Origin of the sequence: Pseudomonas caricapapayae, from assembly GCF_001400735.1 — a bacterium.
Classification (GTDB): domain Bacteria; phylum Pseudomonadota; class Gammaproteobacteria; order Pseudomonadales; family Pseudomonadaceae; genus Aquipseudomonas; species Aquipseudomonas caricapapayae.
The window spans coordinates 1-47,196 of sequence record NZ_LJPW01000067.1 but is presented as its reverse complement, the minus strand read 5'-3'; the positions used below and the strand labels follow the sequence as shown (position 1 = coordinate 47,196).

The following is a 47,196-nucleotide window of genomic DNA, read 5'->3' as shown; positions in this document are numbered from 1 at the left end:
CTTCAAGACTGTGCCGGTTATTATTGATCTGTCATTAAAAACAAAAAATCACCGGTCTTTTCGAGGCTGTGTCATGACCAATCTTTTGCTCTACCAGCGTATTGCTCAGCAGCTCGCCGAAGACATCCGTCGTGGCGTGTATCAGCCCGGTGAGCGCGTACCTTCTGTTCGCAAGATGAGTTCGCAGCTCAACGTCAGCCATGCAACGGTGTTACAGGCTTACGCGAACCTTGAAGATCAAGGGTTGATCAGAGCACGCCCTCAGTCCGGCTATTATGTTCACCAGACTCCGGCACTGACCGCGTCTACCCCGGACATCGCCCGGGTGGAGAGACCGGGGCTGGTTACGCGCAGCAGTATCATCCAGCAAGTGCTGGAAGAGTCGCGTCGCGAAGGTGTGTTCGCTCTGGGTGCCGCCGTACCTCATGTGGATTACCTGCCAGTGCGCGCGCTGCATCAGCAACTGGCGAAAGTGACGCGCTTTCACAGCCCGCGAGCCTTCAGCTATATGTTCAGTCCAGGCTTCGAGCCGTTGCGCAGGCAGGTTGCCATTCGTATGCGCGACGCCGGTGTCGTGGTCGACCCGTCCGAGGTGGTCATCACCCACGGCTGCGTGGACGCGCTGCAGATGACCTTGCGTGTGCTGACTCGGCCGGGTGATCTTATTGCCGCCGAGTCGCCTGCTTATTACGGTTTGTTGCAACTTGCCGATCTGCTGGGCTTGAAAGTTATTGAAATCCCCAGTGACCCCGCCACCGGGATCAGTCTGGAGGCCTTGCAACTGGCAGCCAATCAGTGGTCCATCAAGGCGCTGGTGCTGACCTCGCGCCTGAGCAATCCGCTGGGTGGCACCATGCCGGAAGAGCGGCAGAAGAACCTCCTGCGTCTGGCCTCGGACTTCGATATCCAGGTGGTTGAAGACGATGTCTACGGCGAGTTGATGTTCGAAGTGGGGCGAACCAAGGCGCTCAAGGCGTTTGATCGGTTGGGCAGGGTGATCTACTGCTCCAGCTTTTCCAAGACGCTTTCGCCAGGTGTGCGCATCGGCTGGATGATTGCCGGTAAATACCAGGCTGAAATTCAGCGTCTGCAGACTTTCAGTACCCATTCTGCATGCAGCGTCACGCAGATGGCGGTCGCTGCTTACCTCGAAAACGGCGGATACGATCGGCACTTACGCTTCATTCGTCTGGAATACCGCAAGAACCTGAGTGCCTACCAGCTGGCTGTACAGCAATTCTTCCCTGACGGCACGCAGATGAGTCGCCCCGCAGGGGGCTTTATCCTGTGGGTCAGCCTGCCGGGCCGGGTCAATACTCAGGAACTGCATGTTCGCGCACTGGAGCAGGGTATCAGCATCGCGCCAGGGTTAATCTTCAGTAACACTGAACAATTCAATCACTGTATTCGCCTGAACTGTGGCATGCCCTGGAACAGGGAGGCCGAGCGGGCACTGATGACGCTGGGGATTCTGGCCAAGCAGCTATGCCAGGAAGCAGTCCAGGCCTATTGATTGATAAAGATTTTTATCAGTTCGTTGGAACTCTTTTCTTGTCAGGTTGGCCTCAAAAGAACAGCATGTGTTTCTTTCCGGCCTTTTGCCACTGTCTTGCCTGATTCTTTGCCTATGAATGTTTTTCGCTGTCTGGGATTGCTTGTCGTTGTGCTTCTGAGTGGTTGTGATGCTCAGGATACGTCCGTGCCCAAGCCCAGGGCTGAGGTGGTGATTACTGCTCCGGTGTCGCCTGAGGTGCATTTGAAGACTGAAGCGCCTGCTGAGGCGGCGACCGACGCCAAGCAGCTCAAGGCACCGGATACCATGCACCAGTTGATGCCCGGCGTGCCTGTCGTTCCAGTCGTGGTCGGCAAGGAAAAATCAGCGCCTTCAGTGCCGGTCGCAAAGCCGGCTGCCTCTGAAAAGCCTTCTTCGAAGGTGGCGGCAGCCAAGGCACCTGCCAGTGCCCGCAAAAAAGCCAAAGACGCCAAAGCGGCCAGTGCCAAGGATGTGCGGATCAAATCGCCCAAGCTTGACCTGAGTCTGCCTCCCGAACTGGTCAAAGAACTGGATCCGCCAGCAAAAGTGATTACCAGCAAGCGCAAACCGATATTGCCGCAGATGTTCAACGATAAGAATGCCTCGGCCAATCCCGGGCCTTTCGAGCTTGAGGGGCGATTGCTGACCAACGAAATGCAGCTGCAGATGCGCAATGACAACCGCCGCGACGTAGAGGGTGCGGCGCTGGACTTCAAATTCAAGCAGTAAGCCCTGCCTATCGTCCGATACAGCGTTTTCAAACAGACGTTTTGATGGTTAATATCCTTCCTCTTTTCACTTATCAGTAAAGGTGTCTGGTCATGGACTGCCGTTCCGATTGCGGTGCGTGTTGTATAGCGCCTTCCATTACGTCTCCCATACCAGGCATGCCTGATGGAAAGCCTGCAGGCGAGCGTTGCCTGCACTTGTCGGTTGATTTTTTGTGCGCATTGTTCGGCAGGGCGGAGCGTCCGGCGGTGTGTGGCCAGTTCAAGGCGGCAGAGGATGTCTGCGGTGTCGATCAGGCTGATGCCATTCGGCTGATCGGTTGGTGGGAAAAGGCTACTGCAGCCGCATGAAAGGGTGCTATTGAGCGCAATTGCTTTGTCGGAACTTCAAAACAAGGAATAAAACAATGAGTCCGCTGTATCGCATGGCTGTTGCTTGTGGTTTGACTGTAATGCTTGCCGGAACCGCGCATGCTGATGACTGGAAGGTGGTCAAGAATGAGGACGGAATCAAGGTTTCGTTGAGCGACGCCCCTGGGTCCGACTACAAGGCCTATCAGGGCATTGCAGTCATCAATGCCAGTGTGAGCAAGCTACGTGCGCTTCAGGAGGATGTTGCCGGTGCTTGCGCCTGGATTCACGAGTGCGAGTCGCAAAAGATACTCAAGCATGAAGGTAACAAGACCTGGACCTATAGCCGCTTCAAAACCCCATGGCCGGTTACGCCTCGTGACTCGGTCTTGCTGATCACTACCGTGGAAGGGGTTGACGGGAGCATTACCCGGAATCTTGAGGAGCAGCCGAATTACATTCCCGAGGAGAAGGGCTATGTGCGCGTGACCGAGGTCAAGGGTTTCTGGAAGATGGTGCCCAAGGGGCCGAATCAGACCGAGGTGACCTATCAGGTGCATACGGAGCCCGGCGGAAGCGTTCCATCGATGCTGGCCAACAAGTTTGTGGTCGATGCGCCGTTCAATACGTTGAAAGCGCTCAGAGAGCGTGCCGCGCAGACGCAGTGATTGCGGGGCGCATGAAAAAGGGCTGCCACTGGCAGCCCTTTGTTTTTTGCGTGTAACGCTTACTTGCGGTCTTGCAGAGCGACGATATCGCGTTGCACGTTGCCGGTGTACAGTTGACGAGGGCGACCGATCTTGTAAGGGCTGGAGAGCATTTCTTTCCAGTGCGAAATCCAGCCGACGGTCCGCGCCAGGGCGAAGATCACGGTGAACATGCTGGTCGGAATGCCGATAGCCTTGAGGATGATACCGGAGTAGAAGTCGACGTTCGGGTACAGCGAGCGCTCGATGAAGTACGGGTCGGTGAGGGCGATCTCCTCGAGGCGCATGGCCAGTTCGAGCTGAGGGTCGTTGTTGATGCCCAGTTCTTTCAGTACTTCATCGCAGGTCTGCTTCATCACGGTGGCGCGCGGATCACGGTTTTTGTAAACCCGATGACCGAAGCCCATGAGCTTGAACGGATCGTTCTTGTCCTTGGCCTTGGCGATGAACTTGTCGATGTTCGACACGTCACCGATTTCATCGAGCATGGTCAGTACAGCTTCGTTGGCACCGCCGTGGGCCGGGCCCCAGAGTGCTGCGATGCCGGCTGCGATGCAGGCGAACGGGTTGGCACCCGAAGAGCCTGCCATGCGCACGGTGGAGGTCGAAGCGTTCTGCTCGTGATCGGCGTGAAGGATGAAGATCTTGTCCATCGCCTTGGCCAGCACCGGGCTGATCGGTTTGATCTCGCACGGGGTGTTGAACATCATGTGCAGGAAGTTTTCGGCGTAGCTGAGGTCGTTTCGTGGGTACATCATGGGCTGGCCCATGGAGTACTTATAGACCATTGCTGCCAGGGTCGGCATCTTGGCAACCAGGCGCACGGCGGAAATTTCGCGGTGCTGCGGATTATTGATGTCCAGCGAGTCGTGGTAGAACGCCGAGAGGGCGCCGACTACGCCGCACATGACGGCCATCGGGTGGGCGTCGCGGCGAAAGCCGTTGAAAAATGTCTTGAGTTGCTCGTGAACCATCGTGTGGTTCTTGACCACGGCCACGAACTGGGCTTTCTGTTCGGCGGTGGGCAGTTCGCCGTTGAGCAGCAGATAGCAGGTTTCGAGATAGTCGGACTGCTCGGCCAGTTGTTCGATCGGGTAGCCGCGGTGCAGCAGAATTCCATTGTCACCATCGATGTAGGTGATCTTCGAATCGCAAGAGGCCGTGGACATGAAGCCAGGGTCAAATGTGAAGCGGCCGGTGGCGGTCAGGCCGCGTACGTCGATCACGTCCGGACCCACTGTACCGGTCAGAATTGGCAGCTCGACGGGGGCTGCGCCCTCGATGATCAACTGCGCTTTTTTGTCAGCCATGTGGCCTCCTATTTATGCTTCAAATCATCAGACAGGCCCCCCACGCAGGGCCCGCATCACTATAGTGAGATAAATTCTAAAGTCAATTTGCCTAAAGTCGTGTTCCGCAAGGCCTGAGCCATTGATTTTTTCACACCGTTTCCTGCCGTTTACGCCTTTTGTCCCGGCAACGCAATGCGCCATTGGCGGTAAGTCTGCGCGTTGTCATTAGTAACCTAACTGTCTATACTCGGCGTCCGACCGCCAGAGGCTTTTTGGCCTGTTTCAAGGGGGTCGTCACTTCCTGGGTGGTGGGTACCTGACCAGTGCACTTCCCAACAACTTGCCCTGATTGTTAGGGGCTCTTCAGTGTGAAAAAAAGCCGTGAATAGCCAACGACCTGTAAATCTAGACCTAAGGACCATCAAGCTCCCAGTCACCGCTTACACGTCCATCCTTCACCGCATCTCCGGTGTCATCCTCTTTGTCGGTATTGCAATCATGCTGTATGCAATGGACAAGTCGCTGGCGTCCGAAGAAGGGTTCGGTGAAGTCAAGGCGTGTCTGACCAGCCCGCTGGCCAAGCTGATCATCTGGGGGCTTCTGTCTGCCCTGCTGTATCACCTGGTGGCCGGTATTCGCCACCTCATCATGGACACGGGGGTAGGCGAGACGCTCGAAGGCGGCAAGCTGGGCTCCAAAATCGTTATCGCGGTTTCCGTGATTCTGATTCTTCTGGCAGGAGTATGGATATGGTAACCAACGTCACCAACCTGTCACGTTCGGGCCTCTACGACTGGATGGCTCAGCGTGTCTCTGCGGTCGTGCTCGCGGCTTATTTCATATTCCTGATCGGTTACATGGTCTTTCATCCGGGTCTCAGCTACGCCCAATGGCATGATCTGTTCGCGCACAACGGGATGCGTATCTTCAGTCTGCTGGCCCTCGTTGCCCTTGGCGCTCACGCCTGGGTCGGCATGTGGACCATCGCGACCGACTACCTGACGCCGATGGCGCTGGGCAAGTCCGCCACTGCAGTACGTTTCCTGTTTCAGGCGGTATGCGGCGTTCTGATGTTCGCCTACTTCGTCTGGGGCGTGCAGATTCTTTGGGGTATCTGATTCATGGCTAACACAAATACGCTTTCTTTCGACGCCATCATCATTGGTGGTGGCGGTGCCGGCATGCGCGCAGCGCTGCAGCTCGCCCAGGGCGGTCACAAGACTGCCGTGGTCACCAAGGTGTTTCCGACCCGTTCGCACACCGTGTCTGCCCAGGGTGGCATCACCTGCGCCATCGCGTCTGCAGACCCGAACGATGACTGGCGCTGGCACATGTACGATACCGTCAAGGGTTCCGACTACATCGGTGACCAGGACGCTATCGAGTACATGTGTTCCGTAGGTCCGGAAGCGGTCTTCGAACTTGAACACATGGGCCTGCCGTTCTCCCGTACCGAGCAGGGCCGCATCTACCAGCGTCCGTTCGGCGGCCAGTCCAAGGACTTCGGCAAGGGCGGGCAGGCTGCGCGTACCTGTGCAGCGGCCGACCGTACCGGCCACGCACTGCTGCATACCCTGTATCAGGCCAACCTGAAGGCCGGCACTGTATTCCTCAATGAATACTACGCAGTCGACCTGGTAAAGAATCACGATGGCGCCTTTGTCGGCATCATCGCAATCTGCATTGAAACAGGCGAAACCTCTTATATCCGTGCCAATGCAACCGTGCTGGCGACCGGGGGTGCAGGCCGCATCTACTCGTCGACCACCAATGCCCTGATCAATACCGGTGACGGTATCGGCATGGCGTTGCGCGCAGGCGTGCCGGTGCAGGACATCGAGATGTGGCAGTTCCACCCGACCGGCATTGCCGGCGCAGGTGTACTGGTCACTGAGGGCTGCCGTGGTGAAGGCGGCTACCTGATCAACAAGCACGGCGAGCGTTTCATGGAGCGTTATGCTCCGAACGCCAAGGACCTTGCCGGTCGTGACGTTGTGGCGCGTTCCATGGTCAAGGAAATCATTGCCGGCAACGGCTGTGGTCCCGATGGCGACCATGTGATGCTCAAGCTCGATCACCTGGGTGAAGAAGTGCTGCACAGTCGTCTGCCAGGCATCATGGAGTTGTCCAAGACGTTTGCGCACGTTGATCCTGCAACCGCACCGATCCCAGTTGTGCCAACCTGCCACTACATGATGGGCGGCGTTGCCACCAACATTCATGGTCAGGCGATCACTCAGGACGCTGCCGGCGTCGACCAGATCATTCCTGGTCTGTTCGCAGTGGGCGAAGTTGCCTGCGTATCGGTTCACGGTGCCAACCGTCTGGGAGGTAACTCGCTGCTCGACCTGGTGGTGTTCGGCCGCGCCGCAGGTATCCATCTGGAGCAGGCGCTGCGCGAAGGCGTCGACTATGCGCGCGCTTCCGAGTCCGACATCGATGCTGCCCTTGCACGCCTTGCCGGCCTGAACGAGCGCACCACCGGTGAAGACGTCGCCACGCTGCGTAAAGAGCTGCAGAGCTGCATGCAGAACTACTTCGGTGTGTTCCGTACTGGCGAATACATGCAGAAGGGTATTGCCCAGCTGGCTGACCTGCGCGTGCGTATCGCCAACGTCAAGATCAACGACAAGAGCCAGGCGTTCAACACGGCTCGTATCGAAGCACTTGAACTGCAAAACCTGCTGGAAGTTGCCGAAGCCACGGCGATCGCCGCAGAGCATCGTAAAGAGTCCCGCGGTGCCCATGCCCGTGAAGACTTCGAAGATCGCGATGACGAGAACTGGTTGTGCCACACCCTGTATTTCCCGGGTGACAAGCGTGTGACCAAGCGTGCCGTGAACTTCTCGCCGAAGACTGTTCCGACTTTTGAACCTAAGATTCGGACTTATTAAGGGGTGACCGATATGTTGCAAGTCAGTGTTTATCGTTACAACCCTGATCAGGACGCTGCGCCCTTCATGCAGGAGTTTCAGGTCGATACCGGCGGCAAGGACCTGATGGTGCTGGACGTGCTGGCGCTGGTCAAGGAACAGGACGAAGGCTTCTCTTACCGTCGTTCGTGCCGCGAAGGCGTCTGCGGTTCCGATGGCATGAACATCAATGGCAAAAACGGCCTGGCATGCATCACGCCGCTGTCTGCCGTTGTCGCCAAGAACAAGCTGATCGTACGCCCGCTGCCTGGTTTGCCGGTCATTCGTGACCTGGTCGTCGATATGAGCATCTTCTACAAGCAGTACGAGAAGGTGAAACCGTTCCTGCAGAACGACACGCCGGCTCCGGCCATCGAACGTCTGCAAACTCCGGAAGAGCGCGAAAAGCTCGATGGTCTGTACGAGTGCATCCTGTGCGCTTGCTGCTCGACTTCCTGCCCGTCCTTCTGGTGGAACCCCGACAAGTTCCTGGGTCCTGCTGCACTGCTGCAAGCCTACCGTTTCCTGGCTGACAGCCGTGACACTCGCACCAATGAGCGTCTGGCTTCGCTTGATGACCCGTTCAGCGTATTCCGCTGCCGTGGCATCATGAACTGCGTCAACGTGTGCCCGAAAGGCCTTAACCCAACCAAGGCTATAGGTCACGTACGCAACATGCTGTTGCAAAGCGGCGTCTGATTCATCGTTTTATCTGTTACACCGTTGCACTGAAGTGGCTGCGGCGCAGGCTTCAACCGGCGCCGTAGTTTTAACCTGAGCAGTAGCTCGCAAAGCTGCCGCTCTTATTTTGAAGAAATGAGACCAGCAGGGGCATCCGGGCTGGTACCCGGACTATCTGCGTGATCCCTGGTGACTTGATACAGTCGCTGCACACGACTATTTCAGGATTGCTCTGGTGTCTTCGCCGGTGGTGTCCCCTTACCGAGGGTGACCAAGCATGCAAGAAAGCGTGATGCAGCGCATGTGGAACAGTGCCCACCTATCCGGTGGTAACGCTGCCTATGTGGAAGAGCTCTATGAGCTTTACCTGCACGACCCTAACGCTGTGCCAGAAGAATGGCGCACCTACTTTCAGAAGTTGCCAGCAGACGGCAGCTCTGCCACTGATGTATCGCACTCGACTATTCGCGATCATTTCGTGTTGCTGGCTAAAAACCAGCGCCGCGCTCAACCGGTGTCCGCCGGCAGTGTGAGCAGCGAGCACGAGAAGAAGCAGGTTGAAGTGCTGCGACTGATCCAGGCTTATCGGATGCGTGGCCACCAGGCTGCCCAGCTCGATCCGCTGGGCCTGTGGCAGCGCCCTGCGCCTGCGGATCTGTCGATCAATCATTACGGCTTGACCAATGCCGATCTGGATACGACTTTCCGTGCCGGCGACCTGTTCATCGGCAAAGAGGAAGCGAGCCTACGCGAAATTCACGAAGCGTTGCAGCAGACATATTGTCGCACCATTGGCTCCGAGTTCACCCACATCGTGGATTCCGAGCAGCGCAACTGGTTCATGCAGCGTATCGAGAGTGTGCGTGGCCGGCCGGCATTCTCGGCCGACATCCAGAGCCATCTGCTCGAGCGTGTCACCGCCGCTGAAGGCCTCGAAAAATACCTGGGCACCAAATATCCGGGCACCAAGCGCTTTGGTCTGGAAGGCGGCGAAAGCCTGATTCCGATGCTGGATGAGCTGATTCAGCGCTCCGGGTCCTATGGCACCAAGGAAGTCGTGATCGGCATGGCCCACCGTGGCCGCCTCAACGTACTGGTCAACACCTTCGGCAAGAACCCGCGTGACCTGTTCGACGAGTTCGAAGGCAAGAAAAAAGTGGAGCTGGGTTCCGGTGACGTCAAGTATCACCAGGGCTTCTCTTCCAATGTCATGACCGCAGGCGGTGAGGTTCACCTTGCCATGGCATTCAACCCGTCCCACCTGGAGATCGTTTCTCCGGTGGTCGAGGGGTCGGTGCGTGCGCGTCAGGATCGTCGTAACGATCCGAACGGTGACAAGGTTCTGCCGATTTCCCTCCACGGCGACGCGGCCTTTGCAGGTCAGGGCGTGGTCATGGAAACCTTCCAGATGTCGCAGACTCGCGGCTTCAAGACGGGCGGTACGATCCATATCGTCATCAACAACCAGGTTGGCTTCACCATCAGCAACCCGCTGGACTCGCGCTCGACCGAATACGCGACCGACGTGGCCAAGATGATTCAGGCACCGATCCTCCATGTGAATGGGGATGATCCGGAAGCTGTGATGTTCGTGACCCAGCTGGCGATCGATTACCGCATGCAGTTCAAGCGCGATATCGTGATCGATCTGGTCTGCTACCGTCGTCGCGGCCACAACGAAGCTGACGAGCCTAGCGGTACCCAGCCGCTGATGTATCAGCAGATCACCAAGCAGCGCACCACCCGCGAGCTGTATGCCGAGCACCTGATCAAGACCGGCGTTCTCGATGAGGCCCGTGTTCAGGCCAAGGTCGATGACTACCGCAGCGCGCTGGACAACGGTCTGCATGTCGTGAAAAGTCTGGTCAAGGAGCCGAACAAGGAATTGTTCGTCGACTGGCGTCCGTACCTGGGTCATGCCTGGACTGCGCGTCACGACACGCGTTTCGATCTGAAGACCCTGCAGGAACTGTCCGCCAAGCTCATGGAGCTGCCGGAAGGCTTCGTCGTGCAGCGTCAGGTACAGAAAATCTACGAAGACCGTCAGAAGATGCAGGCCGGCGGTTTGCCGATCAACTGGGGTTATGCCGAAACCATGGCGTACGCCACGCTGGCGTTCGAAGGCCATCCGATCCGTATGACAGGGCAGGACATCGGCCGCGGTACGTTCTCGCACCGTCATGCCGTGCTGCATAATCAGAAAGATGCCGGGACCTATATCCCGCTGCAGAATCTGTACTCCGGTCAGCCACGTTTCGACCTGTACGACTCGTTCCTTTCGGAAGAGGCGGTACTGGCATTCGAATACGGTTATTCGACGACCCAGCCTGATGCTCTGGTTATCTGGGAAGCCCAGTTCGGCGACTTCGCCAACGGTGCCCAGGTCGTTGTCGACCAGTTCATCACCAGCGGCGAGCACAAGTGGGGCCGTCTGTGCGGTCTGACCATGCTGTTGCCTCACGGTTACGAAGGGCAGGGCCCGGAGCACTCTTCCGCACGTCTTGAGCGTTACCTGCAACTGTGCGCCGAGCACAATATCCAGGTCTGCGTACCGACGACCCCTGCGCAGATCTACCATCTGCTGCGCCGTCAGGTTATCCGTCCGCTGCGCAAGCCGCTGATCGTGCTGACGCCCAAGTCATTGCTGCGTCACAAACTGGCTGTTTCGACCCTGGAAGATCTGGCCGAAGGCTCGTTCCAGACCGTTATCCCGGAAATCGACACCCTCGATCCGGCCAAGGTAACGCGCCTGGTGCTGTGCAGCGGCAAGGTTTACTACGATCTGCTGGAAAAACGTCGTGCCGAAGGCCGTGAAGACATTGCCATCGTTCGTATCGAGCAACTGTATCCGTTCCCTGAAGATGATCTGATGGAAACCATCGCACCCTACACCAGCCTGCAACACGTGGTCTGGTGCCAGGAAGAGCCGATGAACCAGGGTGCCTGGTACAGCAGTCAGCACCATCTGCGCCGCAGCATGGGCAACCACAAACGTGAACTCGTTCTCGAGTACGCCGGTCGTGATGCCTCTGCCGCGCCAGCCTGTGGCTACGCTTCGATGCACGCCGAGCAGCAGGAAAAACTGCTGCAAGATGCCTTCACTGTTTAACGCCTTCGAGCATTAGAAACCGAATTAAGGAATTACAGATAATGGCTATCGAGATCAAAGCCCCCTCTTTCCCGGAATCCGTTGCCGACGGCACCATTGCCACCTGGCACAAGCAACCGGGCGAAGCGGTAAAACGTGACGAGCTGCTGGTCGACATCGAGACCGACAAGGTCGTGCTCGAAGTGCTGGCCGAAGCTGACGGCGTACTGGTATCGATCGTGAAAGGCGAGGGCAGCACTGTCCTGTCCAACGAAGTAATTGCAACCCTGGACGCCGGTGCTTCTGCATCAGCTGCTCCAGCTGCTCCAGCTGCCGCGCCTGCCTCTGCTCCTGCAGCGGCTCCAGCCGGCGCCGATGAAGAAGACGCCATTGCCGCGCCTGCTGCACGCAAGCTGGCCGAAGAAAATGCGATCAACCTGGCCAGCGTCAAGGGCACTGGTAAGGACGGTCGTATTACCAAGGAAGACGTAGTTGCCGCAGTTGAAGCGAAGAAGTCCGCTCCGGCCGCTGCGCCTGCCGCCAAACCTGCTGCCGCTGCTGCTCCGGTTGTCGCTGCTGGCGACCGCACCGAGAAGCGCGTACCGATGACTCGTGTTCGTGCGACCGTCGCCAAGCGTCTGGTCGAGGCTCAGTCGAACATGGCCATGCTGACCACGTTCAACGAAGTCGACATGACCGAAGTCATGGCACTGCGTTCGAAGTACAAGGACCTGTTCGAGAAGTCGCATAACGGCGTACGCCTGGGCTTCATGTCGTTCTTCGTCAAGGCCGCTACCGAGGCGCTGAAACGCTTCCCGGCAGTCAACGCTTCGATCGACGGCTCCGACATCGTTTATCACGGTTACGCCGACGTCGGTGTTGCCGTGTCCAGCGACCGTGGTCTGGTTGTACCGGTTCTGCGTAACGCAGAGCACATGAGCCTGGCTGAAATCGAGGGTGGCATCGCTACCTTTGGCAAGAAGGCCCGTGATGGCAAACTGTCCATCGACGAGATGACCGGTGGCACCTTCACGATCACCAATGGTGGTACTTTCGGTTCGATGATGTCGACGCCGATCGTCAATCCGCCACAGGCTGCAATTCTGGGCATGCATAACATTCTTCAGCGCCCGATGGCAGTCAACGGTCAGGTAGTGATTCGTCCGATGATGTATCTGGCGCTGTCGTACGATCACCGTTTGATTGACGGCAAGGAAGCGGTAACCTTCCTCGTGACCATCAAGAACCTGTTGGAAGATCCGGCTCGTCTGTTGCTGGATATCTGATGAGACAGCCTCGAGTTGCAAGCTGCAGGCTGCACGATAAAAGCGGCGTGTCGCACGACTCGGGTTTTGCGGGTTACATCTAATGAACAGGCGGCAAGCAGGTCTGTAATGCATCACAGGCCTGCTTGCAACTTGCAGCTTAAAGCTAGCAGCTAAAGAGGAACTTTTTTTTATGTCCCAGAAATTCGACGTGGTAGTGATTGGCGCAGGCCCTGGCGGTTATGTTGCCGCCATCAAGGCTGCGCAACTTGGTCTCAAGACTGCCTGCATCGAGAAGTATCAGGACAAGGAGGGCAAACTGGCCCTTGGCGGTACCTGCCTGAACGTTGGTTGCATTCCTTCCAAGGCATTGCTCGACAGCTCCTGGAAATTCTATGAAGCCAAAAACGGCTTCAGCGTGCATGGCATCTCGACATCTGAAGTGAGTATGGACGTTCCGGCCATGATCGGCCGCAAGTCTACGATCGTCAAAGGCCTGACGGGCGGCGTTGCCAGCCTGTTCAAAGCCAATGGCGTGACCACCCTGCAGGGCCACGGCAAACTGCTGGCTGGCAAGAAGGTCGAGCTGACAGGTGCTGATGGCACTGTCGAAATCATCGAAGCGGACCATGTGATCCTGGCGTCGGGCTCTCGTCCAATCGACATCCCGCCTGCTCCGGTTGACCAGAAAGTCATCGTCGATTCGACTGGCGCACTGGAATTCCAACAGGTTCCACAGCGTCTCGGCGTCATCGGCGCTGGCGTGATCGGTCTGGAGCTGGGCTCCGTATGGGCGCGTCTGGGTGCCCAGGTCACTGTTCTGGAAGCACTGGACAAGTTCATCCCGGCAGCCGACGAAGCAGTTTCCAAGGAAGCGCTGAAAACCTTCACCAAGCAGGGCCTGGACATCAAGCTGGGCGCTCGTGTGACCGGTTCCAAGGTTGAAGGCGAAGAAGTGGTTGTCAGCTACACCGACGCTGCTGGCGAACAATCGATCACCTTCGATCGCCTGATCGTGGCCGTGGGTCGTCGTCCTGTTACCACTGACCTGCTGGCTTCGGACAGTGGCGTCGATCTGGACGAGCGCGGTTTCATCTACGTTGATGACTACTGCACCACCAGCGTACCGGGTGTCTATGCCATCGGTGACGTTGTTCGTGGTCTGATGCTGGCGCACAAGGCCTCGGAAGAAGGCATCATGGTGGTCGAGCGCATCAAGGGCCACAAGGCTCAGATGAACTACAACCTGATCCCGTCGGTTATCTACACCCACCCGGAAATCGCCTGGGTCGGCAAGACCGAGCAGACGCTCAAGGCCGAAGGCGTTGAAGTCAATGTCGGTACGTTCCCGTTCGCGGCCAGCGGCCGTGCCATGGCAGCCAACGACACCGGTGGCTTCGTCAAGATCATTGCCGATGCCAAGACCGATCGCGTACTGGGTGTTCACGTTATCGGCCCAAGCGCTGCCGAACTGGTACAGCAGGGCGCGATTGCGATGGAATTCGGCAGCAGCGCAGAAGACATCGGCATGATGGTCTTCTCGCACCCGACGCTGTCCGAAGCGCTGCATGAAGCTGCACTGGCTGTGAATGGCGGTGCCATCCATATCCAGAATCGCAAGAAACGCTAAGACAACAAGAGAAACCACGGCGCAGTGCCCGTCGTAGACCTTGCAAGCAGGGCTTACCGCGGAATCTGCGTCGGACTCGACCTCTCAGGCGGCTTCATGAGTGTCCCACGGCATTTGCGAAGTCCCCCGGAGTAGCGGTCACAGGTGGTGCGGCACGCTGACGTGCAGCACCGAATGCGCAGTACCTAAACGAAGACGGTAATAAGCATGAATCTTCACGAGTATCAGGGTAAGCAGCTGTTCGCTGAATACGGCCTGCCAGTATCCAAGGGTTACGCGGTAGACACCCCGGAAGCAGCAGCAGAAGCCTGCGACAAGATCGGCGGGACCGAGTGGGTTGTCAAAGCCCAGGTTCACGCAGGTGGTCGTGGTAAAGCGGGCGGCGTAAAGCTGGTTCGCAGCAAGGAAGACGCTGCAGCGTTCGCTCAACAGTGGTTGGGCAAGCGCCTGGTGACTTACCAGACTGACGCCAACGGTCAGCCAGTGACCAAGATTCTGGTCGAGTCCTGCACCGACATCGCCAAAGAGCTTTATCTGGGCGCTGTGGTTGATCGTTCCAGCCGTCGTATCGTGTTCATGGCTTCCACCGAAGGTGGCGTGGACATCGAGAAAATCGCTCACGACACTCCTGAAAAGATTCTCAAGGCCACGATCGATCCACTGGTCGGCGCTCAGCCGTTCCAGGGTCGCGATCTGGCATTCCAGCTGGGTCTGGAAGGCAAGCAGGTCACTCAGTTCGCCAAGATCTTCACCGGTCTGGCCAAGCTGTTCCAGGACCACGATCTGGCCCTGCTGGAAGTGAACCCGCTGGTGATCAAGGCTGACGGCGATCTGCACTGCCTGGACGCGAAGATCAACATCGACGCCAACGCCATGTACCGTCAGCCAAAGCTGAAAGGTTTCCACGATCCGTCCCAGGACGATCCGCGCGAAGCTCACGCTGCCAAGTTCGAACTGAACTATGTAGCGCTGGAAGGCAACATCGGCTGCATGGTAAACGGTGCCGGTCTGGCCATGGGTACCATGGACATCGTCAACCTGCACGGCGGCAAGCCTGCAAACTTCCTTGACGTTGGCGGTGGTGCCACCAAAGAACGCGTTACCGAAGCGTTCAAGATCATCCTGTCCGACACCAACGTCGCTGCAGTACTGGTCAACATCTTCGGCGGCATCGTTCGTTGCGACATGATTGCCGAAGGCATCATTGGTGCAGTGAAAGAAGTCGGCGTGAAAATCCCGGTTGTTGTTCGCCTTGAAGGCAACAACGCTGAACTGGGCGCTAAAGTACTGGCAGAAAGCGGTTTGAACATCATCGCTGCAACCAGCCTGACCGACGCTGCTCAACAAGTCGTCAAAGCCGCGGAGGGCAAGTAATGAGCGTCCTGATCAATAAAGACACCAAGGTTATCTGCCAGGGCTTCACTGGTTCGCAAGGTACCTTTCACTCCGAACAAGCCATTGCCTACGGCACCAAGATGGTTGGCGGCGTGACTCCAGGCAAGGGCGGCACCACGCACCTGAACCTGCCAGTGTTCAACACTGTGAAAGAAGCGGTAGAGACCACTGGCGCTACTGCCAGCGTGATCTACGTCCCGGCTCCTTTCTGCAAGGATTCCATCCTTGAAGCGGCGTTCGGCGGCATCAAGCTGATCGTCTGCATCACAGAAGGCATCCCGACCATCGACATGCTGGAAGCCAAGGTCAAGTGCGACGAGCTGGGCGTGATCCTGATCGGTCCTAACTGCCCGGGCGTCATCACACCAGGCGAGTGCAAGATCGGCATCATGCCAGGTCACATTCACTTGCCAGGCAAGGTAGGCATCGTGTCGCGTTCCGGCACCCTGACTTACGAAGCTGTCAAGCAGACCACTGACGCCGGTTTCGGTCAGTCCACCTGTGTCGGTATCGGTGGTGACCCGATCCCGGGTTCGAACTTCATCGACATCCTGAAGCTGTTCCAGGAAGACCCGAAGACCGAAGCGATCGTCATGATCGGCGAGATCGGCGGTTCGGCTGAAGAAGAAGCGGCTGCCTACATCAAGGCACACGTAACCAAGCCTGTTGTCTCCTACATCGCCGGTGTAACTGCTCCTCCGGGCAAGCGCATGGGCCATGCCGGTGCAATCATCTCCGGTGGTAAAGGTACTGCAGACGAGAAATTCGCTGCACTGCAGGATGCTGGTGTTAAAACCGTGCGTTCTCTGGCAGACATCGGCAAGGCCTTGGCCGAGCTGACTGGCTGGCCGACCAAGTAAGCTTCACTGTTTGCCGGGCAGGCAAGTTTTGCTTGCCTGCCCGGGCAATCGACAAAAGCCACCCTCGGGTGGCTTTTGTCTGGGCGCTTGAAAAGGCCTTGATGTTCATCCGGCCTCATTGAACACCGTTGTTCGCCCGCCACTCCTGACGGGTCAATTCCCATATCTGTTCCTGTGTCGTACCGCAGACGAATTGTGCTTCCTGAACGGTCACAAGGCGCATGCCTTCGCGTTGAGAGAGTCGATACGACGCCTCATTCAAGGCTGATTTGGCTACACGCAACACCGGGCGTTTGAGGGTTTCGAACCAGAACCTGTCAATGGCAACGCAGACCTCCGACATCAGGCCCAGACCCTGATAGGGCGTAGAGAGCCAGAAACCGCGATTGTTATCTTCCTCGTCCATCATGCACGCGGCACCGATCAGAGGTTCCTGCTCGCCGGAGAGGCGAATCGACCAATGCCATTCTTCCCCATTCTGCATGGCGGGCAAGACGTCCTCACGTATATGACGCAGGGCTTCTCCGTCCGGATATGGCCAGGGTACGTGATGGGTCAGATAACGCACGACTTCCCACTGATTGAACAGGGTCTGCATGACGGCGGCGTCTTCAAGCTGCACAGGCCGCAGGACCAGGCGAGGTGTGTACAGGGTAGGGGTCGGTATCAGGCATTCATGGGGTGTTTTAGTCATCAAGGTAGGCTGCCGGGCTCGGATAGCGGCTCAATCTATCGATTGATGAGCAACAGGTCTGTCAGGCATTTCCGAATAATCGGCAGCGTGCTTAACCGCCAGTTAACGGTGCGTCGTCGGTCGGGTCGCCCTGAGACAGTGCATTTTTGGTCGAAGTTGGCTACCCTGTCCGCCGTTTTTGCGTTGCCCTCACGAGGGGCGTTTCGCAAGGTACTGCCACGTCTTACGCCGACGGGCTGCGTCTGCCCCATTCATGGGCGACGTCCCATCCCTTATTTCGATTCCGTGTGGTCCCTCGTAATGAAAGTGTTGAAAGGCCAGGACATCCTGGCACTCGGTTTTATGACATTTGCCCTGTTTGTCGGGGCTGGCAACATCATTTTTCCGCCCATCGTGGGCCTGCAGGCGGGGCCACATGTATGGATGGCTGCTTTGGGCTTTCTGGTCACGGCGGTCGGGCTGCCGGTCGTCACGGTAGTCGCCCTGGCCAGGGTGGGGGGCGCAATGGATGCGCTTAGCAGTCCGATCGGCAGGATCGCCGGTGGCGCGCTTGCTGCAGTCTGCTATCTGGCAGTTGGCCCGCTTTTCGCGACTCCGCGTACCGCGACGGTCTCGTTCGAAGTGGGTCTCGCACCTTTGACGGGCGACACTCCAATGGCGTTATTCCTCTACAGCCTGGTGTATTTTCTGGTGGTGTTCTGGGTTTCGTTGTACCCGGGGCGCTTGCTCGACACGGTCGGACGCTTTCTGGCACCTCTCAAGATCATCGCCCTGGCTGTATTGGGGGTCGCGGCATTCGCCCTGCCCGCAGGCGGGATAGGCGAGGCTGAGCCCGCGTACGCCGCTGCGCCGTTTTCCCAGGGCTTCATCAACGGCTATCTGACGATGGACACTCTCGGGGCACTGGTTTTCGGTATTGTCATCGTTAATGCCATCCGTTCGCGTGGCGTCGAATCGCCGCGCCTGATTACCCGCTACGCAATTATTGCCGGCCTGATTGCCGGTGTCGGGCTGGCGCTGGTGTATGTCAGTCTGTTTCGTCTGGGCTCAGGCAGCCATGCAGTTGCGGCAGGTGCAAGCAATGGTGCGGCGGTTCTGCACGCCTATGTGCAGCACACATTCGGTTCACTGGGCAGTGGCTTCCTTGCGGTGCTGATTTCTCTGGCGTGTCTAGTCACTGCGGTGGGTCTGACATGTGCGTGCGCCGAATACTTTGCCAAGGTACTGCCGTTGTCTTACAGGACGCTGGTCATTATCCTGGCGGTGTTTTCGTTGCTGGTATCCAATCTGGGGCTGACCAAGCTGATCCAGTTTTCGATTCCGGTGCTGACGGCCATCTACCCACCTTGTATCGTCCTCGTCGCGCTGAGCTTCTGCAAAGGGCTCTGGCACAGCCAGGGACGGGTTGTTGCCCCCGTGATGCTGGTTTCCCTCGTCTTTGGTCTGATCGATGCGCTGAAGGGGGCCGGTTTCTCTGAGTATCTTCCAGAGGGGCTGACCAGTCTGCCGTTGAGCGATCAGGGCCTGGCATGGCTGGTGCCCTCGGTCATCACGCTCGTGGGTGTCGTGGCCGTTGACAGGGTCATGGGTAAGCGCAGCGAGGCGCTGGCTTGAAATTGTGGAAGGGTTTTGTGTCTGAATGCCGATGAGGCATGTGCTGAACAAGCAATACAACACACATGAAAAGGCCCGCATTCAGCGGGCCTTTTTAGTTCTGCAAGCGTTTCAGCCTTACTTGGTGGCTGGCGCAGCTTCTGGCGCTTTGTTGGCGTTCTCATTGGTGCGCTGCTGAGCGGCTTCGGCGTTCTTCTGAGCAGCTTCCTGGCTTTCCTTGGCCGCATCGTTCACTTTTTCCTGAGCCTTTTCCATCGACTCCTGGGACTGCTGAGCAGCCTTGTTGGCATCTTGCTGTGTGTTTTCGGACTTTTTGTCACAGGCTGCAAGGCCCAGGGTGGCAGAAAGCATCAAGGCATAGGCTAAAGATTTACGCATGGGGTGTTTCTCCTTATTGAGTGTTCACGAGCCTAAGAGCCTGTCCCCATGAGTTAAGTTCCACCCGTGTTCACAATATAGGAAGGCGCAGTGTGGTGGTCGCTACAAGCCAGAAGAGCCGGGCCGATTGCGGACAGTTCGGGGGAGTGCCGATCAACACAGTCCACGTCGGATCTGGTGGTGAAGCAGAGTCGAGGCATCATTGGCTCTTGAAATCCCCGACCCAGCCCCCACCTTGATGACTACCCGCTGTCACACAGGCTATTGCCTGATCGTGACGGCTTATACCATCCAGATCGGAGTTTGATGATTATGAGTGTGGAAACTCAAAAGGAAACCCTGGGCTTCCAGACCGAGGTAAAGCAACTGCTGCACCTCATGATCCATTCGCTGTATTCCAACAAGGAAATTTTCCTTCGCGAATTGATCTCGAACGCGTCTGACGCGGTCGACAAATTGCGTTTTGAAGCGTTGTCCACGCCGGAGTTGCTGGAAGGCGGCGCCGAGCTGAAGATTCGCGTGAGCTTCGACAAGGACGCGAAGACCGTTACCCTCGAAGACAACGGCATCGGTATGAGCCGTGAAGATGTGATCACCCACCTGGGCACCATCGCCAAGTCCGGCACCGCTGATTTCATGAAAAACCTGTCGGGCGATCAGAAAAAAGACTCGCACCTGATCGGTCAGTTCGGAGTGGGCTTTTATTCGGCGTTCATTGTTGCCGATCGGGTTGAAGTATTCAGCCGTCGCGCCGGTACGCCATCCGGTGAAGGTGTGCACTGGTCCTCCAAAGGCGAGGGCGAATTCGAAGTTGCGACCGTCGACAAGGCCGATCGTGGCACCCGCATCGTGCTGCACCTGAAAAGCGGTGAAGAGGAGTTCGCTGACGGCTACCGTCTGCGCAACATCATCAAGAAGTACTCCGACCACATCGCCTTGCCGATCGAGCTGCCAAAAGAGCAGGCTCCGGCAGCTGAAGGCGAGGAAGCGCCAGCGCTGGAATGGGAAACCGTCAACCGCGCCAGCGCACTCTGGACCCGTCCTCGCACCGAGGTAAAGGACGAGGAGTATCAGGAGTTCTACAAGCACGTCGCGCACGATTACGAAAATCCGCTGAGCTGGAGCCACAACAAGGTCGAAGGCAAGCTGGAATACACGTCGCTGCTGTATGTGCCTGCGCGTGCACCTTTCGATCTGTATCAGCGTGAAGCGCCGCGAGGCCTGAAGCTATACGTGCAGCGCGTGTTTGTCATGGATCAGGCCGAGTCGTTCCTGCCGCTGTACATGCGCTTCATCAAGGGCGTGGTCGATTCCAATGACCTGTCGCTGAACGTCTCTCGTGAAATCCTGCAGAAAGACCCGATCATCGATTCGATGAAGTCGGCGCTGACCAAGCGCGTGCTGGACATGCTGGAGAAACTGGCGAAAAACGAGCCCGAGCAGTACAAGGGCTTCTGGAAAAACTTCGGTCAGGTCCTCAAGGAAGGTCCTGCAGAAGATTTCGCCAACAAGGAGAAAATCGCCGGTCTGCTGCGTTTTGCGTCGACATCCGATGACAGCAGCGAGCAGATCGTGTCTCTAGCCGAGTACCTGGCGCGTGCCAAGCAAGGTCAGGACAAGATCTATTACCTCACTGGCGAATCCTACGCACAGGTCAAGAACAGCCCGCACCTTGAGGTCTTCCGCAAGAAAGGCATCGAAGTGTTGCTGATGACAGACCGTATCGACGAATGGCTGATGAGCTACCTCAGCGATTTCGACGGCAAGGATTTTGTGGATGTTGCACGTGGGGACCTTGATCTGGGCAATCTTGACTCTGAAGAGGACAAGAAGGCGCAGGAAGAGATTGCCAAGGACAAAGAAGGGCTGATCGAGCGCCTGAAAGCGGCGCTGGGTGACTCTGTAAGCGAAGTGCGGGTTTCCCATCGCCTCACCGAATCGCCTGCCATTCTGGCCATTGGTGAACAGGATATGGGCCTGCAGATGCGTCAGATTCTGGAAGCCAGTGGACAGAAAGTCCCGGATTCCAAGCCTATCTTCGAATTCAACCCGCTCCATCCGCTGATCGGCAAACTCGACGCCGAGCAAAGCGAGGACCGCTTCGCAGAGCTGTCGCACATCCTGTTCGATCAGGCGGCGCTGGCAGCCGGTGACAGCCTCAAGGACCCGGCCGCGTATGTGCGCCGTTTGAACAAGTTGTTGGTAGAACTGTCGGTTTGATAGCCGATTGACAAGAAACCCGCTTCGGCGGGTTTTTTGTTAGAGGCTGTTACCTCCAACTCTCATCTTCCGTATGACCAGGAGTCAGCAATGAGCAGCAATATCGAAATCCGTTCTGTGGTCTATCAGATTGATGGTCAGTCTTATGAAAGTCGACTGGCGTATGACAGCAGCGCCACCACTGCGCAGCCAGGTCTGTTGATGGCACCTAACTGGATGGGTGTCAGCAAGGGTGCCGAAGACATCGCCAAAGCGGTGGCAGCCAAGGGCTATGTAGTGCTGCTTGCTGACCTTTACGGTCAGCAGATTCGCCCGAGTAACAACGACGAGGCGGGCGCTGCCATGACGCCGCTCAAGGAAGACCGTGGTTTGCTGCGCAAGCGTATGCAGGCAGCACTCGATCAATTGTCGAGCCAGACGGATGTGTCTCTGGACTCCAGTAAAATCGCAACCTTCGGCTTCTGCTTCGGCGGCTGCTGCTCTCTGGAGCTAGCGCGTACCGGTGCCGAACTGAAAGCCGCCATCTCCTTCCACGGCACGCTGGACACGCCTGCCCCGGCTGATGCCAAAAACATCAAGGGTCCGGTGCTGGTCCTTCACGGTGCTTCTGACCCGTTGGTGCCGAAAGAACAGTTGCCGGCTTTCGAAGACGAGATGAATACTGCTGGCGTGGACTGGCAACTGCACAGCTACGGCGGTGCGTTCCATTCATTCACCGACCCGCATGCCAACGTTCCCGGCATGATGATGTACGACGCCAAAGTGTCGAAGCGCGCGTTCAAGTCGATGCATGATTTGTTGGCTGAAGTGTTTGGCTGAAGGAACACCTAAGATGTCCATGCTCCGCGTAGGCATGCCGGTCTGGACGCTCTGCTTCCTCTTGCGACGCAGAGCGTCGTGAACTGCACTCCCTCGCTGGAGCGTGAGGGCCGAGAGGTGTTCTGAAGTTCCATTATCCCCGCAGATATACCTAAGAACGTTAGCCACGTTTGCCGGACTCACAAAAAAGGCGCCTCGAAAGGCGCCTTTTTTGTTTGCGACAAAAGCAGTGTTACTTGCCCGCCCAGCGTTTCAGAACCAGCGTAGCGTTGGTACCGCCGAAGCCGAAGCTGTTGCTCATGACCAGATCGAGTTTGGCATCTTCGCGTGTCTTGAGCAGGATCGGCATGTCGGCGACCACCGGGTCCAGCTCGTCGATGTTCGCGGAGCCGGCGATGAAGTTGTTTTCCATCATCAGCAGGCAGTAGATCGCTTCGTGAACACCTGCGGCACCCAGCGAGTGGCCCGACAGGCTCTTGGTGGAGCTGATCGCTGGCGCGTTGGCACCGAATACCTCGCGCACACCTTCCATTTCCTTGGCGTCGCCAACCGGAGTCGAGGTGCCGTGGGTGTTGATGTAGTCAATGGCGTCGGAGTTGATATCACCTAGGGCCATCTGCATGCAGCGGATCGCGCCTTCACCGCTTGGTGCGACCATGTCGTAGCCATCCGATGTAGCGCCGTATCCCACGATTTCCGCGTAGATTTTCGCGCCGCGTGCCAGAGCGTGTTCCAGCTCCTCGACAACGACCATGCCGCCACCACCGGCAATCACGAAGCCGTCACGCTTGGCGTCGTAGGCACGGGAGGCTTTTTCCGGCGTTTCATTGTACTGGGTGGACAGCGCGCCCATGGCGTCGAACAGGAACGACTGGCTCCAGTGCTCTTCCTCGCCGCCACCGGCAAAAACGATGTCCTGCTTGCCCAGCTGAATCTGCTCGACAGCGTTGCCGATGCAGTGGGCGCTGGTGGCGCAGGCGGACGAGATGGAGTAGTTGACACCCTTGATCTTGAACGGTGTGGCCAGGCATGCCGAAACGGTGCTGCCCATGGTCCGCGTGACACGGTAAGGGCCGACGCGCTTGACGCCTTTTTCGCGCAGGGTGTCCAGTGCTTCCATCTGGTTCAGGGTCGACGCACCGCCGCTGCCGGCGATCAGGCCGGTACGCACGTTGGAAACCTGTTCGTCGGTCAGGCCCGAATCGGTAATGGCGTCTTTCATCGCCAGGTAGGCATAGGCTGCCGCATGGCCGACGAAGCGGAAGATCTTGCGATCGATCAGTTCTTCCAGATCCAGGTCGATGGAGCCGGAAACCTGGCTGCGCAGACCCATTTCGGCATATTCCGGATTAAAGCGGATGCCAGGGCGGTTAGCACGCAGGTTAGCGGTGACGGTCTCTTTGTCATTGCCCAAGCAGGAAACAATACCCAGACCAGTGATAACGACGCGGCGCATGCGAGTACCCTTAGAAATTTTCAGTGGAAGTAAACACGCCGACCCGAAGGCCTTCGGCGGTATAGATTTCGCGACCGTCTACACTCACTGAACCGTCGGCAATGGCCAAGTTCAGTTTGCCTTTCAGGACGCGTTTGATGTGAATGTTATAGGTGACTTTTTTGGCGGTAGGCAGAACCTGACCGAAAAACTTCACTTCGCCCGAACCCAGGGCGCGGCCACGACCGGGATTGCCCTGCCAGCCAAGATAGAAACCGACCAGTTGCCACATGGCGTCCAGGCCCAGGCATCCGGGCATCACCGGATCACCTTCGAAGTGGCAGGCAAAGAACCACAGGTCCGGGTTGATATCCAGTTCGGCGACCAATTCACCCTTGCTGAACTTGCCACCTTCATCGCTGATGTGTGTGATGCGATCGACCATCAGCATGTTAGGGGCGGGCAGTTGCGCATTACCTGGGCCGAACAGCTCGCCACGACTGCAGCGCAGCAGGTCTTCCCGGGTAAAGGCGTGTTGTTTGGTCATGCGAGCTCCTCAATAATCTTGTGCGGCAGGTTGTGGCGCCACTGGTCCGAACGCCAGCCCCGGCGCACTTATTTCGCCAGGACCCTGTCCGGCAGCCTACTCATAGACTGTTGCGTTGTAATGAAAGTCACAGCTCAGTTGAAATCAAGGTACACCTGTACACTGAATTTCGTCGTTCAGCCGACTTTGCTGGCTGATTTGCTTGTCAAGACTGCCGCAATTTAACATTTATCGCCAGTCACAGGTGCTTCAAAGGACAGCCAGCGCTGTAAAACCTGCTGTAAATCAGCGTGTTTGAAGGGTTTTGCCAGGTAATCATCCATCCCTGCCTGTAAACAGGCGTCACGATCACCCTGTAACGCATTGGCAGTCAGGGCAATGATTGGGATTCGTTCCAGACCGGAAAGTTGCCTGATTCGACGTGTGGCCTCGTAGCCGTCCATGACCGGCAGTCGGCAATCCATCAAAATCAACGCGTGGTTGCCCGAGCCTGCTTTCATGACGGCTTCAGCACCGTCGACTGCCACATCGACCTCGCAACCCAGATTACGCAACATGGCCTGAACCACGGTGCGGTTTACCGGATTGTCCTCGACCAGCAATATGCTGCGCTCTCTGCCATGCGCATCGAGCACCGACAGCGGCTTGGCGATATCGACCGTCACGTCGCGCGCAACGGGCAGGGGGATCTGCAGGGTGAAAACCGAGCCCGAGCCTTCCTGGCTCTCTGCCCGCAACGTGCCGCCCATGCGTTCGGCCAGAGTACGTGCAATCGGCAAACCCAGTCCCGTACCGCCGTAACGTCTGGAAATCGAGCTGTCCGCCTGCTTGAACGCATCGAACATCGATTCCAGTCGCTCGGCGTCGATACCAATGCCGCTGTCATGCACCGCACAGGTGAAGTGCAGTTGATCATTGTCGAGCATCGCCCAACTGGCAACGACACAGACCTTGCCTTGCTCGGTAAATTTAAGTGCGTTGCCGATCAGGTTCACCAGAATCTGCCGAATCCGGGTCGGATCGCCTATGACGGTGATTGTTTCCAGCCCTGGCTGAACCTGCAGTTCCAGGAGCAGCCTGCGTTGTACCGCGCTGTGGTTGAACGCATGAGTCGATGCACTGACCAGTTCGGCCAGATTGAACGCAATGCCTTCCATTTGCAGGGCATCGCGTTCAATTCGGGAAAAGTCGAGGATGTCGTTGATCACCCGAAGCAGGTGCTCGGTGGATTCGGTCGCCAGCGTTGCGTACTCGCTTTGCTCGGCGGTCATGCGCGTGGTTTCCAGCAGTTGCAGCATGCCCAGTACGCCGTTCATGGGCGTGCGCAACTCATGACTCATCATTGCCAGAAAATCCGATTTGGCGCGGTTGGCCTGTTCGGCTTCTTCGCGTGTCTGGATCAGTTGGGCCACCGAGCGTTGCTGCTCAAGGCTGGTGCGGTGCAGGTTCTCCGCCAAGTTATTGATGTGTCGGGCCAGCGCGCCCAGTTCGGCATCATCGCTGACCGGCAGAGGCGTGTGATAGTCACCCTGCTGAATAGCCTTTAGCGCTTCGCCCATTTCTCTGACGGGTCTGGACAGGCTCAGGGCCAGGCCCCGAGCCAGCAGAAACGCGAACAGCAGCGCACCCAGCGCCAGGACACCGGCTTTGAGCAATATTTCCTGCTGACGGCGACTGAATGCTTCACTGGACATCCCGACCAATACTCGACCGAGATAGCTCTGCGAAACACCCTGCGGCTGCTGGCGATTGTGTCCGGAAGATGTGCCGGAATGACTGTGAGCCGTCGCACGCTGCGGCTGAACAGGGGCCAGGAATATCTCCATCTGACGTGCCTGCTGCTCGTTTTCGCGAGGCTGATCTATGTAGACCATCGCCGTATTCGAGCTGTCCTGAATCTCGACATAACGAACGCTCGGCATAGACAGTGTGGCGCGCATCAGCGCGTTCAGCCCGTCTATATCGCCTGTCGCAACACCAGGCTCGACAGCGGTAGCGAGTTGATTGGCGATGAGCTGCCCGGTGTGATTCAGCTCCTGGCGCAGGTCCTGAATACGCACGAAGGTGAAAAAGCTGATCAGCAGAGCCGTCAGCAACAGGGCAGGGCCCAGGCTGATGATCTGCGTGCGGGTATTGATATCCCAGTGCCGAAATTTCATCGGCTGCATGCCTTGCGCGCAAAGTGATGCGCTGATGATTCCATTATTGCGTCCATGCCTGTTCGCCTGGTGGTTGCGACCCGTTCCGGCTGCTGATGACAGCGCCGGATGTCGCGGTAATTCACATGCCGTGTGCGCATGTTAACCGAGATGGGGCGCGTTTCCAGCGAACTTGTTGTCCCCGGGCATCTCGCGTGCACAACCGATCAGCTTTGTTGCTGGCCGATATTGTGCCGCGCCGTATAATGCTGGCATCGCCACTTGGATGGCTCTGGATGGATAGTTTTATGACCACACAGCAACCCGTTGCGGTTCTTGGTGGTGGCAGTTTCGGGACTGCCATTGCAAATCTGCTGGCCGAGAACGGCCATCAGGTTCTCCAGTGGATGCGTGATCCGGAGCAGGCGGAGGCGATTCGCGTCAACCGTGAAAATCCCCGTTACCTCAAGGGCATCAAGGTCCGGCCTGAAGTGGAGCCGGTGACTGATATCGCCCACGTGCTTGAGGCCAGTGAGCTGATTTTCGTCGCCTTGCCTTCAAGTGCCCTGCGTTCGGTGCTGTCGCCTCATGTCGAGCGCCTGAACGGTAAAATGCTGGTCAGCCTGACCAAAGGCATCGAAGCGCAAAGCTTCAAATTGATGAGCCAGATCCTCGAAGAAATTGTTCCCCAGGCGCGCATCGGCGTCCTTTCAGGTCCCAATCTGGCCCGTGAGATCGCCGAGCACGCGCTCACCGCCACTGTGGTCGCCAGCGAGGACGAGGCGCTGTGTCAGCAGGTCCAGGCTGCGCTGCACGGACGAACGTTTCGGGTCTACGCCAGTAACGACCGTTTTGGCGTCGAACTGGGCGGGGCATTGAAGAATGTCTATGCGATCATCGCCGGCATGGCGGTGGCGCTGGACATGGGCGAAAACACCAAGAGCATGCTGATCACCCGGGCGCTGGCGGAAATGACCCGTTTCGCGGTCAGTCAGGGTGCCAACCCGATGACCTTTCTGGGGCTGGCCGGGGTGGGCGATCTGATCGTCACGTGCTCCTCACCCAAAAGCCGCAACTATCAGGTCGGCTTTGCGCTGGGGCAGGGCCTGACGCTGGACGAGGCGGTCACTCGCCTGGGCGAGGTGGCCGAGGGCGTCAATACGCTCAAGGTGCTCAAAGTCAAGGCGCAGGAGGTCCAGGTCTACATGCCGCTGGTCGCCGGGCTGCATGCGATTCTTTTCGAAGGCCGTACGCTCAGTCAGGTCATTGAAGCGTTGATGCGTGCCGAGCCCAAGACGGACGTCGATTTCATTTCGATTACCGGCTTTAATTGAATTCAGTCTGATCAGGGAGAACGCCTTGAACGCGTCGAAAATCCAGCATAACGAATCGATACTGCTGCGCATTCTGTGGATGCTGCTGTTTCTGGGTGTATGGCACGTTGCCCAGATTATTCTGGCGGGCGTGGTGCTTGTGCAGTTGGTTTATCGTCTGATCTATGGCGCGCCGAGTGGCGGGCTGATGAATTTCGGTGACAGCATCAGTCAGTATCTGGCCCAGATAGGTCGCTTCGGAACGTTTCACAGCGATCACAAGCCCTGGCCCTTCGCCGACTGGCCTGCACCGCGCAGCCCCGAAGGCGAGGCGCCTCATCATGTCCCGCCAGCGCCTCATCCGGCGCGCGATGAAGAGCCAAAGCTGTGAAGGTCTGGGTATTGCGCCATGGCGAAGCCCAGTCGCAGGCGCGCAGCGATGCCGAGCGCGAGCTGACCGCACACGGGCGTGAAGAAGTGCTGAAAAGCGCGCTGCACCTGACTGACAAGCCGGTGCAGCGGATCATCGCCAGCCCCTATGTACGCGCCCAGCAGACTGCCCAACTGGTCCGGCAGTCGCTGGGCTTCAATGACCCGGTCATGACCGTGCCCTGGCTGACGCCCGACAGCAGCCCGCGTGAGGTGCTGGCCCAGCTGGACAGACTGGCTGTCGACGAGGTGCTGCTGGTCAGTCATCAGCCTCTGGTGGGCGAACTGATCGGGGTGCTGGCGCATGGCAGCCCGCAGCAGGCCGAGCCCATGAGTACTGCCAGTCTGGCCGAACTGGAAGGCGAGTTTGTGCTGGCCGGCGGCATGCAGCTCAACAGCGTTCGGCACGTCTGAACGGTCTGTTCGAATCACCCATTTCCGCGAGCGCGGCCCTCTTTGAAAAAGGATTTAACATGAGTGTATGGCGTCAGGCTCCTGATATCGAAGCCCTTATGGCAGCTCAGAAAAACACCATAGGCGAGGTGCTGGATATTCGCTTTGAATCGTTCACGGATGACTCCCTGACGGCTAGTATGGCGGTCGATCAGCGCACTTATCAGCCTTTCGGGCTGTTGCATGGCGGTGCATCCGTGGTGCTGGCCGAGTCGCTGGGGTCTATGGCGAGCTATCTGGTGGTGGATCCGGGCAAGTATTTCTGTGTCGGACTTGAGGTCAATGCCAACCATTTGCGTGGCGTGCGTGCCGGACGCGTAACCGGAGTCGTGCGTCCGGTGCATCTCGGCCGCACCACCCATGTCTGGGACATCCGCATCAGCACCGACGAAGGCAAATTGAGCTGCATCTCGCGCCTGACAGTAGCCGTAGTGCCGCATGGCCAGGAGCCGCCTGCCCGTTGAGTTCATGTACCTGATTCGTTGTTGGCCGGAGTGCCATCTGCGATGGCAGTTCCAGTCATTGCCGCTCCCTCGGGCACCTGCGCACAATTGCCTCTCGCCTGGCCTCTGGAGTGATTGGCATGTCGCAACCCGTGTTCTTCGCCCACGCCAACGGTTTCCCATCGGCTACGTACGGGAAGCTGTTTTGCGCGCTCGCACCGGAATACGAAGTGACCCATCTTGAGCAGCACGCGCATGACCCGCGCTTTCCGGTGGATGACAACTGGCTGAATCTGGTCGATGAGCTGATTCATCATCTGCGCGAGCAGCCCGCCCCGGTATGGGGAGTAGGGCATTCGCTCGGCGGGGTGCTGCACCTGCATGCCGCATTGCGCTGCCCGGAACTCTATCGGGGTGTGGTGATGCTCGACTCGCCGGTGCTGGGCCTGGCTGATCAGCTCTTCATCCGCGCTGCCAAACGCCTGGGCTTCATTGACCGCATAACGCCAGCGGGCCGGACCCTGGGGCGTCGCGAGGCATTTGCCGATCTTGATTCAGCCCGTACCTATTTTGCCAGCAAGACCTTGTTTCGCCGCTTCGATCCCGACTGTCTTACCGCGTACCTGCAACACGGTCTGCAACAGGATGGCGAGCAATTGCGTCTGCGTTTCGATCCTGCGACCGAAATCAGTATCTACCGCAGCATCCCTCACACCAGTCCAATCCCGTCGCGGCAGCTCAAGGTGCCGCTGGCGATGGTGCGTGGCCAACACAGTCGGGTGATCATGCCTCATCATGGTTACCTGGCCCGACGCATGCGCGAAGGCGAATACCTGTCCATGCCCGGAGGGCACATGTTTCCACTTGAACGACCGGATGAAACGGCGCGGCTGCTCAAGACGCTGTTTGCTCGCTGGAATGCCCGCAGCGCCTCAAGGGTCCGTGCATGACGCTTGCTGTGGAGGAGGTCCGTCTGAGTCTGGGGCATATCGAACTGGCTGCTCGTCTGTACGGTCCCGAGGACGGTCGGCCGGTGATCGCGCTGCACGGCTGGCTCGACAATGCCAACAGCTTCGCCCGGCTCGCTCCGTGTCTGGAGGGGCTGCGGATCGTGGCGCTGGACCTGGCAGGGCATGGCCATTCCGATCACCGGCCGGCGGGCGCGTCCTATGCACTGGCTGATTATGCTTTCGATGTGCTGCAAGTGGCCGGGCAGTTGGGCTGGCAGCGTTTTGCCGTGCTGGGGCACTCACTGGGCGCTATCGTTGCTGTGCTGCTGGCAAGTTCTCTCCCCGAGCGAGTCACGCATCTTGCGCTGATCGACGGTCTGTTGCCGCTGACGGGCAAGGCCGAATCCGCCGTCGAGCGAATGGGCGTGGCGCTGCATGCGCAACTCGAACTGCCAGGCAAGAGAAAACCGGTTTATCAGGATCAGCAACGAGCCGTCCAGGCGCGGATGAAAGGTGCCGTGGCGGTCAGTCGCGAGGCGGCCGAGCTGCTGGCTCAGAGGGGGTTGATGCCGGTGCCGGGCGGCTACACCTGGCGCAGCGACAGCCGCCTGACTTTGCCCTCCGCAATGCGCTTTACCGATGAACAAGCCATGGCGTTCGTTCACGGCATCCGCTGCCCGACGCAATTGGTGATTGCCTCGCAGGGCATGCTTGCGCAAAGACAAGAGCTGCTCTCAGGGCTGCCCTTTGACGTCGAACGGCTGGCAGGTGGGCATCATCTGCACCTGAACGATGAGGACGGCGCGCGTTCTGTTGCACACTGTATCAATCGCTTCTTCGCTGCTTCTTGACTTGAGACTGCCAACTGCCGACGCTGGGCGGGTTGAAACAGGAGTCAACCGTGATGGATCAATCCGCAGCTGCTCGCGACCGCCGTACCGGCGATCTTTTTCATTCTTGTCCCCGGCTTGCCTGCAAATGAGAGCACTCATGCGTTTATCAAGTGTTCCCGTTGCTGCGTTGTGCGTGTTGCTGTTCAGCGCTGCGCTGTTCGCCGCCGATGCGCCGGGCAGTCGTGATCTGGAGATTGTGCCTCGTCTGCCCGATACCGAGATTGTCGACTACCGCCCTGTGGCCGAGCTTGAGCGAGTGTACCCGATGGGCGCCATTCGCAAGATCAGCGGTCAGTTACGTTTCGATGGCCAGGTCAGCGCGCGCGGCAATCTGACCTCGGTCACCTATCAGCTGCCTGCCGAACATACTTCCGACGATGCCTTTACCGCTGCTCGTGAAGCGTTGCAGCAGCAGGGCGCAGAATTGTTGTTCTGGTGCCAGGCGCGTGACTGCGGAGAAAGCAGTCTGTGGGCCAACGAAGTGTTCGGCAACGCCAAGCTGTATGGTGCAGACGACCGGCAGGCTTACCTGCTGTTGCGCCTGGCAGAGCCGCGCAGTGAAACCCTCGTAGCGCTTTACAGTATCACCCGCGGCAACCGTCGGGCGTACCTGCATGTCGAGCAGTTTGAATCGGCCGCGCCGCTGGGTGAACTGCTACCCACCTCGGCCACGCTGCTGCGCCAACTGAAAAGCACCGGCAAGCTGGAACTGCCCAGACTGGGCGGCGAGCCACAGGAGGTCTGGGTCAGCCTCGTTTCTCGCGTTCTGAACCTGGACAGTGGCTTGCGTGCCACGGTCTCCGGAGCAAGTGCCAATGCCTGGCGTGACGCTTTGGTGGCCAAGGGTGTTCGCGCTGCCCGGCTTGAGGCAGGTGTCCTCGAAGGCAAGGGGCTCAGGATCGACGTTATCCGCTAGAACAGCGATGGCGAACAGGCAGGTTCGCCATTATGCTCGCTACCTCCGACCTTCTTTAGTGGATGCAGCATGTTCAACAATGATCGTTTGCTGGTGCAAATTCTGCTGCTGGCGTTATTCGGTGCCTGTCTCTGGGTGATGGCACCGTTCTGGTCGGCCTTGATCTGGGGGGCGGTGCTGGCCTTTGCCAGCTGGCCCCTGATGCGCTTGCTGACCCGCTGGTTCAACGGCAGGGAGTCACTGGCCGCCCTGGTCATGAGCCTGTGCTGGATGCTGCTGGTCGCCGCACCTCTGGTCTGGCTGGGCTTCAACCTTGCTGATCATGTGCGCGACGCAACGGCGCTGATCAAGGATATCCAGGTTGACGGGTTGCCCGATCCGCCGCAATGGCTGGCAGGCGTTCCGCTGGTGGGCGAGCGGCTGGTGGGGTTCTGGACCACGATTGATCAGCAAGGCGCAGCGCTGATGAATACCGTCAAACCCTATCTGGGTGAGGTCGGCAACTGGCTGCTGGCGCGCAGTGCGCAAATTGGCGGCGGTATTCTCGAGCTGACCCTGAGCATCGTTTTCGCGTTCTTCTTCTACCGCGATGGTCCGCGTCTGGCGGCCTTCGTGCTTAGTCTGCTCGAACGTCTTATCGGTGATCGCGCCCAGTATTATCTGGACCTGGTTGCCGGGACAGTGCAGAGGGTGGTCAATGGTGTGATCGGTACGGCAGCGGCGCAGGCGTTGCTGGCATTGATCGGCTTTCTGATTGCAGGCATTCCCGGTGCCCTGGTGCTGGGGATTCTGACGTTCCTGTTCAGTCTGATCCCAATGGGCCCGCCGCTGGTCTGGTTGCCTGCGACCGCGTGGCTGGTCTGGCAGGGTGAGTACGGCATGGCGATTTTTCTCGGCATCTGGGGCATGTTCGTCATCAGCGGTGTGGACAACGTTCTCAAACCATACCTGATCAGTCGCGGTGGCAACCTGCCGCTGGTGATCGTGTTGCTGGGGGTCTTTGGTGGCCTGCTGGCGTTCGGCTTTATCGGTCTGTTCATTGGCCCGACTCTGCTGGCCGTAGCCTACAGCCTGCTGACTGACTGGGTCGGCAGTGAACGGGCTCGCAATCCGCGCTGACCTCCAGCGTTAGCGTTCCCGCCGCACGGCAATGACCGGCGGCGGGTGCTATCAGGCGGCAGTATTGAGATAGCGGCCGACAGGTTTGCTGCCCTCTGTGTCATACCGTTCGCCGAGTGCGGCGATCATCTTGCTCAGCGCCTGAGCGGCCATCTGACTGGCATTGGTCGTTCCATTACTACTGTCACTGCTGTCACTTTGCTTAAGCGCGGCCGACAGCTCGGACGCGCTGATGCTGTTATCGCTGTCGCTGTCCAGCGCGCTGAACAGGGCGTCGCTGTCAGTATCTGTGGTGCTGCTCATCTGTGCAGGCGGTGGCCCGGCGGGAGGTTGCTGCGATTGCAGGCTGGCGGTGAGTTCGTCAAGACTGACCGTGCCATCTTCGTTGGTGTCCAGTGCGTCGAACACTTCGCTGCTGTTGGCGCTGCTGCCTGCGCTGGTCAACCCGGTGCTGAGTTCGTCGCTGCTGATCGCACCGTCGCCGTCGCTGTCCAGCGACGTGAGCAAGTCGTCGGCAATATCGGTAACTGACTGCATGGGCGGCGGGGGCGGTGCCATGGCGGCCAGCTCATCGGCATCCAGACTGTCGTCATCGTTGCTGTCCAGATCACTGAAGGCCTTGCTCAGGCTGACAGTGATGCCATCCTTACTGTTCGAAGACAGGGCCGAACTCAGTTCGTCCTTGCCAATGCTACCGTCGCCATCGGTGTCGAGCCTGGCCAGTAACTCTTCCTGAAACTTTTTGTTGCCGGTGCTTGAGGTGGCACTGGTCGAACTGGTGTAGCTGGAGAAGCTGCTGCTTATCCCGTTGATCATAGGTCTCACTCCCCTGAGATGAATGTGTCCGGTAGCGGTGTACCGGCTTTTGCAGCGTCGGGGTGTCAGTTGTCCTGGAGATTTAAGCTTTGTACGCGCCGTGTTACAGAGTGCTTCAGAGGCGCGGCAGGTCCAGTATTGCAGTCAGGCCGCCACCCGGAGTTTGCGTCAACGACAGCTCGCCGCCGATTCTCCGGGCAGCCTCTCGGGCAATGCTCATGCCCATGCCGATACCGCCGGAGTTGCGGTTGCGAGAACCTTCCAGGCGATAGAATGGCTCGAACACGGCTTCGCGAAATTCAGGTGCAATGCCTGGCCCGTGATCAACGACCAATATGCGCACACGTTCGGCGCTGTCGTCGATCACGATATGTACACTGCCCGCGTAGCGCAGGGCGTTGTCGACCAGATTCTGCAGGCATGAGCGAAGGGCCATCGGTTGCGTCCTGAGCGGCTTGCATTGGCCTTCGTACTGAACATCCTCACCATTGTCCTGAGCATTTTCAGCCTGTGATTCGATCAGCGCCTGCAGATCGAACTGCTGCAGGCTTTCGCTGCGCCGATGTTCATTGAGGTAGGCGAGCGTTGCGTCGAGCATGCTGATCATGTCGTTGAGGTCCTGGGTCATCTGGCCGTGCAGCCTGGGCTCTTCGATCTGTTCGACACGCAGCTTGAGCCGCGAAAGGGGAGTGCGCAAGTCGTGGGATACTGCAGCCAGCATGCGTCCGCGCTGCTGCATCTGTTCGCGGATCTTGCGCTGCATCAGGTTGAATGTCTGCGCGGCCTGGCGAGCCTCCCTCGGGCCGCTTATTTCCAGCGGCGGGCTGTCGAGGTCGTCACTCAAGCGCTCAGCGGCTTCGCTCAGGCGCTGTACCGGTCGTGCCAGCGCCTTGGCGCCGTACCAGGCGGCAATAATCATTGTGACGAATTGGGAAAACAACAGCACCAATGGGCCACCTGGCGGCGGTCTGTGACGCCGCCCTTGATCCTCCTGCGCGTGTTGTGCATCTGGACGCTCATCGGGCGGGGGGCGCATGCCATATTGGGTGAACCAGGCAAACGCCAGTAAATGGGCCAGCAGAATGGCCAGCAGCGCGCCCCCGAAAAGGCGCGCAAACAAAGTATCGAACCTGCGGATCAACCCAACTCCCTGGCATCGAACAAGTAGCCCTCACCGCGCACGGTCTTGATCAGTTGCGGGTTTTTCGGGTCGTCTCCGAGCTTCTGGCGCAAGCGCGAGACCAGCAAATCGATACTACGGTCGAACGCTTCTATCGAACGTCCTCGGGCAGCGTCCAGCAATTGCTCGCGGCTCAGCACCCTGTGCGGTCGTTCGAGGAATACGCGCAACAGACGGAACTCTGCGTTGGACAGCGGCACCACCAGACCGTCGGCGGCTGTCAGTTGACGCAACACGCTGTTCAGGCGCCACGCATCAAAGCGAATGGTCGTGCGCTGATCGCTCCGTTCGTCACGTACCCGGCGCAGAATGGTCTGGATACGCGCGACCAGCTCGCGCGGTTCGAACGGCTTGGCCATGTAATCGTCGGCACCCAGCTCCAGGCCGATGATCCGGTCGGTCGGTTCGCAACGTGCGGTCAGCATCAGAATCGGGATGTCCGACGTGCTGCGTAACCAGCGGCATAGTGAAAGGCCGTCTTCGCCGGGCAGCATCAGGTCGAGCACAACTACATCGAAGGTTTCATCGGTCAGGGCCTGGCGCATCTGCGCGCCGTCGGTCACGCCGCGGGCATTGATGTTAAAGCGCGTCAGGTAGTCGCAGAGCAGTTCGCGAATCGCCACATCGTCATCGACAATCAGTGCGCGAACGCTCCAGCGCTGATCAGTCGATGTGGCATCAAGGGTGTTGTCGGGAAGTGCTTGCATAGTGCGTCTGTCGCCTGCGTGTGCCGCCGTTGTGTGGCCGCTGTTGAAGATTAACGCTGCCCCTCATGCTACTTCGCCGTGAGGCTCGGCGGTAGGGTGACGCTGGCCGATGTCCGGCGAATGTCGTGAATGTATCGCGGCTGATACAAATGGGTGATGTTTAAAGCGATGCTTTGCATAGGCCATAAAGCGACGCGTGTCAAACTAACATAGTTAGTAGTATCGAGCAGCGCCGATGATGATCTAGGTTGTACGCATAACGCAAAACCCTGAAGCGTGCTATCGCCAGGGTCTTGCCTATTGCTGTCAATACTTGACAGCAATCTATCGTTAGGGAGAACGAGAAATGTATTCACCCAAGGAAGAGTCTGCCAAGAAGTCTCGTAAAGACTGGCTCACCTGGCTCTTGGAGCGTTTCGGACGGCAAGGCCTGGAACTTCCGATTCTGGAGGTTGAGGGCGTTCTGAAGCCCATACCGGGCGATCCAAGGTACCTGCTGCCAAAGGAGGGCGGGGATCTGATTGTCAAAGTTCCTGCCTCAGCCACTGTGAATATGGAGCAGGGCGATACAATTACATTTTTTATCGACGATGTTGAGTGCGGGAAGGTCACTTACACTACGCCCGATCAACTGATCTGTTTAATCAAACCTGAGTATATTGGTGGCAAGACTGAGTACCGTCTATGGTATCTTTACACTCCCTCGGATTACAATACCGTTGAGTCGATACGGTTTTTATTGGAAAGAGATTATATCGCCCCCAATGAGGGAGAACCGATAGCAGCGGCTGAGCTTCCGGATGAAGTGGTACGCGCAGGTTTGACGCAGGCGTATCTTGATAGCGTTGGTCATCTGGATGTTACAATACCTCGTTCCAGCGATATGCTTGAGGCAGACAGGATCGAGATTTCCTGGGTTCCTGTCGTTGCCCAATTTTCTCGACAAAATTGGGCACCTGTAGCGAGCAAGACTGTCAGTCAAAACGAGGCTACGGGTAAGGATAAACCGGTCGTCCAAATTCCTTCCAGCGATATCCAACAGTTGGCCCAGGGAAAAATCGGTATTTATTTCCGGTATATTGACCGGACCGGTAATCTGGGCCAATTCTCTGAGGTCGTGCACCTGCTGTTTGATTTGAGGCCTGCTCCAGAGAATCTTCTGGGTCCATTGGTTTACCTCGCTGAACACGATAATTTAATCGACAGGGCCGATGCTCAGTTGGGCGTTGCGGTCGTCATATTAGGCTATGATAATTTCCAGACAGATGACCAGATAGAAGTCATATGGGAAGGCATAAGTGTCGCCCCCGTGCCTTTTTACGCGTTCCCTATGTATATTCCGATCAACTGGGACACGCTTTCAAAAAAGGGGCCAGCGACCGAACGTGAGGTCGACGTGAGTTACAACGTGCTGCGTTCTGGCTCATCGAAATCTTCGCCAATTCTTCCACTCAAGGTTGATTTCACCGTGGCCGGTCCCGAGCCTGATCCGGCAAACCCTGGGCCGATAAATGACAAGCTCCCTGTTATTGCGGTGAAAAGTCGCGAAAACCCGTTGGTCGACAACGTATTGGGCGAGGGCGACAAAGGGCAGCCTGCGAGAGCGCAGTTGCCCAATAATCCGTTTAACTCTGGTGATATCTTGCGGCTCTACTGGGGAGATCTAAGGCCTCACGTCGTCGAGAAGATGATTGGAGCGGAGGGGCCTGGCGACATTATAACGTTTGATATCCCTTGGGAGTTCATAGAGGCGGGCGGGTATAACGAGTATCTTCCTGTTTATTACAGTACCTGGAACGAGGTGAATGAACAGGAATCCGGCCGTATCAGCGTAGATGTCAGAATTCTCGATATACAGGGGCTGCCCGATGTCACGTTTCCTGACCGTTTTGTACCTGCCCCTCCCAATCCTCCTACACCCATTCCGCTCATCAATTGTTCATCGCGGCCGTGGGATGGCATAAGGGTCAATATTCCCTTCGATAAGAAGGCTATGGCAGTCGACGATGAAGTCGTGATCGAGTGGCAGGCTTATTCTGACACCAATGGAACAATTCTCATCGACGAAACATACTTTGAATTTTCGCGTTTCAAGCTGTCGGCGGACCATGAGGCGTCGGGGATTGCCTTCCTCGTCCCTTATCAGGATCGCGTGGAGCCGATCGTCACACGAGGCAGTGCGCAATTTTCCTACACATTATATAAACCCAGTGGACAAAGCGGTAAGCACTCGACGCGGGTAATGATCAGTCGGGTAATAGGAACAACCCTCTGTTCGGCAGATTCCCGTGGCAAGTGCGACATGTTACCTACAGCATCTGAGAATGGCGCGGAGAATGGCAATATATAGTACTTTCAGTGATTCATGTGTACTTGGTTTTTTCAAGAGTGCGTATTATTAATTTAAGCATTAGTTGACGACAAGCCTGCTGACTGGTTGTTTGATTGAACGCTATGGTATGGGCATGGGTAGGTTTGCAGTTTGGCGCACCTGAAAAGGCTGTGGGAATGGTCCTACAGCTCTTTCGGAAAGAGCCTGCATTATATCTAGAAGTACGTTTGTAGGATGCACAGCCTCTTTGTAGGTCCTTTCTGGGGTACGCCAGAGAATGGTGATTTGACCTACAATATTTTCGTATTAAAGGAAGCGTCCTATGTCGACTGATCTGTATGTTCCTTCAAACGCTATGCCCTTGATCCTTCAATTCGCATCCGTTGCTTCCCTGCTATTGATCAGCAACGCGCTTGTCGCCGCGCCTGTTCCAGTGATCGCTGGTGTGGTGAGCATCGATCAATCCAGTCCTGCCAACGATTACGCATTGTCCAAGGGCGCAACCCTGAATGTGAATGGTGGGAGCCAGCACGGCAGGCTTACCGCGACGGATTCCACGCTGAACATCTCTGCCGGTTCGACAATTGCGTCATCCTCGGTGCGCAATGGTTCTGAGATCAGAATGAGTGATGCGGCAGTCAGTGACGGTCTGGAGGTCAATAACAGCACCGGGACGCTTTCCGGCAGCACCATTGCCAATAGCACAGGCAATGGCCTGATCCTTAATCGCCAGCAGAGTCTGACCACTGGCTCAGACGTAAGTCTGACTGACAGCTCCAGCAGCGGCGCACTGGCAGGTGCGCTTGTTACGCACTTCAGTCAGCTTGAGCTGATCGGCTCGCAATTGGCGGGCACCGGCATCAACGGCGTAGGTCTGCGCCTTAACGCCGGCGCCGCGCAGGCCAGCGCCAGCAGTATTGTCGGCACGGTTAATGGCGTTGCAATAAGCTCCGAGGCTGCTTACACAGACGCGTCACTCAAACTGGACAGCACCCAGGTGGTCGGGCAGACAGGGGCCGCAATCCGGATTGGATCGCAGGTGTCCCGGTTGCCGGGCTCCACGGTTGCCATAGATGTCAACAATGGATCGAGCCTGACAGGTGGTAACAGCAATATGCTGGAAGTCACCGGCACCTCCGCGGCAGTGATGAATGTGTCGGCAAGCAGCCTGAATGGCAACGTGCAGGTGGAATCGGGGAGCACCGTCACGCTCAATCTCGACAACAGCAGCATGGCGGGGGATGTGCTTGCCGAGCCGGGTGCGCTCGCTGATGTACTGCTCGACAACAACTCAGTGCTGACCGGACGCCTGGAGAACACCCGCAGCATCGCCATCAACAATGGCGCGCAGTGGGCCATGATCGGCAATAGCGCACTGGCCGATCTGACCATGAATGGCGGTGCGGTCCGCTTTGGCGACGCCGCCGGTTTCTACACACTGTCGGTATCCAACCTGGCCGGCAACGGTACGTTCATCATGGATGTGGATTTTGCTGCCGGTCGCACGGATTTTCTCGACATAACAGACAGCGCGACGGGCAGTCACTCGCTGCTGATCGGCAGCACCGGCACTGATCCGTCTGCCGACACCAGCCTGCATGTGGTGCGCGCTGCTGCCGGCGATGCCGACTTTTCCCTGGTGGGCGGAGCAGTGGATCTGGGCGCCTGGTCTTACGATCTGGTCAAGCAGGGTCCCAATGACTGGTATCTCGACGCGCAGACCCGCAAGGTCAGTCCTGCTGCCGCAACGGTCGTCGCACTGTTCAATACGGCACCGACTGTATGGTATGGCGAGCTGACGTCGCTGCGCACGCGCATGGGCGAACTGCGTCACAACGGTGGCCGATCGGGCGTCTGGATGCGTACCTACGGTAACAAGCTCAACGTTGCCGATGCGTCAGGTTTCGGCTATCAGCAAACTCAGCAGGGCTTTTCGTTGGGCGCGGACGGCAAAGTCCCGATGGGTGACGGGCAATGGCTGGCAGGTGTGATGGCAGGGCAAAGCAGTTCAGACCTGAGTCTGGACCGTGGTGCCAGCGGCAAGGTCGGCAGTTACTACGTTGGTGCCTACAGCACGTGGCTCGACAGCGACACGGGCTACTACTTCGACGGCGTGCTCAAGTTCAACCGTTTCAATAACAAAGCCCGCGTCAATCTGAGCGATGGCACCCGTACAAAAGGCGATTACAGCAACTCGGGTGTCGGTGCGTCGCTGGAGTTCGGACGCCATATCAAGCTGGACAACGGTTACTTTGTCGAGCCCTACGGCCAGTTGGCCGGCGTGGTCGTCGAAGGCAAGGATTATGAACTGGACAATGGCATGCGTGCCGAAAGCGACCTGGCGCGTTCGCTGGTGGGCAAACTCGGTTCGACGACCGGGCGCAACTTCGATCTTGGGCAAGGCAGGACGGTCCAGCCATATGTGCGTGCAGCCTGGGCGCACGAGTTCGCCAAAAACAATGGAGTGCAGGTCAACGACAATGACTTCAATAATGATCTGTCGGGATCGCGTGGCGAACTGGGTATCGGCGTGGCGGCATCGCTGTCTGATCGTTTGCAGATAAACGCTGATTTCGAGCACAGCAAGGGCGACAGAGTCGAGCAGCCCTGGGGGGCCAGCGTGGGCATTCGGTACAGTTGGTAATCATCTGAAAGCAAAAGGGGAGGTCAGTAATGACTTCTCCTTTTTTGCAGATTACTGGCAGGGTTTGTCAACTAGCAGTTCTGCCAGTCGCACCCGCGCACGCCGATGTGTTTGAGTAAGCCGATGTGAATATGGATGTTTACGGGGCAGGGCAGAACTTCAAGGGACCTGAAAATGACATGGGCTCGATTGTATAAATGGTTACTTAACGGGTTGGGCGGGCTATTCAAGCCGTTTTTCAAGCAGCAGTTTGAAGGTCCACCGCCAAAAATTGCCAATCTTCTTCCTGACGATCCACGGTGGGAGGAAAAGGGGTTATTGCCGCTAGACTATGCATTCGATCCGCTGCCCGTAGAGATACCCGCATGGGAATATGACCCCGGATTTCCTGGCTATGTTACTGTGCTTAAGGTTTATTGGAATACCACTACGCAGGTCTATGAGAAGACCTGGCCTTCAGGCCTCCCGTCATTGCCCCCGGAAGATCTGCTGTTTGAAATGCCAGCAGGCAATCTCGTACCCGGGGAACATCACATGAGCTACGAAGTGAGTTCATGGGACGCTAACGGGTGGCAGTCCCAACCCCAGACCGTCACCGTTGATCTGACTCCCCCGATATTGGGAGGTGATCAGGGGCGGTTGCGATTTGATACTTCGCAGATTACGGCTGAGTACCTGGAGCGTAACGGCGACAAGGTCGACGCGTGGATTGAGTCTTACCGCGGCGGCAAGCCAGGTGATGTGGTCACCTGGTACTGGAGCGAAACACCTTTCGATACGGACGACCGCAATATTGTCTCGCAGCGCGTGCTCTATAAGGCTGACCTTGTCTTCCCCATCACGCTGAGCTTTAAAGGGGACATGATCCGGGCACGTGGCGATGGTGAACGCTACGCTTTTTATAAACTTGGCGACCGTGCCGGCAACTTGTCGAACGTCTCCTTGCCTGTAATCCTTCAGGTACAGGCTCGGCCGCTCCCGCGCTATCTGCCCAGTCCCAGTGTCGCAGAGGCGTCGAGCTCTTCTTCCAGCAGCAGTACGCTTGACCCTTTACACGCTTTACGAGGTGTCACTGTCGTCATACCCGCCGATGCGCAGTTCAGGCCAGATGACGTGCTGTCCGTGCAATGGGCAGACCCTGGCACCGAGGGGGCGTATCACTCCACAGAGGCCGATGCGAGTGGTCTGCGGTTCAGCATCCCGCCGACGTTTATCAGTCAGCATATGGGCAAGCGTATTCCGGTTTATTATGAGGTTGCCGGCAGCGATCCTGCGACATCGGACCTGCATGAACTGACGGTCCAGTTTATAGCAACCAGCAAGTGGCCGACTGTTCAGTGCACCCGGCCTGAAGGCGTTGTGGGCGATCTGAGCCTGGCGCGCATCGTCGACTATGCGACGTTTTCGTTGGCCCGCTGGCCGTTCATGGCAGTCGGCCAAAAGCTGACTATAACGTTGCAGGGGGTGGGTCACACGCAGGTAATCCTCGACGACTATCCGGTTCAGGCAGGCGATGTAGAGGCTTCGAAAGTGACGGTGGATGTACAAAAAAATATCTTCCTGGCCTTTACGATTAATAAAGGACTTGTCGTACAGGTGAAAGTCAGTTTTGCAAGCGGGGCGGCTCCCGCCACCTTCCCGTTGCTGAGTCTGACACTTGTGCCTTGAACCGGGCCGGTGTGGCCCGGTATTCAGACAAAGGCCGGTGGCAGGTTTTACTGGTAACTGATGGTGAAGCTCAGTGACCCTTTGGCTTCACCCGCCTGAATATCGACGGTGTCGTCAATCTGGAAATAGCGAGCGCTGAGGTCCAGTACGGTCGTGCCCATCCCTACCGGTGCAATTGGTACATCCAGGCGACCATCCTCGGGGTGGGCCAGGAACTCGACCTCGCGCTCGTCGACGTATTCAAGATTGACGAACAGGCTGACCAGATGGCGTCCAGGTGCCAGGTTTTGCTCATTGCTCAGGCTGGCCAGCGCCATCTCTGCGGTGGCGTTGTTCTGCATGCCGTCCTGACGCATGAAGCCGGACTGGAACTTGACGGGTTGTGCTGCCTGCGCGACGGCTGTCTGCAATGCGGGCACGCCGCTACTGACAATAAACAGAAAGGTCAGACGCAAGCGGCTACCCGGACGCGATGGTCCGATGTGGAAAAGCATGGGGGGTGTTCCTGGCAATGTGCGGCGAGGGCTATGGCTTGAGCGGGACCGGTATGGTCATATCGGGCGTGACGCCGCCGTAATCGTTGATGGTGGCAAAGGTCAGCTGCATGCCAAGGCCTGGTTTGAGGCTATCGAGAGCGTAGGACTGGCTGGAAAACGGACCCACCATCGTCGGGCTGTTGAGTCTCTGAGATGTTTGCGCAGTCTTCACGTCAAAGCGTGTGAAGGACACATGGAAAGGTGTCGGGTTTTCCACGTGCAACTGTGTCTTGCCATCGACCTGTGTGGCAGACCATTGCAGATCTTTAAGGCGTGCAACCGGGTTGTCCTTGAGTTCAACGGGCCGGTAAAACAGCTTTATCCGGGTCCGCAGCGCGATATTCAGGACATTGCTAGACCCCTGAGTATCGGCCTGAGGGATTTCCTGAACATTGAAGTAGAACAGTGACTCCCGGTCTCTGGGCAGGTCGTTGGGCAAGCCATTGATCTTCAGCTGTTGCTCTTTATTCGGGTCGAGCCTGAATAACGGCGGGGAGGGCAGGAAAGGTACTGCGGTAGTGGTGTCGTCAGCTGCGGTATTGACCCATGTTTGTGCTGCATAGGTTTTGTCGCCGGGGTTGGAAATGATCAACGACACGCTACGTTTGTCGCTGTTGAAAATCACCCGGGTGCCGCTGATCACGAGTGCCGCATTACTGGCAGGTTGATAGCCGAACACCAACAATGTGCTCAGGATGGCAAGGGGCAAGGCTCGGGCTCGAACCGTCGGTTTTTCCGGAAACATATGAAAATACCTGTGTCATCAAAAGTGCTCCCTGCCCTCAGGCGAGGGCAGGGAGCAGGGACGCCTGTCAGTTGATGGCGACGGAGAAACGCACGTCTGCTTCAGTTGCACCGGCTGTTACGCTGGCAGCGGTAGAGCGGTACATGACGTAGAACAGCATGTCGGTAGGGTTGGTTTCGTGCAGGTTGTACTCTTTGGAGGGAGTACCGTGGTCGATCGTTGTGCCGAGGTCATCCTTCAGCACGGCGACAACATTGGTCGCCGAGCCGCCGAGAGGTTTGAAACGGAAGTATTTACCCGATGCATCCGGAGTACCGGTGAACGTTACCTCGGCCTTCGCGCCGGGTAGGATGGTGCAACCGGCACCCGGCGTGACACGCAAGCCAAAGCCTTTGCCGCCTTCTTCCTGGTCTGCGCCGGTAAAGCGGCTGGCAGCGACAGAACCTATGTTCACCAGGCCACTGCCCGCGTTACCGGTAATCGGGTCGACTACTTCAATGCTGCAGGTGGCCGACGTGATGTTACCGGTGAAGTTGATCGTGCCGGTATTGGCGAAAGCAGGAGCAGCAGCGCCCATCAGCAGTGTCAATGGCAGTGCGAGCAAAGTGCGTTTCATTTGTAATTCCTTTGTAAATGAATGTCTCGGGATGGCGGATTTCGTCTGCGTTACCGAGGTGGTAGGTCTATTTGCGGGTTCACCCGTTGTTTGGGTAAACCGCAGCAGTGCCAGTAGGGATGTTGCGAAATATTTGTAGGTTTGGTCCTACGGGCGGCGTGCAGGTTAGGGGGATTGGTGGGGGGTTGGAATAGGAGAAGTTCTTGTTTGTGTAGGGGGTTTTCCTCTTTTATTGTAGGAATTTTGGTAGGTGATTTTTAGGTGGTGAGTCGGGATACACCTGCTTCATAAGTTGATGCAGGTGTACGGGGTTGTGAACTAACGGTTGTAAGTGGCTGAGCCTGGGAGTGGGAGCGAGGTGGGATAGTTCATTCCGCGCCTAATATCTACGGTGTGTCTAAATTCTTTATGGTTGGGGCTCGTTTGTGTTTGCTGTATCGCTTCTGTTGTTTGTGTGGAGGTGGATGATGTAGCGGGTGTTTTTGGTGGTTGAGGAGCAACGTTAGACACAGTTTCCTGTGCTGTCGAGGCGTGTGGTGTTGTTTGGGATGCTCTACTCACTGTTTTATTCGTGTCTGTTACAGGAAATAGGCTGTTTATGTGGCTACGCCTCGAGTTGTCTTTGTACAGCGGATTGTTTCTCACTACACCGTTTTTTCCCATTTTCAGGCCTTTGAAATCGTGAGGAAGATTTTCAAATTCAAAAACTTCTTTATATGCAGATCTTGCTTTTCTAGTGGTGACTTTCAGACTCGACTTGCCCATCCCCGAAAGAAATACCACGCTATTTAGCAGAGCTAACAGATAACCGTATGTAGTCAGTTCATCGGCCTGCTCCGGGTCTTTGTTCGTCAAACCAGCGGTGATCAGGCCTGCGGATGCGATATCAGTGGCTATCCCCACACCCACAACGGCCATCATGACGGGCGAGAGCGCGCCAAATGAGGCTGCCGAGAAGGCAATGCCCAGCGCTGCAGCCCCCCAGGTAATCCCGACGGCAAGGATGTCGGTCTCGTGCTGGTTGTAATAAAGCTGACCTACGCTGTGCCCGGTCGGGTCCTGAAAGGCAATAGGATTACCGATGCAGTAACCATAAGGGTTAAGCCCGCCTGCACCGAACGGGCTCATTGAGTCCGGACTGTGAAAACGCATCAGTTCAGGGTTATAAGCGCGGTAGCCCTTGCCCAGCAGGTACCAGCCGCAGGACGGGTCGCGTATTTCACCGTTGAACGCCAACAGACTTTGCAGCTCGTCATCGCTGCTGCGTTCCCCATAAGCGTTATAAACGGCCGTGCGCAATTCGGATTGCTGGATTTCGCCGATGACACTGTTGCTCGCGTTACTCATCAACAGTAATGCTGTGCTGGCCGAGTCACCGACCTGTTGCTGGCCAAGTGGTGTATCGCCGTCGCTCAGGTATTGAGTTCTGGTCTGAGCCTGTACCGTGTTGCTCAGTCGATCTCCTTCATAAAAACGCAGCGTGGCGTCGTCACTGCCTTGCGTGACCGCTGTAAGGTGGTTGTGTCCGTCATAGGCAAACTGGTTGACCGAAAGACCGCTGCCATTTCTGACACCCATCAGCCTGTTCTGGCTGTCATAAATCAACTGTTGACCCTGCTCATCATTGAGCATGTTGCCGTCCTTGTCGTAGGCAAAACTGACGCTGGGTAGGTAGTCGGGAAAGGCCTGCGTGCCTTTCATGAGTCTGTAGGTGACTTCCAGTAATTGGCAGGCATCAACCGGCGAATTGTAACGGTAGCCTGTCATTTCTCTGGAACCATCGGCAAAGGTGGTGATGGAGGCAATGATGTTATCCAGCGCATCGAAACGAAACAGCTGGCTGATAATCTCATGGCCCTGCCTGTTGCGCGGCAGCGTCGCCCCAGAACATTTGAACAGTATCAGCCGCCCGCGATTGTCGTAGGTGAATTCTTCAAGTAACAGACTTTTGCCAGCTTCCTGCAGGTGCCGACTGAGCAGTTGGTCGTCCGCCCTCCATGCCTGATGAATAGTGCGGGCAGGGTGCCCGTTCTGGCTCAGGGTGCGCAGTATTTCCCGAGAGTGTTCGTCATATTCGATAACAGTGTTCAGATAGGTGCCGGACATCAGGTCGGTGGTGAGTATGCCCGCTGTGCGGCTTAGCGAGTCGTACGTGAACACGGCTTGCAGTTGCCCCTGTGTGACCTCGCTTACTCTTCCGAAGCTGTCATGGCTATAAACGGTGCTCAGGCTGCTGACATCCGTGCGCTGCAGCTGCCTGCCGTGTAAAGAATGTGTGTATCGAGTGGTCCAGGTGTGCCCGTTTGCCTTCCAGATATTCTGCTGCAGATGCCCGGCTGCGTCGTAGGTGTAGCTGCGTTCCCCTTGTCCATTGATTGATTTCAGCATGCGTGCACTTTTTTCGTCGTATTCAAAGCTGACGTCATCATCGGGTGACTGGGTGCGAATGGGTTCTTCGGTCAGGCCCAAATCATAGGTGTAATGAATGGAGGCATTGCTTGGCGTGATGCGCTCGCTGATCCTCAGGTGGCTGCTGTCATAGCGATAGTTCTCGACGCGTCCGCCCGTACGGAGCTGGATGAGGCGGCCAAGTCCGTCAAATGATTGCTCTCCGGCAATGACGGCGGCCAGGCGAGCGTTGGCAGACTGAACAGTTATTTCACTGGCCAGTTCGGCGGTGCTGTGCGCGGCGTAACTGCGTAAAACCTTATCTTTATTAGGCAGGGTACTCTCGACCATGCGGTCGAAAGCATCGTAGCTATACCGGCCGACATGGCCCAGGGTACTGACTTCCTCAACCAGACGACCCAGGCCGTCGTAACGAAAAATCTGTTTGCCCATGCTCGTCTTGTCTAAAGCGAAGCGCTCCACCTTGTCAGGCTTGCCGAGCAGATTGAGCTGGCTCTCTACCCGACCATAGTGCTCACTGGAGTCGGGACCTGTCTGCTGCCAACTGCTTTGAGTCGGCATATAGTCGCCATCTTCGGTTCGCCAGCCAAATGGATTCATCAGGCTGCAGGCCACCACCCCGTCCGGCCCTGTTTCACTGACTTGCTGGCCCCAGTCGTCGTAGCCGAAGGTGCTGGTCAGGGTCAGCGACTTTTGCTTTTCGTCCAGCCAGTCGTAGCGGGTTTCCTTCTGCAGCTGG

General features: G+C 57.4%; 40 protein-coding genes. 27 read left to right on the top strand and 13 right to left on the bottom strand.

Annotated features, from left to right (window positions below; translation table 11 throughout):
• The first annotated feature begins 73 nt into the window (after nt 1-73).
• From ALO80_RS10395 to ALO80_RS10380, 4 genes are all read left to right on the top strand, one after another.
• Nucleotides 74-1,513 carry an aminotransferase-like domain-containing protein gene (locus ALO80_RS10395; protein WP_054985776.1) on the top strand — a complete coding sequence of 480 codons (1,440 nt, stop codon included), beginning with the start codon at nt 74-76 and terminating at the stop codon, nt 1,511-1,513.
• A 114-nt stretch (nt 1,514-1,627) separates the two neighbouring features.
• Entirely contained in the window at nt 1,628-2,263 is a 636-nt protein-coding gene (locus tag ALO80_RS10390) for a translation initiation factor 2 (protein WP_083493228.1), read from the top strand.
• 92 nt (nt 2,264-2,355) lie between these two features.
• Nucleotides 2,356-2,613: a YkgJ family cysteine cluster protein gene (locus ALO80_RS10385; protein WP_054985778.1), complete on the top strand. Its 258-nt coding sequence runs from the start codon at nt 2,356-2,358 to the stop codon at nt 2,611-2,613.
• Nucleotides 2,614-2,669: 56 nt separating this feature from the next.
• The gene (locus tag ALO80_RS10380; protein ID WP_055008946.1) at nt 2,670-3,281 is read left to right on the top strand and encodes an START domain-containing protein; all 612 of its coding nucleotides are present in this window, start codon (nt 2,670-2,672) and stop codon (nt 3,279-3,281) included.
• A gap of 59 nt (nt 3,282-3,340) precedes the next feature.
• Here ALO80_RS10380 and gltA read toward each other — a convergent pair whose 3' ends face one another.
• Entirely contained in the window at nt 3,341-4,630 is a 1,290-nt protein-coding gene (gltA, locus tag ALO80_RS10375) for a citrate synthase (RefSeq protein WP_054985780.1), read from the bottom strand.
• A gap of 363 nt (nt 4,631-4,993) precedes the next feature.
• On the opposite strand from gltA, the gene sdhC reads away from it, so the two are divergent.
• From sdhC to sucD, 9 genes are all read left to right on the top strand, one after another.
• Entirely contained in the window at nt 4,994-5,368 is a 375-nt protein-coding gene (gene sdhC, locus ALO80_RS10370; RefSeq protein ID WP_054985781.1) for a succinate dehydrogenase, cytochrome b556 subunit, read from the top strand.
• Nucleotides 5,362-5,730 carry a succinate dehydrogenase, hydrophobic membrane anchor protein gene (gene sdhD / locus ALO80_RS10365; RefSeq protein WP_003382006.1) on the top strand — a complete coding sequence of 123 codons (369 nt, stop codon included), beginning with the start codon at nt 5,362-5,364 and terminating at the stop codon, nt 5,728-5,730. The genes sdhC and sdhD overlap by 7 nt, the downstream gene beginning before the upstream one ends.
• A gap of 3 nt (nt 5,731-5,733) precedes the next feature.
• Nucleotides 5,734-7,506 (top strand): succinate dehydrogenase flavoprotein subunit, encoded by a 1,773-nt coding sequence (gene sdhA / locus ALO80_RS10360; protein WP_054985782.1) that lies wholly within the window; start codon nt 5,734-5,736, stop codon nt 7,504-7,506.
• Between the two features lie 12 nt (nt 7,507-7,518).
• The gene (locus ALO80_RS10355) at nt 7,519-8,223 is read left to right on the top strand and encodes a succinate dehydrogenase iron-sulfur subunit (RefSeq protein ID WP_054985783.1); all 705 of its coding nucleotides are present in this window, start codon (nt 7,519-7,521) and stop codon (nt 8,221-8,223) included.
• Between the two features lie 259 nt (nt 8,224-8,482).
• Entirely contained in the window at nt 8,483-11,314 is a 2,832-nt protein-coding gene (locus ALO80_RS10350; protein WP_055008945.1) for a 2-oxoglutarate dehydrogenase E1 component, read from the top strand.
• 41 nt (nt 11,315-11,355) lie between these two features.
• On the top strand, nt 11,356-12,579 hold the full coding sequence (gene odhB / locus ALO80_RS10345; RefSeq protein WP_055008944.1) for a 2-oxoglutarate dehydrogenase complex dihydrolipoyllysine-residue succinyltransferase: 1,224 nt from the start codon (nt 11,356-11,358) through the stop codon (nt 12,577-12,579).
• Nucleotides 12,580-12,751: 172 nt separating this feature from the next.
• Nucleotides 12,752-14,188 (top strand): dihydrolipoyl dehydrogenase, encoded by a 1,437-nt coding sequence (gene lpdA, locus ALO80_RS10340; RefSeq protein ID WP_055008943.1) that lies wholly within the window; start codon nt 12,752-12,754, stop codon nt 14,186-14,188.
• Nucleotides 14,189-14,395: 207 nt separating this feature from the next.
• A complete protein-coding gene (gene sucC, locus ALO80_RS10335; protein WP_002552981.1) occupies nt 14,396-15,562 on the top strand; it encodes an ADP-forming succinate--CoA ligase subunit beta in 1,167 nt (388 codons plus the stop codon).
• Nucleotides 15,562-16,443 (top strand): succinate--CoA ligase subunit alpha, encoded by an 882-nt coding sequence (gene sucD, locus ALO80_RS10330; protein ID WP_054985787.1) that lies wholly within the window; start codon nt 15,562-15,564, stop codon nt 16,441-16,443. Before sucC ends, sucD begins: the two co-directional genes overlap by 1 nt.
• A 115-nt stretch (nt 16,444-16,558) precedes the next feature.
• Here sucD and ALO80_RS10325 read toward each other — a convergent pair whose 3' ends face one another.
• Nucleotides 16,559-17,137 (bottom strand): GNAT family N-acetyltransferase, encoded by a 579-nt coding sequence (locus ALO80_RS10325; RefSeq protein ID WP_055005802.1) that lies wholly within the window; start codon nt 17,135-17,137, stop codon nt 16,559-16,561.
• Nucleotides 17,138-17,437: 300 nt separating this feature from the next.
• On the opposite strand from ALO80_RS10325, the gene brnQ reads away from it, so the two are divergent.
• A complete protein-coding gene (gene brnQ / locus ALO80_RS10320; RefSeq protein WP_055008942.1) occupies nt 17,438-18,751 on the top strand; it encodes a branched-chain amino acid transport system II carrier protein in 1,314 nt (437 codons plus the stop codon).
• A 117-nt stretch (nt 18,752-18,868) separates the two neighbouring features.
• Here the strand turns inward: brnQ and ALO80_RS10315 are convergent, their stop codons facing one another.
• A complete protein-coding gene (locus tag ALO80_RS10315; protein ID WP_002552985.1) occupies nt 18,869-19,129 on the bottom strand; it encodes a lipoprotein in 261 nt (86 codons plus the stop codon).
• A 312-nt stretch (nt 19,130-19,441) separates the two neighbouring features.
• Here ALO80_RS10315 and htpG point away from each other — a divergent pair, with 312 nt between their 5' ends.
• Both htpG and ALO80_RS10305 read left to right on the top strand, forming a co-directional pair.
• On the top strand, nt 19,442-21,349 hold the full coding sequence (gene htpG / locus ALO80_RS10310; RefSeq protein WP_055008941.1) for a molecular chaperone HtpG: 1,908 nt from the start codon (nt 19,442-19,444) through the stop codon (nt 21,347-21,349).
• A 90-nt stretch (nt 21,350-21,439) separates the two neighbouring features.
• Nucleotides 21,440-22,168: a dienelactone hydrolase family protein gene (locus ALO80_RS10305; protein ID WP_055008940.1), complete on the top strand. Its 729-nt coding sequence runs from the start codon at nt 21,440-21,442 to the stop codon at nt 22,166-22,168.
• A gap of 232 nt (nt 22,169-22,400) precedes the next feature.
• Here ALO80_RS10305 and fabB read toward each other — a convergent pair whose 3' ends face one another.
• The 3 genes from fabB to ALO80_RS10290 form a co-directional block, all read right to left on the bottom strand.
• The gene (gene fabB / locus ALO80_RS10300) at nt 22,401-23,624 is read right to left on the bottom strand and encodes a beta-ketoacyl-ACP synthase I (protein WP_055008939.1); all 1,224 of its coding nucleotides are present in this window, start codon (nt 23,622-23,624) and stop codon (nt 22,401-22,403) included.
• Nucleotides 23,625-23,634: 10 nt separating this feature from the next.
• Nucleotides 23,635-24,150 carry a 3-hydroxyacyl-[acyl-carrier-protein] dehydratase FabA gene (gene fabA / locus ALO80_RS10295; RefSeq protein ID WP_002552989.1) on the bottom strand — a complete coding sequence of 172 codons (516 nt, stop codon included), beginning with the start codon at nt 24,148-24,150 and terminating at the stop codon, nt 23,635-23,637.
• Nucleotides 24,151-24,371: 221 nt separating this feature from the next.
• Nucleotides 24,372-26,309: an ATP-binding protein gene (locus ALO80_RS10290; protein ID WP_055008948.1), complete on the bottom strand. Its 1,938-nt coding sequence runs from the start codon at nt 26,307-26,309 to the stop codon at nt 24,372-24,374.
• Between the two features lie 287 nt (nt 26,310-26,596).
• Between ALO80_RS10290 and ALO80_RS10285 the strand changes: the two genes are divergently transcribed.
• The 8 genes from ALO80_RS10285 to ALO80_RS10250 all read left to right on the top strand — a co-directional run bounded on the left by ALO80_RS10285 (nt 26,597) and on the right by ALO80_RS10250 (nt 32,804).
• Nucleotides 26,597-27,622 (top strand): NAD(P)H-dependent glycerol-3-phosphate dehydrogenase, encoded by a 1,026-nt coding sequence (locus ALO80_RS10285; protein WP_054985794.1) that lies wholly within the window; start codon nt 26,597-26,599, stop codon nt 27,620-27,622.
• Between the two features lie 25 nt (nt 27,623-27,647).
• Nucleotides 27,648-27,992 (top strand): DUF4389 domain-containing protein, encoded by a 345-nt coding sequence (locus tag ALO80_RS10280; protein ID WP_054985795.1) that lies wholly within the window; start codon nt 27,648-27,650, stop codon nt 27,990-27,992.
• Nucleotides 27,989-28,444, top strand: a complete 456-nt coding sequence (gene sixA / locus ALO80_RS10275) for a phosphohistidine phosphatase SixA (RefSeq protein WP_055008938.1) — start codon at nt 27,989-27,991, stop codon at nt 28,442-28,444. Before ALO80_RS10280 ends, sixA begins: the two co-directional genes overlap by 4 nt.
• 59 nt (nt 28,445-28,503) lie before the next feature.
• On the top strand, nt 28,504-28,947 hold the full coding sequence (locus ALO80_RS10270; protein ID WP_055008937.1) for a hotdog fold thioesterase: 444 nt from the start codon (nt 28,504-28,506) through the stop codon (nt 28,945-28,947).
• A gap of 119 nt (nt 28,948-29,066) precedes the next feature.
• The gene (locus ALO80_RS10265) at nt 29,067-29,876 is read left to right on the top strand and encodes an alpha/beta fold hydrolase (protein WP_055008936.1); all 810 of its coding nucleotides are present in this window, start codon (nt 29,067-29,069) and stop codon (nt 29,874-29,876) included.
• Nucleotides 29,873-30,727, top strand: coding sequence for an alpha/beta fold hydrolase (locus ALO80_RS10260; protein WP_055008935.1), 855 nt, complete (start codon nt 29,873-29,875; stop codon nt 30,725-30,727). Before ALO80_RS10265 ends, ALO80_RS10260 begins: the two co-directional genes overlap by 4 nt.
• 139 nt (nt 30,728-30,866) lie before the next feature.
• Nucleotides 30,867-31,685: a DUF4892 domain-containing protein gene (locus tag ALO80_RS10255; protein WP_055008934.1), complete on the top strand. Its 819-nt coding sequence runs from the start codon at nt 30,867-30,869 to the stop codon at nt 31,683-31,685.
• A 69-nt stretch (nt 31,686-31,754) separates the two neighbouring features.
• Complete coding sequence (locus ALO80_RS10250) at nt 31,755-32,804, top strand: AI-2E family transporter (protein ID WP_055005873.1); 1,050 nt, start codon at nt 31,755-31,757, stop codon at nt 32,802-32,804.
• Between the two features lie 51 nt (nt 32,805-32,855).
• Here the strand turns inward: ALO80_RS10250 and xopAW are convergent, their stop codons facing one another.
• From xopAW to ALO80_RS10235, 3 genes are all read right to left on the bottom strand, one after another.
• Nucleotides 32,856-33,620 carry an EF-hand domain-containing protein gene (xopAW, locus tag ALO80_RS10245; protein WP_055008933.1) on the bottom strand — a complete coding sequence of 255 codons (765 nt, stop codon included), beginning with the start codon at nt 33,618-33,620 and terminating at the stop codon, nt 32,856-32,858.
• Nucleotides 33,621-33,735: 115 nt separating this feature from the next.
• Entirely contained in the window at nt 33,736-34,761 is a 1,026-nt protein-coding gene (locus ALO80_RS10240) for a sensor histidine kinase (protein WP_055008932.1), read from the bottom strand.
• Nucleotides 34,758-35,507, bottom strand: a complete 750-nt coding sequence (locus ALO80_RS10235; RefSeq protein ID WP_055008931.1) for a response regulator — start codon at nt 35,505-35,507, stop codon at nt 34,758-34,760. The genes ALO80_RS10240 and ALO80_RS10235 overlap by 4 nt, the downstream gene beginning before the upstream one ends.
• 346 nt (nt 35,508-35,853) lie before the next feature.
• On the opposite strand from ALO80_RS10235, the gene ALO80_RS10230 reads away from it, so the two are divergent.
• The 3 genes from ALO80_RS10230 to ALO80_RS10220 all read left to right on the top strand — a co-directional run bounded on the left by ALO80_RS10230 (nt 35,854) and on the right by ALO80_RS10220 (nt 42,151).
• A complete protein-coding gene (locus ALO80_RS10230) occupies nt 35,854-37,857 on the top strand; it encodes a hypothetical protein (protein WP_235812469.1) in 2,004 nt (667 codons plus the stop codon).
• Nucleotides 37,858-38,194: 337 nt separating this feature from the next.
• Nucleotides 38,195-40,483, top strand: coding sequence for an autotransporter outer membrane beta-barrel domain-containing protein (locus ALO80_RS10225; protein WP_408003281.1), 2,289 nt, complete (start codon nt 38,195-38,197; stop codon nt 40,481-40,483).
• Between the two features lie 174 nt (nt 40,484-40,657).
• Nucleotides 40,658-42,151: a hypothetical protein gene (locus ALO80_RS10220; protein WP_055008929.1), complete on the top strand. Its 1,494-nt coding sequence runs from the start codon at nt 40,658-40,660 to the stop codon at nt 42,149-42,151.
• A 47-nt stretch (nt 42,152-42,198) separates the two neighbouring features.
• Here ALO80_RS10220 and ALO80_RS10215 read toward each other — a convergent pair whose 3' ends face one another.
• The 4 genes from ALO80_RS10215 to ALO80_RS10200 all read right to left on the bottom strand — a co-directional run.
• A complete protein-coding gene (locus ALO80_RS10215; protein WP_055008928.1) occupies nt 42,199-42,645 on the bottom strand; it encodes a hypothetical protein in 447 nt (148 codons plus the stop codon).
• A gap of 31 nt (nt 42,646-42,676) precedes the next feature.
• On the bottom strand, nt 42,677-43,432 hold the full coding sequence (locus ALO80_RS10210) for a fimbrial biogenesis chaperone (RefSeq protein ID WP_055008927.1): 756 nt from the start codon (nt 43,430-43,432) through the stop codon (nt 42,677-42,679).
• Nucleotides 43,433-43,499: 67 nt separating this feature from the next.
• A complete protein-coding gene (locus tag ALO80_RS10205) occupies nt 43,500-44,048 on the bottom strand; it encodes a fimbrial protein (RefSeq protein ID WP_054985810.1) in 549 nt (182 codons plus the stop codon).
• A 318-nt stretch (nt 44,049-44,366) separates the two neighbouring features.
• Nucleotides 44,367-47,196 (bottom strand): RHS repeat-associated core domain-containing protein (locus tag ALO80_RS10200; protein WP_162491671.1); only part of this gene is annotated, 2,830 nt, incomplete at its 5' end.

Coding starts and splice junctions, on each gene's coding strand:
- ALO80_RS10395 (WP_054985776.1), top strand. CDS start 74: ATGACCAATCTTTTGCTCTACCAGCGTATTGCTCAGCAGCTCGCCGAA.
- ALO80_RS10390 (WP_083493228.1), top strand. CDS start 1,628: ATGAATGTTTTTCGCTGTCTGGGATTGCTTGTCGTTGTGCTTCTGAGT.
- ALO80_RS10385 (WP_054985778.1), top strand. CDS start 2,356: ATGGACTGCCGTTCCGATTGCGGTGCGTGTTGTATAGCGCCTTCCATT.
- ALO80_RS10380 (WP_055008946.1), top strand. CDS start 2,670: ATGAGTCCGCTGTATCGCATGGCTGTTGCTTGTGGTTTGACTGTAATG.
- gltA (WP_054985780.1), bottom strand. CDS start 4,630: ATGGCTGACAAAAAAGCGCAGTTGATCATCGAGGGCGCAGCCCCCGTC.
- sdhD (WP_003382006.1), top strand. CDS start 5,362: ATGGTAACCAACGTCACCAACCTGTCACGTTCGGGCCTCTACGACTGG.
- sdhA (WP_054985782.1), top strand. CDS start 5,734: ATGGCTAACACAAATACGCTTTCTTTCGACGCCATCATCATTGGTGGT.
- ALO80_RS10355 (WP_054985783.1), top strand. CDS start 7,519: ATGTTGCAAGTCAGTGTTTATCGTTACAACCCTGATCAGGACGCTGCG.
- ALO80_RS10350 (WP_055008945.1), top strand. CDS start 8,483: ATGCAAGAAAGCGTGATGCAGCGCATGTGGAACAGTGCCCACCTATCC.
- odhB (WP_055008944.1), top strand. CDS start 11,356: ATGGCTATCGAGATCAAAGCCCCCTCTTTCCCGGAATCCGTTGCCGAC.
- lpdA (WP_055008943.1), top strand. CDS start 12,752: ATGTCCCAGAAATTCGACGTGGTAGTGATTGGCGCAGGCCCTGGCGGT.
- sucC (WP_002552981.1), top strand. CDS start 14,396: ATGAATCTTCACGAGTATCAGGGTAAGCAGCTGTTCGCTGAATACGGC.
- sucD (WP_054985787.1), top strand. CDS start 15,562: ATGAGCGTCCTGATCAATAAAGACACCAAGGTTATCTGCCAGGGCTTC.
- ALO80_RS10325 (WP_055005802.1), bottom strand. CDS start 17,137: ATGACTAAAACACCCCATGAATGCCTGATACCGACCCCTACCCTGTAC.
- brnQ (WP_055008942.1), top strand. CDS start 17,438: ATGAAAGTGTTGAAAGGCCAGGACATCCTGGCACTCGGTTTTATGACA.
- ALO80_RS10315 (WP_002552985.1), bottom strand. CDS start 19,129: ATGCGTAAATCTTTAGCCTATGCCTTGATGCTTTCTGCCACCCTGGGC.
- htpG (WP_055008941.1), top strand. CDS start 19,442: ATGAGTGTGGAAACTCAAAAGGAAACCCTGGGCTTCCAGACCGAGGTA.
- ALO80_RS10305 (WP_055008940.1), top strand. CDS start 21,440: ATGAGCAGCAATATCGAAATCCGTTCTGTGGTCTATCAGATTGATGGT.
- fabB (WP_055008939.1), bottom strand. CDS start 23,624: ATGCGCCGCGTCGTTATCACTGGTCTGGGTATTGTTTCCTGCTTGGGC.
- fabA (WP_002552989.1), bottom strand. CDS start 24,150: ATGACCAAACAACACGCCTTTACCCGGGAAGACCTGCTGCGCTGCAGT.
- ALO80_RS10290 (WP_055008948.1), bottom strand. CDS start 26,309: ATGAAATTTCGGCACTGGGATATCAATACCCGCACGCAGATCATCAGC.
- ALO80_RS10285 (WP_054985794.1), top strand. CDS start 26,597: ATGACCACACAGCAACCCGTTGCGGTTCTTGGTGGTGGCAGTTTCGGG.
- ALO80_RS10270 (WP_055008937.1), top strand. CDS start 28,504: ATGAGTGTATGGCGTCAGGCTCCTGATATCGAAGCCCTTATGGCAGCT.
- ALO80_RS10265 (WP_055008936.1), top strand. CDS start 29,067: ATGTCGCAACCCGTGTTCTTCGCCCACGCCAACGGTTTCCCATCGGCT.
- ALO80_RS10260 (WP_055008935.1), top strand. CDS start 29,873: ATGACGCTTGCTGTGGAGGAGGTCCGTCTGAGTCTGGGGCATATCGAA.
- ALO80_RS10255 (WP_055008934.1), top strand. CDS start 30,867: ATGCGTTTATCAAGTGTTCCCGTTGCTGCGTTGTGCGTGTTGCTGTTC.
- ALO80_RS10250 (WP_055005873.1), top strand. CDS start 31,755: ATGTTCAACAATGATCGTTTGCTGGTGCAAATTCTGCTGCTGGCGTTA.
- xopAW (WP_055008933.1), bottom strand. CDS start 33,620: ATGATCAACGGGATAAGCAGCAGCTTCTCCAGCTACACCAGTTCGACC.
- ALO80_RS10235 (WP_055008931.1), bottom strand. CDS start 35,507: ATGCAAGCACTTCCCGACAACACCCTTGATGCCACATCGACTGATCAG.
- ALO80_RS10230 (WP_235812469.1), top strand. CDS start 35,854: ATGTATTCACCCAAGGAAGAGTCTGCCAAGAAGTCTCGTAAAGACTGG.
- ALO80_RS10225 (WP_408003281.1), top strand. CDS start 38,195: ATGCCCTTGATCCTTCAATTCGCATCCGTTGCTTCCCTGCTATTGATC.
- ALO80_RS10220 (WP_055008929.1), top strand. CDS start 40,658: ATGACATGGGCTCGATTGTATAAATGGTTACTTAACGGGTTGGGCGGG.
- ALO80_RS10215 (WP_055008928.1), bottom strand. CDS start 42,645: ATGCTTTTCCACATCGGACCATCGCGTCCGGGTAGCCGCTTGCGTCTG.
- ALO80_RS10210 (WP_055008927.1), bottom strand. CDS start 43,432: ATGTTTCCGGAAAAACCGACGGTTCGAGCCCGAGCCTTGCCCCTTGCC.
- ALO80_RS10205 (WP_054985810.1), bottom strand. CDS start 44,048: ATGAAACGCACTTTGCTCGCACTGCCATTGACACTGCTGATGGGCGCT.